Annotated in this window: 51 protein-coding genes (1 of these 51 cut by a window edge); 26 read left to right on the top strand and 25 right to left on the bottom strand. The window is 64.3% G+C overall.

Annotation, left to right across the window (positions count from 1 at the left end; translation table 11 throughout):
• The 6 genes from ACQY5B_RS05795 to ACQY5B_RS05770 all read right to left on the bottom strand — a co-directional run.
• Positions 1-661, bottom strand: partial view of a Rieske 2Fe-2S domain-containing protein gene (locus tag ACQY5B_RS05795; RefSeq protein ID WP_305970978.1) — the 5' portion only. The gene continues 386 nt to the left of window position 1, outside the view; the window shows 661 of its 1,047 coding nt (coding positions 1-661); it begins with the start codon at positions 659-661; its stop codon lies off the left edge, out of view.
• A gap of 31 nt (positions 662-692) precedes the next feature.
• Complete coding sequence (locus ACQY5B_RS05790) at positions 693-1,460, bottom strand: ABC transporter permease (protein WP_420325993.1); 768 nt, start codon at positions 1,458-1,460, stop codon at positions 693-695.
• 89 nt (positions 1,461-1,549) lie between these two features.
• Entirely contained in the window at positions 1,550-2,524 is a 975-nt protein-coding gene (locus tag ACQY5B_RS05785) for an ABC transporter substrate-binding protein (RefSeq protein WP_305970980.1), read from the bottom strand.
• A 19-nt stretch (positions 2,525-2,543) separates the two neighbouring features.
• A complete protein-coding gene (locus ACQY5B_RS05780; RefSeq protein ID WP_305970981.1) occupies positions 2,544-3,314 on the bottom strand; it encodes an ABC transporter ATP-binding protein in 771 nt (256 codons plus the stop codon).
• Positions 3,304-3,615 (bottom strand): recombinase-like helix-turn-helix domain-containing protein, encoded by a 312-nt coding sequence (locus ACQY5B_RS05775; protein ID WP_305970982.1) that lies wholly within the window; start codon positions 3,613-3,615, stop codon positions 3,304-3,306. Before ACQY5B_RS05775 ends, ACQY5B_RS05780 begins: the two co-directional genes overlap by 11 nt.
• A gap of 686 nt (positions 3,616-4,301) precedes the next feature.
• The gene (locus ACQY5B_RS05770) at positions 4,302-5,249 is read right to left on the bottom strand and encodes a cupin domain-containing protein (RefSeq protein WP_420325994.1); all 948 of its coding nucleotides are present in this window, start codon (positions 5,247-5,249) and stop codon (positions 4,302-4,304) included.
• Between the two features lie 85 nt (positions 5,250-5,334).
• Between ACQY5B_RS05770 and ACQY5B_RS05765 the strand changes: the two genes are divergently transcribed.
• The 7 genes from ACQY5B_RS05765 (at position 5,335) to ACQY5B_RS05735 (ending at position 11,516) form a co-directional block, all read left to right on the top strand.
• Positions 5,335-6,132: an IclR family transcriptional regulator gene (locus tag ACQY5B_RS05765; protein ID WP_420325995.1), complete on the top strand. Its 798-nt coding sequence runs from the start codon at positions 5,335-5,337 to the stop codon at positions 6,130-6,132.
• Positions 6,133-6,542: 410 nt separating this feature from the next.
• Positions 6,543-7,472: a LysR family transcriptional regulator gene (locus ACQY5B_RS05760; RefSeq protein WP_420325996.1), complete on the top strand. Its 930-nt coding sequence runs from the start codon at positions 6,543-6,545 to the stop codon at positions 7,470-7,472.
• A 311-nt stretch (positions 7,473-7,783) separates the two neighbouring features.
• On the top strand, positions 7,784-8,125 hold the full coding sequence (locus ACQY5B_RS05755) for a bactofilin family protein (RefSeq protein ID WP_305970986.1): 342 nt from the start codon (positions 7,784-7,786) through the stop codon (positions 8,123-8,125).
• 45 nt (positions 8,126-8,170) lie between these two features.
• A complete protein-coding gene (locus ACQY5B_RS05750; protein ID WP_420325997.1) occupies positions 8,171-9,058 on the top strand; it encodes a LysR family transcriptional regulator in 888 nt (295 codons plus the stop codon).
• Positions 9,059-9,166: 108 nt separating this feature from the next.
• Positions 9,167-9,805 (top strand): NAD(P)H:quinone oxidoreductase, encoded by a 639-nt coding sequence (gene wrbA / locus ACQY5B_RS05745; protein WP_420325998.1) that lies wholly within the window; start codon positions 9,167-9,169, stop codon positions 9,803-9,805.
• Positions 9,802-10,443: a DsbA family oxidoreductase gene (locus ACQY5B_RS05740; RefSeq protein ID WP_420325999.1), complete on the top strand. Its 642-nt coding sequence runs from the start codon at positions 9,802-9,804 to the stop codon at positions 10,441-10,443. Before wrbA ends, ACQY5B_RS05740 begins: the two co-directional genes overlap by 4 nt.
• A 167-nt stretch (positions 10,444-10,610) precedes the next feature.
• Complete coding sequence (locus ACQY5B_RS05735; RefSeq protein WP_420326001.1) at positions 10,611-11,516, top strand: EamA family transporter; 906 nt, start codon at positions 10,611-10,613, stop codon at positions 11,514-11,516.
• A 29-nt stretch (positions 11,517-11,545) separates the two neighbouring features.
• Here the strand turns inward: ACQY5B_RS05735 and ACQY5B_RS05730 are convergent, their stop codons facing one another.
• The 6 genes from ACQY5B_RS05730 to ACQY5B_RS05705 form a co-directional block, all read right to left on the bottom strand.
• A complete protein-coding gene (locus tag ACQY5B_RS05730; RefSeq protein ID WP_420326002.1) occupies positions 11,546-13,321 on the bottom strand; it encodes an SLC13 family permease in 1,776 nt (591 codons plus the stop codon).
• A gap of 142 nt (positions 13,322-13,463) precedes the next feature.
• Positions 13,464-14,126, bottom strand: coding sequence for an aspartate/glutamate racemase family protein (locus ACQY5B_RS05725; RefSeq protein ID WP_420326003.1), 663 nt, complete (start codon positions 14,124-14,126; stop codon positions 13,464-13,466).
• Positions 14,123-14,959, bottom strand: a complete 837-nt coding sequence (locus ACQY5B_RS05720; RefSeq protein WP_420326004.1) for an ABC transporter permease — start codon at positions 14,957-14,959, stop codon at positions 14,123-14,125. The genes ACQY5B_RS05725 and ACQY5B_RS05720 overlap by 4 nt, the downstream gene beginning before the upstream one ends.
• A gap of 4 nt (positions 14,960-14,963) precedes the next feature.
• Positions 14,964-15,830 (bottom strand): ABC transporter permease, encoded by an 867-nt coding sequence (locus ACQY5B_RS05715; RefSeq protein ID WP_305970994.1) that lies wholly within the window; start codon positions 15,828-15,830, stop codon positions 14,964-14,966.
• A 116-nt stretch (positions 15,831-15,946) separates the two neighbouring features.
• Entirely contained in the window at positions 15,947-17,218 is a 1,272-nt protein-coding gene (locus tag ACQY5B_RS05710) for an ABC transporter substrate-binding protein (RefSeq protein ID WP_305970995.1), read from the bottom strand.
• 81 nt (positions 17,219-17,299) lie between these two features.
• Positions 17,300-18,274 carry an ABC transporter ATP-binding protein gene (locus tag ACQY5B_RS05705; RefSeq protein ID WP_305970996.1) on the bottom strand — a complete coding sequence of 325 codons (975 nt, stop codon included), beginning with the start codon at positions 18,272-18,274 and terminating at the stop codon, positions 17,300-17,302.
• Between the two features lie 252 nt (positions 18,275-18,526).
• On the opposite strand from ACQY5B_RS05705, the gene ACQY5B_RS05700 reads away from it, so the two are divergent.
• Positions 18,527-19,213: a GntR family transcriptional regulator gene (locus ACQY5B_RS05700; protein ID WP_420326005.1), complete on the top strand. Its 687-nt coding sequence runs from the start codon at positions 18,527-18,529 to the stop codon at positions 19,211-19,213.
• Positions 19,210-20,043 (top strand): GNAT family N-acetyltransferase, encoded by an 834-nt coding sequence (locus tag ACQY5B_RS05695; RefSeq protein WP_420326006.1) that lies wholly within the window; start codon positions 19,210-19,212, stop codon positions 20,041-20,043. The genes ACQY5B_RS05700 and ACQY5B_RS05695 overlap by 4 nt, the downstream gene beginning before the upstream one ends.
• A gap of 4 nt (positions 20,044-20,047) precedes the next feature.
• Here the strand turns inward: ACQY5B_RS05695 and ACQY5B_RS05690 are convergent, their stop codons facing one another.
• On the bottom strand, positions 20,048-22,192 hold the full coding sequence (locus ACQY5B_RS05690) for a DEAD/DEAH box helicase (protein ID WP_420326008.1): 2,145 nt from the start codon (positions 22,190-22,192) through the stop codon (positions 20,048-20,050).
• A gap of 670 nt (positions 22,193-22,862) precedes the next feature.
• Here ACQY5B_RS05690 and ilvD point away from each other — a divergent pair.
• Positions 22,863-24,704, top strand: a complete 1,842-nt coding sequence (gene ilvD, locus ACQY5B_RS05685; RefSeq protein WP_420326009.1) for a dihydroxy-acid dehydratase — start codon at positions 22,863-22,865, stop codon at positions 24,702-24,704.
• Positions 24,705-24,817: 113 nt separating this feature from the next.
• On the opposite strand, the gene ACQY5B_RS05680 is transcribed toward ilvD, so the two are convergent.
• The 8 genes from ACQY5B_RS05680 to fdxA form a co-directional block, all read right to left on the bottom strand.
• Positions 24,818-25,030 carry a UTRA domain-containing protein gene (locus tag ACQY5B_RS05680; protein WP_420326010.1) on the bottom strand — a complete coding sequence of 71 codons (213 nt, stop codon included), beginning with the start codon at positions 25,028-25,030 and terminating at the stop codon, positions 24,818-24,820.
• Between the two features lie 20 nt (positions 25,031-25,050).
• Entirely contained in the window at positions 25,051-25,368 is a 318-nt protein-coding gene (locus ACQY5B_RS05675; RefSeq protein ID WP_421917690.1) for a hypothetical protein, read from the bottom strand.
• Positions 25,369-25,890: 522 nt separating this feature from the next.
• The gene (locus ACQY5B_RS05670; RefSeq protein ID WP_420326012.1) at positions 25,891-28,239 is read right to left on the bottom strand and encodes a Tex family protein; all 2,349 of its coding nucleotides are present in this window, start codon (positions 28,237-28,239) and stop codon (positions 25,891-25,893) included.
• A 104-nt stretch (positions 28,240-28,343) separates the two neighbouring features.
• Entirely contained in the window at positions 28,344-28,631 is a 288-nt protein-coding gene (locus ACQY5B_RS05665) for an SH3 domain-containing protein (protein WP_420326013.1), read from the bottom strand.
• A 118-nt stretch (positions 28,632-28,749) separates the two neighbouring features.
• Entirely contained in the window at positions 28,750-31,824 is a 3,075-nt protein-coding gene (locus tag ACQY5B_RS05660) for an efflux RND transporter permease subunit (protein ID WP_420326014.1), read from the bottom strand.
• A gap of 4 nt (positions 31,825-31,828) precedes the next feature.
• On the bottom strand, positions 31,829-32,872 hold the full coding sequence (locus ACQY5B_RS05655) for an efflux RND transporter periplasmic adaptor subunit (protein WP_420326015.1): 1,044 nt from the start codon (positions 32,870-32,872) through the stop codon (positions 31,829-31,831).
• 214 nt (positions 32,873-33,086) lie between these two features.
• Positions 33,087-33,896: a ferredoxin--NADP reductase gene (locus ACQY5B_RS05650; protein WP_420326016.1), complete on the bottom strand. Its 810-nt coding sequence runs from the start codon at positions 33,894-33,896 to the stop codon at positions 33,087-33,089.
• Between the two features lie 11 nt (positions 33,897-33,907).
• Positions 33,908-34,249 carry a ferredoxin FdxA gene (gene fdxA, locus ACQY5B_RS05645; protein WP_420326017.1) on the bottom strand — a complete coding sequence of 114 codons (342 nt, stop codon included), beginning with the start codon at positions 34,247-34,249 and terminating at the stop codon, positions 33,908-33,910.
• 123 nt (positions 34,250-34,372) lie between these two features.
• Here fdxA and ACQY5B_RS05640 point away from each other — a divergent pair, with 123 nt between their 5' ends.
• From ACQY5B_RS05640 to ACQY5B_RS05580, 13 genes are all read left to right on the top strand, one after another.
• A complete protein-coding gene (locus ACQY5B_RS05640; RefSeq protein WP_420326018.1) occupies positions 34,373-34,663 on the top strand; it encodes a gamma-butyrobetaine hydroxylase-like domain-containing protein in 291 nt (96 codons plus the stop codon).
• Positions 34,664-34,729: 66 nt separating this feature from the next.
• Positions 34,730-36,472: a fumarate reductase/succinate dehydrogenase flavoprotein subunit gene (locus ACQY5B_RS05635; RefSeq protein WP_420326019.1), complete on the top strand. Its 1,743-nt coding sequence runs from the start codon at positions 34,730-34,732 to the stop codon at positions 36,470-36,472.
• Between the two features lie 21 nt (positions 36,473-36,493).
• Entirely contained in the window at positions 36,494-36,736 is a 243-nt protein-coding gene (locus tag ACQY5B_RS05630; protein ID WP_043144807.1) for a 4Fe-4S dicluster domain-containing protein, read from the top strand.
• Positions 36,737-36,744: 8 nt separating this feature from the next.
• Entirely contained in the window at positions 36,745-37,698 is a 954-nt protein-coding gene (locus tag ACQY5B_RS05625) for a HEAT repeat domain-containing protein (RefSeq protein ID WP_305971011.1), read from the top strand.
• Between the two features lie 309 nt (positions 37,699-38,007).
• On the top strand, positions 38,008-39,378 hold the full coding sequence (locus ACQY5B_RS05620) for an ABC transporter substrate-binding protein (protein ID WP_305971012.1): 1,371 nt from the start codon (positions 38,008-38,010) through the stop codon (positions 39,376-39,378).
• 75 nt (positions 39,379-39,453) lie between these two features.
• A complete protein-coding gene (locus tag ACQY5B_RS05615) occupies positions 39,454-40,344 on the top strand; it encodes an ABC transporter permease (protein WP_420326020.1) in 891 nt (296 codons plus the stop codon).
• The gene (locus ACQY5B_RS05610; RefSeq protein WP_420326021.1) at positions 40,344-41,009 is read left to right on the top strand and encodes a hypothetical protein; all 666 of its coding nucleotides are present in this window, start codon (positions 40,344-40,346) and stop codon (positions 41,007-41,009) included. The genes ACQY5B_RS05615 and ACQY5B_RS05610 overlap by 1 nt, the downstream gene beginning before the upstream one ends.
• Complete coding sequence (locus ACQY5B_RS05605) at positions 41,002-41,838, top strand: ABC transporter ATP-binding protein (protein ID WP_305971015.1); 837 nt, start codon at positions 41,002-41,004, stop codon at positions 41,836-41,838. Before ACQY5B_RS05610 ends, ACQY5B_RS05605 begins: the two co-directional genes overlap by 8 nt.
• Complete coding sequence (locus ACQY5B_RS05600; protein WP_420326022.1) at positions 41,835-42,425, top strand: SCO family protein; 591 nt, start codon at positions 41,835-41,837, stop codon at positions 42,423-42,425. Before ACQY5B_RS05605 ends, ACQY5B_RS05600 begins: the two co-directional genes overlap by 4 nt.
• Positions 42,422-42,853 carry a copper chaperone PCu(A)C gene (locus ACQY5B_RS05595; protein WP_420326023.1) on the top strand — a complete coding sequence of 144 codons (432 nt, stop codon included), beginning with the start codon at positions 42,422-42,424 and terminating at the stop codon, positions 42,851-42,853. Before ACQY5B_RS05600 ends, ACQY5B_RS05595 begins: the two co-directional genes overlap by 4 nt.
• A 16-nt stretch (positions 42,854-42,869) precedes the next feature.
• Positions 42,870-43,418, top strand: a complete 549-nt coding sequence (locus ACQY5B_RS05590; RefSeq protein WP_420326024.1) for a c-type cytochrome — start codon at positions 42,870-42,872, stop codon at positions 43,416-43,418.
• The gene (locus tag ACQY5B_RS05585) at positions 43,415-44,140 is read left to right on the top strand and encodes a Crp/Fnr family transcriptional regulator (RefSeq protein WP_420326025.1); all 726 of its coding nucleotides are present in this window, start codon (positions 43,415-43,417) and stop codon (positions 44,138-44,140) included. Before ACQY5B_RS05590 ends, ACQY5B_RS05585 begins: the two co-directional genes overlap by 4 nt.
• Complete coding sequence (locus tag ACQY5B_RS05580; protein WP_420326026.1) at positions 44,137-45,141, top strand: YeiH family protein; 1,005 nt, start codon at positions 44,137-44,139, stop codon at positions 45,139-45,141. The genes ACQY5B_RS05585 and ACQY5B_RS05580 overlap by 4 nt, the downstream gene beginning before the upstream one ends.
• A 442-nt stretch (positions 45,142-45,583) precedes the next feature.
• Here ACQY5B_RS05580 and ACQY5B_RS05575 read toward each other — a convergent pair whose 3' ends face one another.
• The 4 genes from ACQY5B_RS05575 to ACQY5B_RS05560 are packed head-to-tail and all read right to left on the bottom strand — an operon-like array spanning position 45,584 to position 51,431.
• Positions 45,584-46,603 carry a hypothetical protein gene (locus ACQY5B_RS05575; RefSeq protein WP_420326027.1) on the bottom strand — a complete coding sequence of 340 codons (1,020 nt, stop codon included), beginning with the start codon at positions 46,601-46,603 and terminating at the stop codon, positions 45,584-45,586.
• Complete coding sequence (locus ACQY5B_RS05570) at positions 46,600-48,621, bottom strand: ferritin-like domain-containing protein (RefSeq protein WP_420326028.1); 2,022 nt, start codon at positions 48,619-48,621, stop codon at positions 46,600-46,602. Before ACQY5B_RS05570 ends, ACQY5B_RS05575 begins: the two co-directional genes overlap by 4 nt.
• Positions 48,622-48,634: 13 nt before the next feature.
• Positions 48,635-49,984 (bottom strand): radical SAM protein, encoded by a 1,350-nt coding sequence (locus ACQY5B_RS05565; RefSeq protein WP_420326029.1) that lies wholly within the window; start codon positions 49,982-49,984, stop codon positions 48,635-48,637.
• A complete protein-coding gene (locus ACQY5B_RS05560; protein WP_420326030.1) occupies positions 49,965-51,431 on the bottom strand; it encodes a hypothetical protein in 1,467 nt (488 codons plus the stop codon). Before ACQY5B_RS05560 ends, ACQY5B_RS05565 begins: the two co-directional genes overlap by 20 nt.
• A gap of 1,013 nt (positions 51,432-52,444) precedes the next feature.
• On the opposite strand from ACQY5B_RS05560, the gene ACQY5B_RS05555 reads away from it, so the two are divergent.
• The 3 genes from ACQY5B_RS05555 to ACQY5B_RS05545 are packed head-to-tail and all read left to right on the top strand — an operon-like array spanning position 52,445 to position 56,579.
• Positions 52,445-53,641: an FAD-dependent oxidoreductase gene (locus ACQY5B_RS05555; protein ID WP_420326031.1), complete on the top strand. Its 1,197-nt coding sequence runs from the start codon at positions 52,445-52,447 to the stop codon at positions 53,639-53,641.
• 16 nt (positions 53,642-53,657) lie between these two features.
• Complete coding sequence (locus ACQY5B_RS05550) at positions 53,658-55,481, top strand: flavin monoamine oxidase family protein (RefSeq protein WP_420326032.1); 1,824 nt, start codon at positions 53,658-53,660, stop codon at positions 55,479-55,481.
• A 15-nt stretch (positions 55,482-55,496) separates the two neighbouring features.
• Positions 55,497-56,579 (top strand): peroxidase, FMP-type, encoded by a 1,083-nt coding sequence (locus ACQY5B_RS05545; protein ID WP_420326033.1) that lies wholly within the window; start codon positions 55,497-55,499, stop codon positions 56,577-56,579.
• Positions 56,580-56,919 lie beyond the last annotated feature (340 nt).

Below are 56,919 nucleotides of genomic sequence, written 5' to 3'. Positions count from 1 at the left end.
ACTCGGTCCAGTCGAAATTCTCGCCGGTCTGGCCGACACGTTCGATCCGGAAGCCGTTGTCGGTCTTGTCCAGCTTCATCAGGTCCTGCTTGGACCCGTAGGCAAGCGTAAAGCTCTCGGCGTGCAGGTAGCAGCCGTGCATCGGGTCAGCGAGGTTGTCGAGCGCGTAACGGTAGTTCGACTCCCAGACCGAAGTGCAGAGGAACCCCGACCAGGCGTCGTCGCTCATGACGTCGGGCATCACCAGTTCCGGCGCCTCGGGACGGTCGACCGAGGGGACGTAGACAAAGACCGCATCGTTGGCCTCGGTCACTTCGAAGGACTTGACCGCCTTGCGGCCTTCCAGCGCGCATTCGGGCATCGCGGGCACCCGGACCACCACGCCGTCGCCGTTCACGACCACGCCGTGATAGCGGCAGGCGACGTGGCCCTCGTGCACCTCGCCGTAGGAGAGCGGCGCGCCACGGTGGGGGCAGAAGTCCTCGATGCAGCGCAACTTGCCCGACCCGTCGCGCCACAGCACGATCTTGTCACCCAGCAGCTTGGTGCCATAGGGGCGAGAGGCCTTCACCTCGACCGATTTGCAAACCGGGTACCACTGGCCGCGCAGACCTTCGTTCACGCGCTTTTCGATCAAGGCTTTCTTGTCGATGGCAGTCATTATCATACTCCCTTGGGAATGCGTCCGCCGCTCAGCCGTGGGCTTTGGGCAGGTAATGGAGAACACGCTCTTCGATGCGCACGAGGGCCGAGTAGAGCACGAAGCCGATCACGGTCAGCAAGATGATGGCGTTGAAGACCATCGCGGCATTTGCCTGTCCGCCACCGTAGGAAATCAGGAAGCCGAGGCCGGTGTTGCCGCCCACCAGTTCGCCCACGGTCACGCCGATCACGGCCAGGGTGGAGGCGATGCGCAGGCCGGCCATCAGGTTCGGCACGGTCGAGGGCATCTCGATCTTCCAGAAGATGCCAATGCGCGAGAGGTTGTAGGCCCGGGCCAGGTTGATCAGGTCACGGTCGACGGTGCGCATCGCCTGCAGCACGTTTACGAGGACCGGAAAGAAGACGATCAGCACGGTCACCAGCAGCTTGGGTATCGAGTTGTAGCCGAACCACATGATGAAGAGGGGTGCAAAGGCGACCTTGGGTGCAATTTGCAGCGCCAGGATGTAAGGCGACAGGACCTTTTCCCAGAAGGCGGACATGCCCAGCAAGTAGCCCAGGACCGCGCCCAGCAGGCTGCCGATGGCAAAGCCGAGCGCCGTGTAGAGCGCTGTCGAAACGATATGTGCCCAGAGCCCCTCGAAGGCCCACATGCGTTGGAATTCTGCCAGGCAGTCGCTCAGCGTGGGTATGATGAAGCGGGGGACATCCAGCGCCGGCGGCAGGAATTCCCAGGCCAGCAGCACGAGGGCCAGCAATGTCAGGCTGACGATCGTTGTCATGTGGCGCTGCGCCATGCTTGGTCTCCCGGTTACGGATTTCGGTTTGGTCGGGCGGGTCCCTTGGGCCGGGGCTTTTGCCCCGGCCTGGATCTGGGTTGCGTCGGTCATTTCACGAAATCATTGGTGTAGAGGTCTTCGATCGGCACGGCGCTGCGCACGATGCCACGGTCGACGTAGAAGCTCTGGACAGCCTTGATCCGTTCGGGGTCGAAGGTGCCCAGCGGCTGGTTTTCGCCTTCGGGATAGATCAGCGAGGCGTAGGCCCGCATCACGCCCTCGACCATCTTCTCCTTGCCGCTGTGCTGCGGAACGAAGCTGACGTAGTCCTTGGCGGCCTGTTCGGGATCGTCCTGGATGTCGCGAATGCCTTTCAGGACCGCGTTCACGAAGCCGCTGACGATCTCGGGGCGTTCCGCGATGGTCTTGTCCGAGGCGATGATGGCCTGCGCCATGGCGGGAAAGACGGTGTCGACCGGCATCTGTTTCATCTCGACACCCGCGCCTTCGACGGCGGCGATCCACTCCGGCACGCCGGAAAAGGCATCGAGGTTTCCGGCGATGGACAGCTGGATGATGCCACCGGGGCCGACGGCCTGGATGTCGACGTCATTCTTGGTCAGCCCGACAGAGGCAAGCACGCCCAGCAGGTTGTAATAGGTTGTGTCCTGGAACGACAGAACGCCGACCGACTTGCCCTTGAGATCGGCCGGACCGGTGATGCCGCTGTCGGCCCGCCAAGCCAGCTGGGTCAACCCGCGGCCACCCAGGAGCGCCACGCCACGAATGTCGAGGCCATTGGCCCGCACGATGATCGAGGTGTCGCCGATGCCGCCGCCCAGATCTGCGTTGCCCAGTGCGACCTGCGTCGCCACGTCCGCGCCGCCTTTGCCAACCCGGAAAGTCACGTCCAGGCCGGCCTCTTCGAAATAGCCCTTGCCCTTGGCAAGCTGGAAGGGCGCGAAGGCCGGCAGGAAGTCCGGCGCCGGGAACAGGTAGGTCACCTGTTCCGCCGCGCTTGCGAATGTGGCCGAAACGGCCAGTGCAGCGGCGGCGATCGTGTTGATGAACGTGTGTTTCATGTCTTTTGACTCCCTGCAGTCAGGCTGCTTTTTCTTCGAGCTTCAGTAGTTTGAAGAGCTGCGCGGCATAGTCGGCCACCTCGGGCAGCGTGCGCCGCTTGATCGGTTCGTCGCGGTGCGGCAGGTCCACCTTGATGTCGGCAATCACCGTGCCGGGACGTTCACTAAGGACCAGGATGCGGTCCGACATCAGCACCGCCTCCGCCAGGTCATGGGTGATCAGCAGCGTAGTCTTGCCCGCCTCGGCGATGGTCTTGGCAAAGGAATTCTGCAGCAGCAGCTTGGTCTGCGCGTCCAGCGCCGAAAACGGCTCGTCCAGCAGGATGATCTCGGGGTCGATGGCCAGGGTCCGGGCCAGCGCCGCGCGCTGCCGCATGCCACCCGACAGCTGGTAGGGATACTGCTGGTCAAACCCTTCGAGGTGGCAGTGCTTGAGTTCCTGCATGGCGCGCGCGCGGCGCTGTTCCTTGCCGACGCCGCGCGATTCAAGCCCGAATTCGATGTTCGAGATGATGTTGCGCCAGGGCAGCAGCAGGTCCTTCTGCAGCATGAAACCGACATGGGTGTTAGGGCCCTTGACCGGCTCGCCGCTGACCAGCACCTCGCCCTCAGTGGGCTGGTAGAGGCCCGCGGTCATCGACAGGATCGTGGACTTGCCACACCCCGAGGGGCCGACCGCCGAAACGAATTCGCCCTGTTCGACGCGAAAGTTCACGTCCTGGACGGCTGTCAGTTCCTCGCCGGAATTGGTCGGGAAGCGCTTGGTGACGGAACGGAACTCAAGCGCCATAGCCCTGGGCCTCGTATGCTGCGTCCAGATCGGCGTTGATCGCCTTCAGCTCTTCGCCCAGCAGCGCTTCGGTCCAGTCCGTGCGGCCCGATTTCGGGGCCGCCACACCCTGCTCCGCCAGCGCCGCTGCGACCTTGGCAAAGTCGTGTTCGCCGGTGCCGTAGATTTTCATCAGGGCCTCGGCCAGGGCCATTTCCGCCGGTTCCAGGTCGCGCCCGCGGCACTGGTTGGCCAGTGCCGGACGGCTGGTGTCCTGTGCGCGCTCCGTGAGTCTGTCCTTGAATGCGTCATGTCCGCTCATGTGCCGGTCTCCCCTATCCATCGTGGCTTGCGTCTTCGCGTGGCATCTTCGCGATGTGTTCACATTTAAACATCTTGTTCAATATAGACTGCCTTGCTGCCATGGGTTCTGTCAACGAATTTCCGCGGATCGAACCACCCAGAGAGGGTAGCTTTGACAGATGCCCAAAGATCAGACGCCGCCACATTTTGAACATATTGTTATTTTTTGAACGCCTTGACGGGTGAGGTGCCGCCTCTTGAATGTCTTGAAAATCGCCATTCCGGGCGGGACCGTAGGCGGGGAGGCGGCAGCCATCGCACCGCGGTCACCCGGCCATGAGGTCGTGATCCGCGACCGGACTTCTGCCCTTGAACGAATCGGTGCCGAGGTGAACCTGGCACCGACAACTGATTTGGCTATGGACGGCTGGCGGTGGGAAACGGTAGGTGGCGGCGCAAGGCCGCCACCCGACAGCAGTACCGGATCAGCCGGATGCGGGGCGATGCGGCGCAAGCGACGGCCCCTTTCTTGGCCCAGGCGCCCCTATGGCGTGCGAGGACACTGATATGCAGGGCCGCCGCAGGACGCTTGACCGCCCCTCCTTTTTTTGCCGCGCCCCTGCCCCTGCCGACGTGCACCGGGCCGCGCACGAAAAAGGGGCACCCGAAGGCGCCCCGAAGTTCGAACAGGGAGTGATGACAGGCTCAGGCCGCCTTGTAGGCGACGCCATCCTCGGACGAGGTTCCGATCACCGTCCAGACGGTCGCATGGCCGGCCGAGTTGTTGCGGAACCAGTGCTTGCGGCCTGCCGGCGTCTTGACGAGGTCCCGCGGCCCCAGTTCCACCTCGACAGTTTCGCCATTTTCTTCCCAGCCCACGGTCAACGAGCCTTCGATCACCATCATCGCGTCCTCGACCGGGCGGGTGAAGGCCTGCACCCCGGTGCGGCTGGGGATGCCCCACATTTCCTTGCGGCAGGTGTCATTGGCGATGCCCCCCTTGCCCACATAGACCTTGCGCGTGAACCCGGCCTCTTCCCAGATCGTCGGCGCCTCCGAGTGGCGGATGACGAACTTGCCCATCAGCTGCTGCAGTTCATGCGTACCATTCGGGTCAAACGGCATGGTCTTGCCCGGCTCGGCGCCAAAACTGCGGGCCAGTTCAGGGGCGTGTTCCTTGGGGTGATAGTGATACTTCGGCGGCAGCGGTTTGCCCACGTCGACCGAAATCGACATCAGCACCGGCTCGGGTCCATCGACGCGGAAACCGTGGCCGACCTCGCGCGCGTTCAGGATCATGTCCTTGGGGCCGAGGTTGACCTCGACCACCTCGCCATCACGTTCCCAGCCAACGATCAGCGCGCCGTCGATGATCAGAAAGCTCTCTTCGATCTCGTGGCTGTGACAGGCGGCGTATTTGCCGTGTTCCTTGTAGATCAGCGACAGGGTGAAATTGTCCGGCTTCATCGTGCTGGTGTCGCCAACCTTGGGTGACCCGCCAGAGCCGATGTAGCGCATCTGCGCGCGGGCCAGATCGGGGAAACCGGCGTTGGACGGGAAGGCATTCCAGTCGAACTGCTTGTCGGTGAAACGGCCGGTATGGGCGGACAGCTCGGCGGCCAGGGTCGAAACCGCATCGGTCTTGATGTTCATCGGGTGTTTCCTCTTGTCGTGTCGCGCTTCAAATTCGATGCGATACGGGTAGCAAAGCAGCGTTTCATATCCTATACGCCGTTTCATGGACAAAACGCTCTTGCCACGAACCAACCTTGATCCCGCCGAGGATCGCTATCTTGTTCCCGGTCTCATACGCGGGCTTCAGGTGTTGACCGCATTCACGCCCGAACGCCGCGAAATGTCCCTGTCGGAGATCGCGCGCGAGATCGGGCAAAGCCGGTCCGCCGCTTTCCGGTCCGTCTACACGCTGGCGCAGATGGGCTACCTGCTGCACGACGAGGCGCGAAAGACCTATGCACTGGGCCCGGCGGTGATGCGTCTGGGTTTTGGCTATCTCGCCACGCGCGAACTGGTCGAGATCGCCCTGCCCGAACTCGAACGTCTGCGCGATGAAACCGACTGGTCCACCCACCTGGGCGTGCGTGACGGGACATTGGTTCTGTACATGCTTCGGGTGCCCAGCCGGCTGGGCCTGGGCAGCATCGTCCATGTCGGCAGCCGCCTGCCCGCCGCAAATACCACGATGGGGCGGGTCTTGCTGGCCGACCTGGACGAGGAGACGCTGATCGCGCTTTACCGCGACGCGGACGCGCAGCGCACGACTCGCAACACCGCGCCCGGCATGACCGAACTGCTGGCCCAGTGGCGGGCCGACCGCAACAGCGACACCGTCACCCAGGTCGGCAGTTTCGAGGCGGGCATCACATCCGTCGCGGCGCCCCTGCGCGACATGTCGGGCAAGATCGTCGCCGCGATCAATGCCACCAGCGCCACCGAGGGTCGGCAAACCGTGCCCGCAGAGGTTCGGCGCGCATTGGAGGATACGGCAGCCCGTATTTCACGCCTGCTGGGCAACTGACCCAAGAACAATAACCCGTTGCCTGCCTGATCGCAGGCTGTCGAGGCCCCGCAGGGACATGGTTCCGATGATGCCATGGTCAGGACTGTCACTGGCACACGTCAAGCACGCCTATGAGATGGGCTCTTCGGAATTTCGACGAAACAGCATCATGTCGGCAGCCGCCGCGCTGACCACGAACCAAAGCATGTACCCGAAGGACCTCAGCCGAAGGCAGCCAGAAAGCAGAGGCAGGCAAAGCCGATCCAAGCGAACTGCCTCGGCGGATCAAACTGACTGCGTGAAATCGTGACTGAGGCGCCCCCCTATCCGAAGACGTGGACCCACCGGCGGGCTAATCCGATTATCGAAACTCTCTGGACAATCCAACACGTTCATGAGCAGGGTGCATATATCAAGAGAGGCACCCCATGGTCCGTGACACGAAGAAACCCGCCTCCCTCATGATCCGGGAGAACATCAACGACCTGATCGCCTTTGTTGCCGTCGCGGAAGAGCGCAGTTTCACCCGCGCCGCCGCGCGGCTGAACCTGTCGCAATCGGCACTCAGCCATACGATCAAGTCGCTTGAACAACGGCTTGGCCTGCGCCTGCTGACCCGGACCACGCGCTCGGTGGCTCCGACGCTGGAAGGCGAGGACCTGCTGGCCACGCTCACCCCCTGCATCGAACGAATCGAAAGCCGGCTTCAGGCGCTCAACGATTCCCGGGACGAACCCACGGGCACTGTCCGCATCATCGCACCGGAATACGCCATCGCGTCGATCCTCTGGCCAAGGTTTTCGCCGGTGCTGAAGAAATTTCCGTCCATGAACATCGAACTGGTGGCGGACAACGAAAATACCGATCTTGTCCAGGCGCGCTGTGACGCGGGCGTGCGATATGGTGACCAGGTGGGCGAAGGGATGATCGCCGTCCGCATCGGCCCGGACGAACGCATGATCTGCGTCGGCACACCCGCGTATTTCAAGGACCGAGGCCAGCCGGACAACCCCGGGACGCTGACGGAACACGCCTGCATCAACCTCCGACAGTCCAACCACGGCGCGCCCCAAGCCTGGGCGTTCGAAGACGAAAACGGCAAGGACGTCCGGGTCAAGGTGTCCGGGCAGGTGACCTTCAACACAATCAACGCCGTCCTGCGCGCCGCCTGTGACGGACATGGTCTGGCGCGGGTTCCGGAACGGCTGGCCCGCCCCCACCTGGAGGCGGGACACCTGCAGACCTGCCTTGATGACTTCTGCCCCACCTTCCCGGGCTTCCACCTTTATTACCCCAGCCGACAGCGGGCGTCCTCGGCCTTTGAGGTCGTGCTGGAGGCGCTGCGCGAAAAGCGCTGAGACTTGATAAGGGCCGGGCAGACGGGCATTGACCTCCACCGCGATGGACAACGTGCTGACGCAGGAGGAGGCGGGAGGTCAGCAGGCGCGCCCTGCCCTGACATGCCGTCCCACGAAACCGGACCGTCGCCCGCTGAGCCCACGATGCCTGTGGCGGGAATCTGCGACCGCACATCATCACCCGTTCATTTTGGTCTGGACCCAGCATTTTTTGGTTAACTGGGGCGGGCAAAGCTGACTATGGTCCCGTGAGGGGCCCTTGGCCACCGATGCTTTGGCCCGAATGCATCATAGCCTTTGAAAGTTGAAACATGTCACAGACCACCTCCGCAACCAAAGCACGCTCTCACCTGGCAGCAGGGGCCAAGCTGGTCGGGGACCTCACGATCCCGGGTCACTTCGAACTGGTCGGCCATGCCGACGGGCGCATCCGGGCGGATGGAATCACGATCGAGGCCGGCGGCTCTGCCGTCGGCGAGTTGCGCGCCGACACGATCATCGTGACCGGCAAGTTCGAGGGCCAGATCCTGGGCGGCGATGTCAAGCTGAGCGCGGGCGCGCAGGTGTCCGGAGAGATTTCCTACACCACCCTGACCATCGAAAGCGGCGCCAACGTGAACTGCAGTTTCTCGCGGGTCGACAAACAGGGCTGAGGCAAAAGGCCTACGCGGGCCGCCTGACAGCAAGAGCGCACCGCGATGGACAAACTTTCCGTCATGCAAGCCTTCCGCCGCATCGTCGAACGCGGCAGCTTTGCCCGTGCCGCTGAGGACCTTGGCGTGTCACCCGCGCTGCTGAGCCGCGAGATCAAGCTGCTGGAGGAAAGCCTGGGCAGCACGCTGCTGACACGAACCACGCGGTCGATGTCGCTGACCGATGCAGGGCGGCTCTACTACGATGAAACAAGCGGCATCCTGGATGCCGTGACACGGGTCGAGACCCGCATCCGCGATGGCGCCGGGGCGGTGCGCGGGCATCTCAGGGTCAATGCCTCGTCCTCTTTCGGCCAGGCGGTCATCGCGCCCTTCCTGCCCGCTTTCCTCGACAACTACCCTGATCTCAGGCTGACCCTGTCTCTGGACGACCGCGTGGTCGACATGGTCGAAGGCGGGTTCGACGTCTCGATCCGCATCCGGGCGGCCATGCCGGATTCCGCGCTGGTGGCGCGCAAGCTGGGCTCGATACGGCAAAGGATCTTTGCCGCCCCCGCCTACCTGGAACAGGCCGGCACACCGAAAGTGCCCGAAGAGATCGTCGGACACCGGGTTGTCGGCTTCCTGTTGGCCGATCACCTGAACAGCTGGACACTGCACGGCCCGGGCGGCCCCCGGACCGTCGATCTGGACCCGCCGGTGCGGGTCGGCAACAGCCTGGTCCTGCGAGACCTGCTGATCGCGGGTCATGGCATCGGCACCCTGCCCGATTTCGTTTCGGACGCGCCAGAGACGCGCGGCGACCTGGTGCGCATCCTGCCCGACTGGGAATTGCCGGCGCCGGACATCTTTGCGGTGACCGCCTCTCGGCTGGGGATGGATGCGCGGGTGACGGCCTTTCTGGACCACCTGCGCGCAGCACTGCGGGACTGACATTCTTCAACCAGCGTAAAGAATGATATGCGCGCAGGCCGCTTATTCCGGCGCGCCCTTTCACCGATCTTCGCGGGCATCACACCACCAAGCCCAAGGAGGATCCCGATGACCCGCGTTCTTGTTCTCTACTATTCCAGCTATGGCCATGTCCGCGCCCTGGCCGAAGCCGAAGCCGAAGGTGCCCGCAGCGTGCCCGGCACCCAGGTCGATCTGCGCCGCGTGCCCGAAACCGTCCCCAAGGAGATCCGCCGCAAGGCCGGGTTCATCGAGGATGGCACGCCCCTGGCCACGCCCGCCGACCTCGAATCCTATGACGCCATCCTGTTCGGAACGCCGACGCTGTTCGGCATGATGGCCGGTCAGATGAAGAGCTTTCTCGACCAGGCGGGCGGCCTCTGGGCCCGCAATGCGCTGGTCGGCAAGGTGGCCGGTGTCTTTGCCTCGACCGGCTCGCAACATGGCGGACACGAGGCCACGTTGCTGTCCTTCCAGATCCCTTTGCAGCACTTCGGGATGCTGATTGCAGGCATGCCCTACACGTTTGGCGGGCAGACCACAGCCGACCACATCGTCGGGGGCGCCCCCTACGGTGCAGGCACCATCGCCGGGGCCGACGGATCACGCACGCCTACGGAAACCGACCTCGCCGGGGCGCGGTTCCAGGGGGCGCATGTGGTCCGCATCGCCGCCCGCCTGGCCAATGCCGACCGGACCAGTGCCGACCGGCAAGGGGAGGCCGCATGATGCCCGCCCTGACCATCGATTTCTTCCATGATGTCGTGTGCTGCTGGTGCTTCAACATCTCGTCGCGGATGCGCGAGATTTCCGAAAAGTTCGACCTGAAGATCCGGCACCGCAGCTTTGTCCTGCAAGACAGCCGCGCCGAGATGGCCCACCGCTGGGGCACGCCCGGGGCGGCGCGCGAAACCATCCTCGGCCACTGGGCCGCCTGTCGGCAGGTCAGCGACCAGCCCGAACTGATCGACATAGAGGCGATGCGCTCCGCCCCTTTCGACTATCCCCACGGCCTGACCGCCGCGCTTGGATGCAAGGCGGCAGAGCGGCTGGACGGGCAGCAGGGGCATTGGCGCATGTTCGACCATCTGCAACGCGCGCACCTGTCCCAGGCCCGCAACATCGCCGATCGCGAAACGGTCCTGCAGGTCGCGCGTGATGCCGGCTTCGAGGCGGCGGACTTTGCCCGGCACCTCGAGGCCCCCGAAACCGCAAGTGCCGTCGAGGCGGACCGCCAGATCGCCCGCGCGCTGCAGGTCCGTTCGATCCCCGCGCTCATCATCCGCGAAACCGGCGCTCGCCTGGTCAACGGCCCGACAGAGGACCTGGTCGCACAGATCCGCGCCGCACAACAGATCCTGGCCTGAAAGGAGCCCCCCATGCGTTTCCACCTGTTCCGCCGCAAGGCCCGGCCGCCAGAGCTACGCGATCTACCGCCCCACCTGTTGCGGGATATCGGGCTGCCCCCCTGCCCGTTTCGACCGCCACATCCCCTGGACCACCCCTGGTGAGCCCGCCCACAAGGAGCACGAACATGACACGCACATCCGATGTTCTTTTGACCGCGCTTGCCCCGGCGATCTGGGGCAGCACCTATATCGTCACCACCGAGGCTCTGCCCGACGGCTATCCGGTCACGCTGGCCGCGCTGCGTGCCCTTCCCGCCGGTCTGCTGCTACTGGCGATCACCCGCTGCCTGCCGCCGCGCACCTGGCTGGGCCGCAGCTTTCTGCTGGGCAGTTTCAACTTTGCCGTGTTCTGGGTGCTGCTCTTCGTGGCCGCCTACCGTCTGCCCGGCGGGGTCGCCGCAACTCTGGGCGCAGTACAGACCATGATCGTCATCCTGATGGCGCGTGGCTGGCTAGGGACGCCCATCCGGGCCGGGGCGGTCGCCGCTTCGGCTGCGGGCGTTGTGGGCGTCGCCCTGCTGCTGATCGGCCCCGAGGCCAGGCTGGACCCGGTCGGCGTGGCCGCCGGCCTTGGCGGCGCGGCGTCGATGGCGGCAGGCACGGTGCTCAGCCGCAAGTGGCAACCACCTGTTTCCGCTCTCAGCTTTACCGCCTGGCAACTGACGGCCGGCGGAGTGATCCTGCTGCCTCTCGCGCTGATCGTCGAGCCGCCGCTGCCGCCGCTGACAGCCACCAACCTTGCCGGGCTGACCTGGCTGGGACTGATCGGGGCGGCCGCAACCTATGCCATCTGGTTTCGGGGCGTCGCCCGGATCGAACCCGGGGCGATCTCCATGCTGTCGCTGATGAGTCCCCTGACCGCTGTGATCCTCGGCTGGGCCTGGCTGGGACAGGCCCTGACCCCGGTGCAGGCAGTCGGGGCGGTGGTTGTCCTCGGGTCCGTGTGGGCGGGTCAGCGGGCCAATCGCCCGCGCGCCGCGCCGCTGGCCGGGCCAATCCCGGCAGCCCCCGGACGGCAGGCCGGCGCGTGAACGCGGCAGGTCCGAAAGGGCCTGTCGCCTCAGATCGGCCAGAACAGCAACAGGGCCGGGATCGACACGGCGATCACCAGCGCCTCCAACGGCAGCCCCATGCGCCAGTAGTCGGAAAACCGATAGCCGCCAGGGCCAAGGATGATGGTATTGTTCTTGTGCCCGATGGGCGTGAGGAAGGCGCAGGAGGCCGCGACCGCGACAGCCATCAGGAAGGTGTCCGGATTCGCATCCAGCGTTCGGGCAATCGACAGGCCGATGGGAGCGGCGATCAATGTCGTCGCGACGTTGTTGAGGAAATCCGACATGGTCATCGTGACCAGCATCAGCACCACGAGGCTGACCCAGGGGGCACTGTCCGCCGTCAGGACAAGGATCTGCCCGGCCAGCAGTTCCGCGCCTCCGGTCCTTTCAAAGGCCTCGGCCAGCGGGATGAGGCTGGCCAGCAGCACGATCACCTTCCACTCGATCGAATTGTAGACCTCGCGCCCGGTCACAAGTCCCAGCACCAGAAAGGCGATCACCGCCGCCGCCAGCGACACGGCCAACGGCAACAGGCCGGCCACGGCCATGCCGACGGCGGCAACGAAGACGGCGATCGACAGGCCAGCCTTGCGCCGCTGGATGACTTCGGTGTGACGGCCCTCGATGGGCAGGACACCCAGCCATTCCATGCTGCTTTCGACATTGCGCGGCGTGCCCAGCAACAACAGCACGTCCCCGGCCCTGACCCGCAGCAGGCGGACGCGGTCCTGAAAACGCCGGCCCTCACGCGAAACGCCCAGCAGCGTGACCGCGTGCCGGTTCAGCAGACCAAGGCTGCGGGCGGTATGGCCGTTGATGCGGGCGTCGTCCGGCACGATGGCCTCGCGCAGGGCAAGGCCCGGTGCAAGCACCCCACCCTCGTGCTGTTCCGACCCGGCGAACTCCAGCGATGCCTTGCCCATGAACGCCTCGATGGACTTGGGCTCACCCTCGACCACAAGGAAATCGCCGGGCTGCAGGGTTTCGCGCCGGGCCAGCCCGGGGCGGCGCTTGCCGTGTCGGATCAGGCCCAGGATGTTGATGTCCGTGTCCTCGGCCGTGGGGTACAGCGACAGGACGGTGATGTCCTTTTCTCCGGCGGAGTCGGCGACCTTGAGTTCGGCGACGTAGCGCCCCTTGCGAAAGGCCTGCCCCTGTTCGGCGATCGAGGCGCGGGACGGCAGCAACCGCCAGCCGACCAGCGCGACAAAGACGATGCCCGCAATCGCCACGGTCAACCCAACCGGCGCGAAATCGAACATCGAAAAGGACTGTCCCATGACGTCCTGCCGATATTCCGAGATGACGATGTTCGGCGGTGTGCCGATCAGCGTCACCATACCGCCCAGAATGGTGGCAAAGGACAGCGGCATCAGGCTTTGCCCCGCCGCGCGCTTGGCCTTTTCCGCCGCTTCGACGTCCAGCGGCATCAAGAGGGCCAGCGCGGCGACGTTGTTGATGACAGCAGAGAGCACCGCGCCCGCGCTGCCGATGATGGCGATATGGAAGGGCAAGGGGCGTTCCGGGTCGACCACCCGGCTGGCGATCAGTTCGACCGCCCCCGACGAGGAAAGCCCGCGACTGACGATCAGGACCAGCGCGATGATGGCCACCGCCGCGTGGCCGAACCCCGAGAACACCTCGTCCGCAGGCACCAGGCCCAGAATGGCCCCCAGGATCAACGCGCCAAAGGCCACGAGGTCATAGCGCACGCGCCCCCAGACGAGCAGCACGAAGATCACCGCGAAAAGGCCTATGATAAGTGTCTGGTCTTCGGGCATACGCGGGGCCTCCGGCTGGGTCGGGCGCCGCAACGGGCAAGCCCGCCCCGGCACCAGCCACGGTTGTTCCGCGCCAGCCTAACCGCCTCACGTTCCGGGTACAATTCCACCCGTGCCAGACCGCCGACAGGCCCCTCGACCGCTAGCCGCCTCCGCCGAGAAATCCCGCTGCCGCCTGCGCCAGCATGGCCGAGGCCGCCACCCCGTCGATCAGCGGGATCGTGGTCTCTTTTGCCAGTTCTGACGTCAAAGGTGCCATACCCGCGCAGCCAAGGATGGCACAGGCGGCCCCATCCTCTACGCGCGCGGCCTCGATCTCGTCCGCGATGCGGGCGACGGTCTCGGGCGCGCCCGCCTCGATGGTGAGGACCGGCAGGCCGCTGGCACGCACGGAGGCACAGAGCCCGCGAAAGCCCGAAGTGTCGATATTCTCGTCGATCACGGGGATCGAAACCGGCAACGATGTGACCACGGAAAACCGAAGCCCCAGCAGCTGTGCCATGACGTAGGAGGCTTGCCCGATCCCCAGTACCGGGCAGCCGGCCTGTGCCTGCGCCTCTGCCAGTCCGGTGTCGTCGAAACAGGCGATCACGATGGCATCCGCGCCTTGGTCGCGCGCCGGCCCCAGCCGGGCCAGCAGGCCGGGCACGGCAGCTGCACCGTCCTCGGGGCCCTCGATGGCGGCAGGACCGTCGCTGTTGGTCATGCCGAATATCTCTGCCCCGGGCAGGGCGAGCCGCGCCGCCTCGACGATACCATCCGTCATGGCCTCGGTGGCGTTGGGATTGATGTAGGCGATCTTCATACGCCCTTGCCCGCGTCAGATCCCAGCCGCGCGCGGCGCTTGCCCATGACCCAGACGGTCAGCAGGAACAGCCCGATGATGGCAAAGGAGAATATCGTGGTCAGCGTGCCCAGCGCATAGATCACCGGCGTCGTGACGTTCGTCGTCATGCCGAAGATTTCCAGCGGCAGGGTGTTGTAGCTGCCGGCGGTCAACAGCGTGCGCGCGAATTCGTCATAGCTGAGCGTGAAGCCGAAGAGCGCCACCCCGATCAGCGACGGCGCGATGATCGGCAGCACGACAAAGCGGATCGTCTGCCAGGCACTGGCGCCTTGGTCGCGGGCCGCCTCTTCATAACTCTGGTCGAACCGGTTGAAGACCGCGAACATGATCAGCAGACCAAAGGGCAGCGTCCATGTCAGCTGTGAGCCGAAGCCGCTGGTCGCCCAGTGCACCTTCAGGCCCAACTGGTTGAAGATCAGCCCGACACCCAGCGAAATCAGGATCGAGGGGATCACAAGCGAGGTGATGGCGGCATAGAACACTGCGCCCGAGCCCCAAAACCGCTTGCGGAAGGCCAGCCCGGCCATGACCGAGACGACGACCGTCGTCACCATGACCATCAGGCCCAGTCCGAAACTGCGCCGGAAGGCGCCCCAGATATCGCCCACCGCCTGTTCCTGGAACAGATCGCGGAACCAGTGGGTCGACACCCCGTTCATCGGGAAGGTCAGCCCCCCTTTCGGCCCCTGAAAGCTGAGGATGCCGATGGTCAGGATCGGCCCGTAGAGAAACAGCACGAAGAGCCCGAAGAAAGCGGCGAGAACGTAAAAGCTGCGGGGACGTTTTTCCATTGGATCACAGCTCCTTGCGGATGTTGACGAAGCGCAGCAGGATCGCGATCACGATCAGGACGGTGCACAACAGGACCACGGCCGTCGCCGCCGCCGAGGGGTATTGCAAAAGCGCGATGTCGTTCGAGATCAGCCGCCCGACATTGGCGCGCTGCGACCCGGACATGAAGCGCACGGTGATGAAATCGCCCATCACCAGTGTGACGACAAAGATTGTCCCGATCATGATGCCCGGCTTGGTCAGCGGCAGGATCACATGCACCAGCGTCTGAAAGCCGTTGGCGCCGTTGTCGCGCGCCGCCTCCAGCAGGGATTTGTCGATGCGCATCATGGTGTTGAAGATCGGCACCACCATGAACAGCGTGTAAAGGTGGACAAAGGCCAGGATGACCGAGAAGTCGGAATAGAGCAGCCACTCCAGCGGTTCGTCGATCACGCCCCATGAAATCAGCGTCTGGTTGGCGATGCCATTGCGCCCCAGAAAGGGGATCCAGGATATCATCCGGATGATGTTGGACGTCCAGAAGGGGATCGTGCAGACGAGGAACAGCGCGATCTGCATTGTCAGGCTGCGGACATGGAAGGCCAGGAAATAGGCCACGGTAAAGCCGATGGCCAAAGTCAGCGCCCAGGTGATCAGCGCGTATTTCAGCGTCGCGCCGAAGACCTTGTAGGTCACGGGCGAGCCGAACAGGAATTCATAGTTGTCGAACTGGAACGCCGGGTAGATCGAGAATTCCGTCGCGCCCCAAAAGCTGACGATGGCGATCATCACGATTGGCGCGATCAGGAAGGCCAACAGCACGACGGACAGCGGCAAGGCCATCAGCCAGCCCAGGACGTGCCGGTTCTTGAGAGGGGTCGCAGCCATCTGGCCTCCGCAGGGGTCTGCCCGGATCGGGATTTGGTCAGGAGGATCCCCGGACCGCGAACGGCCCGGGGATCTGAAGGGGACCGGGGGGATAACGAACCCGGCCATTCACCGCGTCATGCCGCGATGAATTCGTTCCACTTGCGGACCATGTACTGGTTCTCGTCCATGACGGCGTTCCAGCAAGCCACGCTGCCCATGCGGTCGTAGAAGGACCCACCGTCGCGGACCTCTCCGGCCTCGGCCAGCTTGTCACCGGTGGGCGAAGTGATGACGTCGGTGGCTTCCTTGCCCTCGAACCAGTAGCCCCACTCGTTTTCGGTCATGAAATCCTTGGAAGTCTCGGGCACGGCCGAGTAATAGCCCTGGCGCATCAGGTATCCGCCGACCCAGCCGGAGAGATACCAGTTGATGTAGTCGTAGGCCGCGTCCAGCTCCATGCCCGACAGCGACGAGGACAGGCCGATACCGCCGCCCCAGCTGCGATAGCCCTCTTTCAGGGGCTGGTAGACGCAAGGAATGCCACGTGACTTGACCGCGGTGATGGCGGGCGACCACATCGACTGGATCACGACCTCGCCCGAGGCCATCAGGTTCACGCTTTCGTCGAAGGTCTTCCAGAAGGCGCGGAACTGGCCGTTCTGCTTGGCCTCGGTAAAGATCGCCATGGTCTTGTCGATCTCGTCGCGGGTCATGTTGCCCTTGTCGCCGTACTGGATCTCGCCCATCGCCTCGCAGACCATGGCCATGTCCATGATGCCGATGGACGAGATGTCGAGGATCGAGGCCTTGCCCTTGAACTCGGGATTGAGCAATTCGGCCCAGGTTTCGATCGGGCGGCCGATCAGGTCGGGGCGGATACCCAGCGTGTCGGCGTTGTAGATCGTGGGGATCAGGGTCATCCAGCCGGTTTCCTCGTCGGCAAAGCTGGTGCCGCCGGGGCCGTCGACAAAACCCACGGTATGCGGCGCGGTGCCCTGCGCGATCTCGCTGTCGGGTGTCAGCTTGCCGGACCGGAAGATGCCCACGATCTTGTCGTAATTGGCGATCTTCGAGGTATCCATCGCCTGCAGGTTGCCGGTCGGCCAGACCTTCTTGCAGATCCAGTATTCGATGTCGGCGATGTCAAAGCTGTCGGGCTGGGTGGCCGCGCGCTGGGTGACGCTGTCGGAATCCAGCGCCGTCATTTCCAGCGTAAAGCCCAGGTCTTCCTTCACCTTCTTGGCCACGTCGTTGAGGTTCGACACGCCGGTGCCGAACTGGCGCAGCACGATGTCCTTCGTGTCCTGCGCCCAGAGCATCGGCGCGGGAAGGGTCGTCGCCGCGACGGCCGCACCGCCTGCCTTCAGCAGCGAACGGCGGGTATATCCAACCTTGGGTTTAGCCATTGTCTTGTCCTCTCTGTTCAGTCGTCTTGTCTTGGTGGTTTATGCTTGATCTCGAAAACGGCGCTTGCCGGACCGCAGCTTTCAGGCGGTCAGGCGATGCAGCCGCGTCTCGTCCCAGCTGAGCCGGACGGCATCGCCGGGGTTCCGGGGGGCGGCAAAGAACTGATCCTCGGGCAAGAGCGCCAGCACCTCGTCGCCGCCTTCCGTGGTCGTGGACACGGCGACAGAGGCGCCCTGGTACTCGATCGCCATGACCGTGGCCGCCATGCCCTCTTCGGCCAGTTGCACCGCGTCGGCACGCACCGTGACCTTGCCCTGGGGCAACGTGATGACGTTGTGGCCGCCGATGAAGCGGGCCACGAATTCCGTGCGCGGCTTTGCCCAGACCTCGCGCGCGGGGCCCGCCTGCTCGATCACCGCATCGTTCATCACGACGATCTCGTCGGCCAAGGCCAGCGCCTCGTCCTGGCCGTGGGTGACATGGATGAAGGTGATCCCCAGTTCGCGCTGCAGCTTTTTCAGCTCTGTCCGCATCCGGATGCGCAGGAACGGGTCCAGCGCCGACAGCGGTTCGTCCAGCAACAGCACCTTGGGTTCCGTCACCAGCGCGCGCGCCAGTGCCACACGCTGCTGTTGCCCGCCGGACAGTTGCGCCGGCAGACGGTCGGCGAGGTGGGTCATGTCGACCAGCGCCAGCAGTTCGTCCGCCCGCTTGTGGCGGGTGTTCTTGTCGACACCTTTCATGCGCAATGAAAAGGCCACGTTGTCGCGCACCGACAGATGCGGGAACAGGGCGTAGTTCTGGAACATCATCGCGGTGCCGCGTTGCGCCGGCGCCAGCGGCGCAACGTCGTGACCGTCCAGCAGGATCGACCCCTCGCTGACCTCCTCATGGCCCGCGATCATCCGCAGGGTCGAGGATTTCCCGCAGCCCGAAGGCCCGAGCAGGCAGACATAGCTGCCGGGCGCAAAGACATGGTTCAGATCGCGTACGGCGACGGTCTCGCCATAGCGCTTGGTCACGTGAACCAGTTCCAGATCGTATCCTGTGCGCATGTAGCCCCCATTCGCCTGTCGAGATCAGCTTGATGCGCTCGGACCCGGACTGGGGAGTGTTTTCGACCGCAGAAACAGGACGAAACGCGGATCGGGCAAAATTTGAGCATCTGCGGCATCGTCGTGCGCAAAAATGAACTCAAGTTCGTATACAATCCTGCGTGCAGGTCTGCGTCCCCCCGCACGCGCTTGTCCCCGGACCGCCGAATCGGAATAACGGAAGCAGATAGTTGGTCGTTGGCTCAGAGTGACATGAACAAGTTTGAAACGAAGCATTGGACCAGCGACACGGTGGCCGCGGATCTGGAACACGCGATTCATGAACACAGGCTGCCCCCGGGCACCAAGCTGGGCGAAGATGAACTGGCCGAGGCCTATGGCATCAGTCGCACCATCGTCCGCGCCGCCCTGCTCGCGCTGTCACACCGCCGACTGGTCGAGCTCAAGCGCAACCGGGGCGCCTTTGTTGCCCAACCGACCGTGCGCGACGCGCGCGAGGTCTTCGAGGCGCGCTCCCTGCTGGAACCGCGCACTGCGCATTCCGCCGCAGAGCGTATGACGGACGAAGATCTCGCCCTGTTACGCAGCAACATCGCCAGCGAACACGAGGCGCTCGACGCTGGCGAGAACGGCCGCGCACTGTTTCTGTCGGGACAATTCCACGTCGAGATCGCACGCATCGCGGATCAGACCACGGTGCAGGGCTTTATATCAGAGCTGATTTCACGCTCGTCCCTCATCATCGCGCTCTATTGGCGGCGTCGGGCCGCCCTGTGCGAAACGCAGGCGCATCACGCCCTGCTGGACGCCTTTGCCAACAGGGACGGCGCCCTGGCCGAGCAGCTGATGAAAAGTCACCTGCTGGATCTCGTGGCTTCGCTGGACCTGCGCAATGTCACGCAACCGCCCACTTCCCTGCGCGAGGCCCTGAAGAGATGACACAGCCGATTTGCCGAACCGCGACGCTGGATGAAATCGGGCTGATGCTGGATTGGGCCGCTGCCGAGGGGTGGAACCCGGGGCTGGCGGATGCCCCGGCATTTCACGCCGCAGCCCCCGGGGGGTTCTTCGTGGCAGAGGTCGACAGCCAACCCGTTGCCGCGATTTCCGTCGTCAACCATTCACCGCAGGTGGCCTTTCTTGGGCTCTACATCTGCCTGCCGGAATATCGTGGGCGGGGAATCGGCTACGCGCTGTGGACACACGCGCTGACCCATGCCGGGGCACGCACCGTCGGGCTGGACGGTGTGCCAGCGCAAGAAGCGAACTATGCCAAGTCCGGCTTCGTGCTGGCCGGGCGCACCCGGCGCTTCGAAGGCAGCTTGGCCCCCTGCGATACATCCCCGACCCTTGCCACGGCCGCCGATCTGGATGTCATTGGGCACCTGGACAGGGCGGCCAACGGCTATGACCGAGCGGCCTTCCTTGCGGAATGGACAGCACAGTCGGACAGCCGAAAAACGGTCGTGCTGCGGACTTCGCGGGGCGTCACCGGATTTGCAACCGCGCGCCTGTGCCGGGACGGCTGCAAGATCGGCCCGATTGTGGCCCCGACGACCGAAGAGGCGCTGACCTTGGCGCGGCAAGGCGCCTCGGCGCTGAACCGGACAAGCGTCATCATCGACACACCCGATGCCCCCTCTGGTCTGGGCCAGAGTTTGCAGGTCTTGGGCTTCGAGGAAAGCTTTGCGACCGCCCGCATGTACCGCGGCACGCCCCCCTCGCCCGGCCCGACCCTGCAGGCCATTGCCACGATGGAACTTGGCTAGCGGCTCAGCCGCGCCGGGGCGGCTCGTTGCCGCCCGCCCCCTTGCGAGGCTTGCCCGGCCCTTTCCCGGCAGCACCCGTACGCGGCTTGCCCGGCTTGCCAGACGCGCCCGGAGGCGTAAAGCGCCTGGACGTGTCCGAGGCCTGCGCCTTGGGCGCGCCAGGTTTGCGCGGAGCGCCTTCGGGTTTGGCGCCGCGCCCTTTCGGACCTGACCCACCCGGCTTGCCAAAGGGTTTGCCCCCTGGCTTGCCGCTCGGTTTGCCTGCGGACCTGCCTTCGGATTTCGCCGCGTATTTCCCCTTGGGCTTGCCGGGGCCATCCTTGCTGGCTGCGGGCTTGCCGGGACGCCGTTCCTTGTGGGCCTCACCGTCAGGGCGTTTCGGTTTGCGGGCGGCCGGAGCCTCGGACGACACCGCTGCTGGCGCCTCGGTAGTCGGGGCAACCGGCGCCTCTGCCTTCGGCTCCGGGCGCGGCTTGGCCCTCGGACGGTCGTCCGGCCGGGCCGGTTTCTTGTGCCCTTGCGGGCGGTCGGGCTTGCGCCCGGCGGGCCCGGGCTTGCGCGGCGCAGAGGTGAACTCTGGCGCGCTTTCCAGTTTGCGGACCGTCACGCCCTCCTGCAGTTCCGCTCCTTCGCCAATCGCAGCCAGGAACCCCGGAACGCTGGCCTCGGCCAGTTCGACATAGCTTTCCGACTGCTGGATACGGATCGCACCGATGGCATCCTTGTCGAGGTTGCCCACGCGGCACAAGAGCGGCAACAGCCAGCGCGGTTCGGCCCGGTCGCCCCGCCCGACAGACAGGGCAAACCATGTGCTGGGGCCGAAGGGCTTTCGCTCCTTGCGCTCGGGGCGCGCGTCGGGGTCCGCCAGGTCCTCGGGTGCGGAAAGGCGCGCGCGGTGCAGCGCCAGGTAGGCCGCGGCGATCTTTTCCGGCCCGTGAAGGTCCAGCAAACGCGCGGCGAAAGCCGCCTGCTCGGGGGTGGTCTCTGACTCCCAGACGGGATCGGCCAGCAAGCGTTCCTCGTCCTTGCGCAGGATGTCATCGGCGGAGGGCGGAAGGATCCAGTCGGCCTCGATCTTGGCGAATTTCAGCAGGCGTTCTGCTTTCTTGGTGACTTTCGGCGGCACGATCAGGGCGGAAATCCCCTTCCGCCCGGCCCGCCCCGTGCGCCCGGAGCGGTGCAACAACCCCTCGGCGTTCGAGGGCAGTTCGGCGTGGATCACCAGCTCCAGCTTGGGCAGGTCGATGCCCCGAGCGGCGACGTCGGTTGCCACGCAGACCCGCGCGCGCCCGTCTCGCATGGCCTGCAGGGCATGCGTGCGTTCGTTCTGGCTCAGCTCGCCGGACAGGGCCACGACGGAAAACCCCCGGTTCGTCAGGCGCGCCGTGAGTCGGTTCACCATCGCCCGCGTGTTGGCAAAGACGATGGCGTTCTGCGCGTCGTGAAAGCGCAGAAGGTTGATGATGGCGTTTTCCGCGTCCTGCTGGGCCACGCGCAGCGCCTGGTAGGCGATGTCGGCGTGTTGTGTGTCGCCGGTCAGCGTGGTCACCCGGACGGCATCGCGCTGATACTGCTGGGCCAGCTTGGCGATCATCGGCGGCACGGTGGCCGAAAACAGCAAGGTGCGCTTGTCCTCTGGCGCCTCGCCCAGCATGAATTCCAGGTCCTCGCGAAAGCCGAGGTCCAGCATCTCGTCCGCCTCGTCCAGCACGATGGCACGCAGGCCGCTCAGATCCAGCGAGCCGCGCTGGATGTGGTCACGCAAGCGCCCGGGCGTGCCGACGACGATATGCGCCCCCCGGTCCAGCGCGCGGCGTTCGTCACGCATGTCCATGCCGCCGATACAGGTCGTCACACGCGCGCCCGCCTTGGTGTAGAGCCAGCCGAGTTCGCGCATCACCTGCAGTGCCAGTTCGCGCGTCGGCGCGACGATCAAGGCCAAAGGCGCCGCCGCCGGTCCCATTGCCTCGGCCTCGCCCAGTAGGGTCGGCGCGATGGCAAGGCCAAAGCCCACCGTCTTGCCGGATCCGGTCTGGGCCGAGACCAGCAGGTCCTTGTCCTTGAGGTCGGGATTGGTGACAGCCTCCTGAACGGCGGTCAAAGTTTCGTAGCCGCGCTCGGACAGCGCATCGGCGAGGGCCTGGATCATGTTTGGAATCAGTCTGGACATTTGGGGCGCAGTTGCGCGGTCGGCCCGTGCCGACTGGCAAAGGCAAGCCTAGCCCATTATACCCTTGCGGGCCGGCTGTATACCTCTAATCGCGAAATATGCCCGCTCCTTCCGCTGTGGCGTTCAGCAGCATGCCATGCGCCACCAAGGCGGGTCGGTCCTTGCCCAGTATTTCGAAGGTGGACTTCAACTCCACGCGGACGCCCCCCGCTTGCCGAACATACGGACGCGGTTCTGACAGGGCGATGCCGAGGGCGACCGACTGACCGACGCCAAGGTAAACCGACGCGGCGCTGACCGGGCGGCCTCCTTGTCGTCGTCACCGAGCGGGCCCTTCCGTTGTGCCCCGTACAGCCGATGGGCTGATCATCGAGACGGCAGGGACACCGGACGGCGGTACGATGGACCGGCTGCCAACTGGAGCTTCCTCCTTGCCCGCAGCGCCACTTCGGGGACAGCAATGCGCGCCTGATGAACTCCGACTTCAAGAGCTGGACATTTCCCTTGTTCCAGTGCCCGACAGGTTCGACCCAGATGGCCGCCAGCCCGATTGCTCTGGCTCGCGGCCAAACAGATTGTTGCGCGATGGCCTTCCCGGAATTTCCGGAATAAGAGAACCGGCAAAGTTTCATCGCGCGGGAAGGACAGCATGATACCCTATCGCTCCAAGACATCGACTTCCGGACGCAACATGGCCGGCGCCCGGGCCCTGTGGCGCGCCACCGGGATGAAGGATGGCGACTTCGGCAAGCCGATCATCGCCATCGTGAATTCCTTTACCCAGTTCGTGCCCGGCCACGTCCACCTCAAGGATCTCGGCCAGATGGTCGCCCGCGAGGTCGAGGCGGCGGGCGGCGTCGCCAAGGAATTCAATACCATCGCCGTGGACGATGGCATCGCGATGGGCCACGACGGGATGCTCTACTCGTTGCCGTCGCGCGAGATCATCGCCGACAGCGTGGAATACATGGTCAACGCGCATTGCGCGGATGCCATGATCTGCATTTCCAACTGCGACAAGATCACGCCGGGCATGCTGATGGCGGCCATGCGTGTCGATATCCCGGCGATCTTCGTCTCCGGCGGCCCGATGGAGGCCGGCAAGGTCAATGTCGACGGCAAGGACATCGCGGTCGACCTGGTGGACGCGATGGTGCAGGCGGCGAACCCCGACCTGAGCGACGAACAGGTCAATGCCTTCGAGGTCAACGCCTGCCCGACCTGCGGGTCCTGCTCCGGCATGTTCACCGCCAATTCGATGAACTGCCTGGCCGAGGCCCTGGGTCTTGCCCTGCCCGGCAACGGCTCGACCCTGGCCACACACGCCGACCGCAAGGCTCTGTTCCTCGAGGCCGGGCGCCGGATCGTTGACCTGGCCAAGCGTCACTACGAGGGCGGCGACCGGTCGGTCACGCCGCGCGGCATCGCCACCCACGCCGCCTTTCAGAACGCCATGACGCTGGACATCGCGATGGGCGGTTCGACGAACACCGTCCTGCACCTGCTGGCCATCGCCCGCGAGGCCGAGGTCGATTTCACCCTGGACGACATGGACAAGCTGAGCCGCGTGACCCCCTGCCTCTGCAAGGTCGCCCCGGCCGTGGGCGATGTGCACATGGAAGACGTGCATCGCGCCGGCGGCATCTTCGGCATCCTCGGGCAGCTTGACGATGCCGGGCTGATCAACCGCGACGTCTCGACCGTGCATGTGCCCACCATCGGCGAGGCCATCGACCGGTGGGACATCGCGCGCACGCAGGACAACAAGGTGCACGAACTGTTCAGCGCCGCGCCGGGCGGCGTGCGCACCACCGAGGCCTTCAGCCAGGCCAGCCGCTATCGCAGCCTCGACACGGACCGCGAAAACGGCGTCATCCGGTCCAAGGAACACGCCTTCAGCCAGGACGGCGGATTGGCCGTTCTGTTCGGCAACATCGCGCAGGAAGGCTGCGTGGTGAAAACCGCGGGCGTGGACGACAACATCCTGAAATTCAGCGGGCCGGCCAAGGTCTGCGAAAGCCAGGACGAGGCGGTGAACCGCATTCTCGGCAAGGACATCCAGGCCGGTGACGTGGTCATCATCCGCTACGAAGGCCCGCGCGGCGGGCCGGGGATGCAGGAAATGCTCTACCCGACCAGCTACCTGAAATCCATGAAGCTGGGCAAGGCCTGCGCCCTGATCACCGACGGCCGTTTCTCTGGCGGCACCTCCGGTCTGTCGATCGGTCACGTCTCGCCCGAAGCCGCCGAAGGCGGCAACATCGGCCTGCTGGTCGAAGGCGACATGATCGAGATCGACATCCCCAACCGGACGATCAACGTGGCGCTCAGCGACGAGGAACTGGCATCGCGCCGCGCCGAGATGGAGGCCAAGGGCGACGCCGCCTGGAAGCCCGCCAAGCCGCGCAAGCGCAAGGTCAGCCGCGCGCTCAAGGCCTATGCCTCGCTGGTGGCCAACGCCAGCCACGGGGCGGTCCGCCTGGACCCGTGATCGCCTGAAATTACGGGAAACAGATGCGCCCCGAACCGGACAGCCGGTTCCGGGGCGCGCTTGATCTGCCGGAGCCGAAGGGGCCGGTCCCGCCCCACCGCAACTTGACCTCGTTATTCATCCTGTCGCCCCGGGTAGATCACGTTGGCCAGCAGGAAGATGTCGCCGTTCCGGTTGACCGCCATCCGCTGCACGCGGGCAATCGGGACTTCGATCGAGATGTTCAACTGCGCGGCGGTTTCCGGGTCCGCCGCCCCGTTGGTGACGATCTTGTTTGCATTCACCACCGTCTGGCCCGGCAGATCCGCTACCGGACGTATGGCCATGGTGTAAATCCCTTACGGGATCAGGTCGCAGGGGGAATTCCTCGACGTAGACACAGTCCTGCGGACAGGTCGTCTCGGCCGTGCCTGCGCAAGAGAGGCCGGTAGGTCTGGGCTGCATTGCCGGTATCGCCGTCATGGCGGGGCAGTTGCGCGCCGCGCTGATCGTCCAGGACCTTGGTCACCACTTTGTCCCGCGCGATCAGCGGGCCAGTCCAGTCGGCCTTGACCTCGCACCAGAGGTCGCGCTTGGGGTGTTTTACGACAAAGGTGCCCATGGCCCCGTAGCGCTCGATCGGGCCCTCTCTTTCGAGGATGCCCGGCAATTGGCGGACCGTCATCGTCGCCGCGCCGCTTCCATCGGCCAGTTCCTAGACCGTGGGAACCTTCTCACCAACCTCCCACGTGCCGCTATCGCTCCGCTGACGAAACTGGCTGGCAAGCTGGATGTATCGCGACAGGTCGCTGTCTTGCAGCGTCTTCACGGTTGCGTTTTCAGACGTTATTCCGGCCATCGCGCCCCTTAGCCACTGTCTCAAAGGGGTCGAGGGAGTTGGCCGCAATCGCACCAGCGGAAACCAAGCTGGTCCGGCACGCAAATCACCGCCACTTGACCGCTCCCGAAGCCACCCGCTGTCAGATCCGGATCTTCGGCCTCCAGCCGAACCATCGACGCGCGGACCTTGGCCCGCCATCCCTCGGTCGCGGCCACCCGATGGGCCGGTCTCGCCGGTTTCGGCGCCGACAGGATCGCGTGGGTGTTCGCAAGCGGGGCCGCCGCGCAACCGGAGTGACGGGGACGGCGACCGGGATGGCATGCGATTTAGACAGGCGAAGGGGCGACACTTGCCGCCCCCTTGCCCTTATTTCTTCTTCATTGCCGCCATCAAGGCATCGCCCAGAGCGCCCTGCCCGCCGGACTTGCCCCCGGATTGACCGCCCGACTGGCCGCCCCCAGGACGCGCCCCCTGCTTGGGCGGGCGTCCCTTGCCACCGGCACCGGCCGTCTTGCCCTTCGGCCCGGGGTCGCGACCCGAGGTCTGGCGATCCCCTCCGTCCTTGCGCATCGACAGGCCGATCCGCTTGCGGGGAATATCCACCTCCGTAACCCGTACGCGGACGACGTCACCGGCCTTGACCACCTCGTGCGGGTCCTTGACGAAGCGGTCGGCCAGTTGGCTGACGTGCACCAGACCATCCTGGTGGACGCCAACGTCCACAAAGGCGCCGAAGGCCGCGACGTTCGTCACCGTTCCTTCCAGCATCATGCCCGGCTTGAGATCCTTGATGTCCTCGACCCCGTCGGCAAAGCTGGCGGTCCTGAACTCGGGGCGCGGGTCACGACCCGGTTTTTCCAGTTCCGACAGGATGTCCCGCACCGTCGGCAGGCCGAACCTGTCATCGACGAAATCCTCGGCCCGCAGACCGCGCAGCGCGGCAGGCTGGCCCATGATCGAACGGATGTCCCGACCGCAGGCCGACACGATCCGGCGCGCCACATCGTAGGCTTCGGGATGGACCGAAGAGGCATCCAGCGGCTCGTCGCCCTCGCGGATGCGCAGGAACCCGGCGCATTGCTCGAAGGCCTTGGGACCAAGGCCGGACACCTTGAGCAGCGCCTTGCGTGACGGAAAGGCCCCCGTCGCATCGCGATGCGCCACGATGGCCTCTGCCAGGCGCGGTCCCAGCCCGGCAACATGCGCAAGCAAGGGCGCCGAGGCGATGTTCAGATCGACACCGACGGCGTTCACCGCATCCTCGACCACCGCTTCCAGCGCCTGCGCCAGGCGGCGCTGGTCGACGTCGTGCTGGTACTGGCCGACGCCGATACTTTCCGGTGTGATCTTGACCAGCTCGGCCAGCGGATCCTGAAGGCGCCGCGCGATGGAGACCGCGCCGCGCAGCGAGACGTCCAGATCGGGAAACTCCTTCGCCGCCAGTTCAGAGGCCGAGTAGACGGAAGCCCCGGCCTCGGAAACCACAACCTTGGTGGGTTTCTTGCCTTCGACCAGTTTCAGCGTGTCGGCCACCATGCGCTCTGTCTCGCGGCTGGCGGTGCCATTGCCGATGGCGATCAGCTCGACCCCGTGCCTTTTCACCATGCGCAGGATTGCCTCCTGCGCGCCGCGCAGGTCCATGCGCGGCTGAAACGGGTACAGGGTCGCCGTCTCGACCAGCTTGCCAGTGGCATCGACCACTGCCGCCTTGACCCCCGTCCGGATGCCCGGGTCCAATCCCAGTGTCGGGCGATTGCCGGCGGGCGCTGCCAGCAGCAGATCCTTGAGGTTGCGGGCAAAGACGCCGATCGCCTCTTCGTGCGCGCGGCGACGCAGGTCGGTCAGCAGATCGACGTACATCGACAGAGACAGCTTGACGCGCCATGTCCAGCCCGCCGCCTCGCGCAGCCATTGGTCGCCCGGCCCGTCGCCGGGAATGCCGATTGCGGTGCAGACGATACCGACGGCGCGGGTCGCGCCCTCTTCGCCCTCTGGCGCGATCTCGATGGTCACCACCTCTTCCTTGGCCGCGCGCAGAATGGCCAGCGCCCGGTGGCCCGGGATCTTGGCCCAGCTTTCGCGGTGATCGAAGTAGTCGCTGAACTTGGCGCCGGCCTCTTCCTTGCCCGGCTGCACGCGCGCGGTGATGACCGCCTCGCGCATCATGTAGTCGCGCAGCCGCCCCAGCAGGTCGGCATTCTCGGTGAGTTCTTCGGCCAGGATGTCGCGCGCGCCTTCCAGCGCGGCCTTGACCGTCTCGACCGCCTCGCCGGTATATCCCTCGGCCAGCTTGGCCGGGTCCGCGCCGCGGTTTCCCTCGATCGCGCGCAAGAGCGGTTCCAGCCCGTTTTCGCGGGCGATCATCGCCTTGGTGCGTCGCTTTGGCTTGTAGGGAAGATAGATGTCTTCCAGCGTCGCCTTGGTGTCGGCCTGCGCGATGGCGCGGGCAAGGTCATCGGTAAGCTTGCCCTGCCCCTTGATCGACTCGAGGATCGTGGCGCGCCGCGCCTCCATCTCGCGCAGGTAGGTCAGGCGGTCGGCCAGGGTGCGCAGCTGTGTGTCGTCCAGCCCCCCTGTCACCTCCTTGCGGTAACGGGCGACGAAGGGCACCGTCGCCCCTTCGTCCAGCAGCCCGACCGCTGCGGTGACCTGTGCCGCGCTGGCGGCGATCTCGGTGGCGATGGTGCGGGCGATGCGGTCGGCGGTGTTGCTCACTTGCGTCCTCCAGGTCTGCGGTACGCCGTCTTAGCCAAGCGCGCGAGCCTCGCCAAGAGACATCGCCGCGTTCGGCCAAGATCGCGGTTTTCCGCTGGGCCGGATCAGGGGGCCGACAGGTAATCGGCCGAGACATAGCCCGTCACGGCAGGTGCGTCGGCCAGCGAGACCCGGCACCAGAGCTGGCCCATTTCGGTCACGCAATCGCGGCGCACAAGCACGGTGCCGTCCGGCAGGCCCAGTTTGACCTTGTAGCCCAGCCCCGGCCCATAGCGCAGCTTCAGCAGTTCGTCGGGGCCCGCTCCTTTGACCACGGTGCGCCCTCCCGTGACGGCGCTGCAACTGGCGGCCAGCAAAAGGGCGCCAAAGATCGCGAATTTCTGTCTGCTCATGTTCCGGCCTCTGTCGTTTCTTGTTTTCCCTCCCTGCCGTGGCCGGCAGGGGGTCGCAACAGGATCACGCTTTTTCGGGCCGGGGTCGAGTCCCCCGTGCCCGCGCCGGGCGGCGGCCTCAGGCGGCCGCCGCTTTTGCCTCTTTCCGGGCCCGCGCGTCGGCTTTGCGCGCGCGGGGGAAGAAGCTGTAGTAGAACACCGGTGCCGCGACCAGGGTCAGGACAGAGGCAAAGCCGAGGCCGCCCATGATCGTCACCGCCATCGAGGCAAAGAAGGCATCCGACAGCAGCGGTATCATGCCCAGGATCGTCGTCGCCGCGGCCAGAACCACGGGCCGCAGACGCGACGTGGAGGCATCCAGCACCGCCTTTCGGAATGGCACGCCCTCGGCCCGGACCAGGTCGATTTCCTCGACCAGGACGATGCCGTTCTTGATCAGCATGCCCGACAGGCTGAGCAGGCCCAGAAGCGCGGTGAAGGAGAACGGCAAGCCCGTCCCCAGCAGGCCCAGCGCAACGCCGTTCACGCTCATCGGCACCAGCAGCCAGATGATGACAGGCTGGCGGATGGTTCCGAACAACAGGACGGAAATCAGCACCATGATGATCAGGGACAGCGGCAACTGCTTGCCCAGCGAGGATTGCGCCTCGGTCGAGCTTTCGTATTCGCCGCCCCATTCAAGGATATAGCCTTCGGGCAGTTCGATGGCTTCGACCGCGTCACGCACCTGGGCAAAGACGCTGGAGGCGTTCACCCCCGCCGGCACCCCCGCCTGCACAGAAATCGTCGGCACCCGGTCACGCCGCACCAGGAAGGTGTTCTGGGCTTCCCAGTCGAACCCGTCGGTGATCTGCGCAACGGGGATATAGGTGCCCGCCGCCGCCGAATAGACCGGCAGGTCGACAAGATGGCCGGCGCCTTCGCTTTGCGCCGTGTCGGTGCGCATGATGATCGGGATCAGACGGTCGGCCTCACGGTAATAGCCGACCTGCAGACCGTCGGTCCCCAGCGTCAGCGCCTGCGCCAGGGCCTCGCGGGTGACGCCCGCAGCCTTGGCCCGTTCATCGGCAAAGCGCGGCACGATCACCAGTTCCCGTTCGCGCCAGTCCGTCCGCAGGTCCTGCAACTGGTCGGAGGCGCCCCTCAGCACGGTTTCCGCCTGTTCCGCCAACTGGCGCAGCACCACCGGATCCGGCCCCGAGAACCGCGCCGCGATGGGCGCCCCACCGCCGGGACCGAAGGCCAGCCGCTCGGTGCGGAATTCACCCGAGGTCAGCGTGCTGCGGCCAAAGGTTTCCAGATCGGCCCGCAATTGCGGGATCTGTTCCAGGCTTTCGGCCCGGATGATCAGGTGGCCATAGGTCGGCAGCGCCTCTTCGGGGGCATAGGTCAGCATGAAACGCGTCGCGCCACCGCCAATGAACGTCGCCACCGAGGTCACGTCGTCACGTTCCGCCAGCCAGTTTTCCAACAGGGTCATGTCGTCCGACACCTGGTGGATGCTGGCCCCCTGGGGCAGCTTGTAGTGGACGTAGAACAGCGGCGTGTTCGAGTCGGGAAAGAACTGCTGCTTGACCTGACCAAAGCCGATGTAACACAGGACCGTCACGGCGATCAGCGCCAGGATCACCAGGTGGCGCAGGGTCAGCGCCGCGGACAGGACCGCGCGGTAGGCTCGGAACAGCGGCCCGCCGTAGTGGTCACCGTCGTCACCGGCCCCGACCTTGAAGAAGTAATGCGCCAGAAGCGGCGTCGCCGTGATGGCCAGAACCCACGACAGCAACAACGAAATCCCGATCACCGCAAACAGCGAGAACAGGAATTCCCCGGTCGCGTCGGGCGACAGGCCGATGCCGGCAAAGGCCATGATGCCGATCACGGTCGCGCCCAGCAGCGGGGTCTGGGTCTTGCTGGCGACCTCCTCGGCGGCAGCGCGGGCGGTTTTGCCCTTGGCCATGTCGCCCTGCATGCCCTCGGCCACGACGATGGCGTTGTCCACCAGCATCCCCATCGCGATGATCAGCGCCCCCAGCGAAATCCGCTCCATCTCGATCCCGAAGATCGCCATGAGGAAAACCGTCCCCACGACGGTCAGCAGCAGCGTGGCGCCGACGACCACGGCCGCACGCCACCCCATGAAGAGCGCCAGCACGACCACCACGATGGCCACGGACATAGCGAGGTTCAGCAGAAAGGCGTTCGAGGCCTCGTCGACCACGACATGCTGTTGATAGATCGGGTGCAGTTCCACCCCGGCGGGCACGTCGCGCATGATCTCGGCCAGCCGCGCATCCACGCTCTTGCCGACTTCGACGATGTTCAGATCGGCCTTGCCCGCGACCCCCAGCGTGAAGGCCTCCTGCCCCTGAAAGCGGATGATCTCTGTCGGGTCCGTGACGCGCGACCGCGTGACCGTCGCGATGTCCAGAAGATCGATCACGTCACCGCCGACACCGATGGTGAGGTTGGCGATGTCGAGAACCGTATCGCTGCCGCCGGGCGCCTGCAGGCGGACGTCCTGCGCCGGGTAGGACACGCTGCCCGCCGGGGTGCGCGTGTCGGTGCTGGACAAGGCCGCACCGATGCTGTCCGGCGCGATCCCCAGGTTGGTCACGATGGAGGTGCGCGCATCGACGTAGATCGCCTCGGACGGCAACCCGGCCACGGCCACGTCGGCCACCCCGTCCACCGCCAGCAGCTCGCGCCGCAGGTATTCCGAGATCTCGTGCACCTCGGCATCCGTGAACCCCGGCGCCGTCACCGCGTAGAAGACGCCGAACACGTCGCCGAAGGTGTCGTTGACGATGGGCTGCCCCGCTTCGGGCGGCAGGTTGCGCCGGGCATCCTCGACCCGGTTGCGCAGCTTGGTCCAGATGGCGGGCAGTTCGGAGCCGTCGTAGGTGGATTCGATGTTGACCGAGATCCGGCTGACGCCCGGCTTGTTGGACGAGGTGATGAAGTCGATCTCGCCCATCTTCTGGATCTCGGATTCGATGGGCTCCGAGACCTCGCGCGCCACCTGCTCGGCGGAGGCGCCGGGGTATTGCGTGATGATGATGGCGTTCTTGATCGTGAAGGCGGGGTCTTCGAGACGGCCGATCGTGGAGAATCCCCAGATGCCGCCCAGAAGGCAGCCCAGCATGAGGAGCCAGGTGATCAGCGCCTTGTCGATGGAGGCGCGCGCAATGGACATGGGCTTACTCCCCGATCCGGGTGAAGCGGCGCACGGACTGGCCGTCGCGCAGTTGCGACGCACCGGTCATCACGATCTGCGTCCCGTCGGCGGGCCCCTCTGTCATGTAGAGCTTGCCGTCGTCGTGCAGTTCGATCCGGACCGGGGTGCGCCGCACGGTACCATTGTCGAAGACCATGACGGAGGCCTTGCCCGCCGCATCGTAGACAAGCGCCGTGGCGGGCAGGATCACGCCGTCGGGCGCGGCACCTTCAAGGGTGGCAAAGACGGTCACCGATGCGCCGGGAAAGACGAAGTTGCCCGGGCTTTCGTCAAAGCCGAGGGTGATCCGGTAAGTCTGTCCCACGCTGGATGTTTCCGTCTCGAACTCCCGCATTTCCAGCGGGTAGGTCGCATTGTCCCCGGGGAACTGGGCGACAAAGGTCACATCCGCCTTGACGCCCGCCTGGCGGAACAGAACCTCCGGCACCTGGATGTCGACGCGCAGTTCGGAAACATCGTGCAGCCTGACCACCGGCGTTCCGGGAGAGACCGTCTGGAAATTCGCGACCAGCCGCCGCGCGACAAGCGCGTCGAAAGGCGCCTTCAGGGTGGCGTGTTCCAGATCGTCCTGCGCGCTTTCCAGCGCGATTTCGGCCAGGCGTAGCTGGGTTTCGGCATCGCGGACCTGGACGGCGGACACCGCCTGCCCGCTCAGGCTCTCAAGCCGTTCCGCGTCGCGCTGCGCCTTGTCGTAATTCGCCTGCGCCTGGGCAACGGCTCTTTCATAGCCGGAAATATCCAGTTGCGCGACCAGCTCGCCCTTGGGCTTGGATGTGCCCTCTTCGGCATCGAGAATCTCGAGCTGTCCCCCCACCTGAAAGGCGAGGTCGACAGTCTGGCGCGCAGTCACCTGGCCGAAGAACTGGCGGCGCTGCACGACCGGCCGCGACGAAAGCTCCATCAACTTGACGGGTTTCGGGGTGTCGGGAACGGCCTGCTCCTGCGCCGCAACGGCGATGGGAAGGATCAGGGCAATGAGTGATAGAGCGGAAACAAGATGGCGCATGGTGCTTTTTTCTGTCGAAAGAGGGAGCCGGCTGCCTGCAGGTAGGCGACACGACCAGAAAAAGCAAACCGCTTAGTTCAGTTTTTTTATTGACGAAGGGGGGCAGCCCCCAGAAATTCGGTACCTGAAACGTATTTTCCGGCATCGCGGCGCTCTGCAAGGCCGCGGGACCGGGGCAACGGGGCCGTCCCCGCCCCGGCCGCGATGCCGCCCCTCAGTCCAGAAACGCCTTCTCGACCACGAAATGACGCGGCGCTGAATTGGCTCCTTCTTCCAGCCCGTGTGCCTCGCACAGGCCGATGATGTCCTTGTTGAGCGCGAGGTTGCCGCAGATCATCACCCTGTCCTCTTCCGGCGACCAGGCCGGCAGGTCCAGCGCCGCAAAGACGCGCCCGTCGCGGATGTGATCGCTGATCCTGCCTTCGATGTCGGACGGGTCGCGGGTGGTCGTGGGATAATACCGCAGCTTGTCGCCAACCAGTTCCCCGACCAGCGGATCCTCCGGCAGGGCGGCCACGATTTCTGCGCCATAGCCCAGTTCGGCCCTTGTGCGGCAGGTATGGGCGACGATCACCTGATCATAGCTTTCCCAGGTCTCGGGATCACGCAGGAGCGAGGCAAAGGGCGCGATGCCCGTCCCGGTGCAGATCATCCACAGCCGCTTGCCCGGCAAGAGCGCGTCCAGCACCAGCGTCCCCACCGGCTTGGGCCGCAGGATGATCTGGTCGCCCGCCTCGATCCTTTGCAGGCGCGAGGTCAGTGGACCGTCGGGCACCTTGATCGAATAGAACTCCAATTCGTCATCCCAGGCAGGCGAGGCGATGGAATAGGCGCGCAAGAGCGGCTTTTCCCGCCCGGTTTTCTCATCGGTCTGCATCAGTCCAATCATGACGAACTCGCCCGAGCGAAAGCGCAGGCTGCGCGGGCGGGTGACACGGAACGAAAACAGCGTGTCACTCCAGTGCTTGACCGCCGTCACCGTCTGGGCGTCAGGCAGGATCTTTGCAGGGGTTGCGATGTTCATGACGCGTCTCCTCAGGCGGCTTCGGTGGCGGGATTCTCGGAAAACTGGCTGGCCAGCTTGTCGGGCTTGCCATCCATCTCATCGGCGGTCGGTAGCGGTTCCCTTGCCTCCAGGATCACCGGCCAGAGCGCCGCGTACTTGGCGTTGAAAGCCACCCATTGCTCCATTCCGCCTTCGGTATCGGCGCGGATCGCATCGGCGGGGCACTCGGGTTCGCAGACACCGCAGTCGATGCATTCCTCGGGGTCGATCACCAGCATGTTCTCGCCCTCGTAAAAGCAATCCACGGGGCAGACCTCGACGCAGTCGGTGTATTTGCAGGCGATGCAATTGTCTGTGACGACATAGGTCATGGGGGCGTTCCTTTTTGTTGCCTCTCTGGATTGCCGCAACGCAGCACCCTCGTCCGTCAACTAATTGCTATTTCCCGAACCCCCGTTTCGGCAGCCTGTCCCCTGCACGACAGGAGTGGACTGATGATCGAACAGATGATGACGGATGCCGGCGGAAAAACCCTGACGGTGACCTGGGAAGACGGCAGGGAAAGCCGCCTTTCGGCCGAGGAATTGCGCGCAAACGCCCGTGATGCATGGACAAAACGGGAAATGATCGACACCGGCACGGTCACCGTGGCGCCCGGACTGACCATCACCGGCATTCATCCGGTGGGCGGCTACGGCGTGAACCTCTGGTTCTCTGACGGGCACGACAAGGCGATCTTTCCTTTCGTCTACCTGCGCGAACTTTCCGACGCCCACGACAACTAATTGACATAACCCTTGCCGCACTGCGGCGCAGGCTGATCCCGACACAGAATTCAAGGAGCCCCTGGCATGGACGAGATTCTCGACGGTCTGACCCAGATCGACTGCGACATCCTGGTGATCGGCGGCGGCACCGCCGGACCGATGGCCGCGCTCAAGGCCAAGAAGAAGAACCCCAAGGCCAACGTGGTGCTGCTGGACAAGGCCAACGTGAAACGTTCGGGCGCGATCTCGATGGGCATGGACGGGCTGAACAACTCGGTCATTCCGGGCTATGCCACGCCCGAGCAGTACACCAAGGAAATCACCGTCGCCAATGACGGCATCTGCGACCAGGCCGCGGTCTACCGATATGCCTCGGAATGCTATGGCATCATCCAGGAACTGGATGATTTCGGCATCCGTTTCCAGAAGGACCAGAACGGCGAATACGACGTCAAGAAGGTGCACCACATCGGCACCTACGTCCTGCCGATGCCCAACGGCGACACGGTCAAGAAGGCGCTCTATCGGCAGTTGCGCAAGGCGCGCATCAACATCGTCAACCGCTACATGGCCACCCGCCTGCTGACCGGCGAGGGCCGCATCGCGGGCGCGGTCTGCGTCAACACGCGCACGGCGGAATTCCTGGTGGTGCGGGCCAAGGCCGTCATCATGGGGCTGGGCGCCGCCGGGCGGCTGGGCCTGCCGACCTCGGGCTATCTCTATGGCACCTATGAGAACGCGTCGAATTCTGGCGAAGGTTATGCGATGGCCTATCACGCGGGCGCGGGCCTGGCGAACCTGGAATGTTACCAGATCAACCCGCTGATCAAGGACTACAACGGTCCCGCCTGCGCCTATGTCGCCGGTCCGATGGGCGGCTACACCGCCAACGCCCAGGGCGAACGCTTTATCGAGTGCGACTACTGGTCGGGCCAGATGATGCAGGAATTCTACGACGAACTGCAGGGCGGCAAGGGGCCGGTCTACCTCAAGCTCAACCACCTGGCGGAGGAAACGATCAGCGAGATCGAACGCGTGCTGCACATCGTCGAACGCCCGACCCGCGGGCATTTCCACAAGGGCCGCGGCACCGACTACCGCAAGCAGATGATCGAGATGCATATCTCGGAAATCGGCTTCTGCTCGGGGCATTCCGCCTCCGGCGTCTTTGTCGACGAACATGCGCGGACGACGATCCCCGGCCTCTACGCGGCGGGCGACATGGCGAACGTGCCGCACAACTACATGCTGGGGGCTTTTACCAACGGCGCCTTTGCCGGTCTGGACGCGGCCGATTTCATCGCAGACGTCGACTTCGCGGCCTTTGACGAGGCCGAGGTGGAGGCGGAGCGCACCCGCGTCCTGGCCCCGACCAAGCGCGACGATGGCATCCCGCCCAACCAGATCGAATACAAGACACGCCGCCTGGTGAACGACTATCTGCAACCGCCCAAGGTGACGGCCAAGATGGAACTGGCCCAGCAGCGTTTCGAAGAAGTCCGCGAGGACATGGAACAGGGCATGTACGTCCGCGACTCGCACGAACTGATGCGCGCGCTCGAAGCCTCGTCGATCCTGGATTGCGCCGACATGGCGGCCAGCGCCTCGCTCTACCGCACCGAAAGCCGCTGGGGTCTGTATCACAACCGCGTGGAATACGACCGCGATGAGGAAAACTGGTTCTGCCACACGATCCTGACCAAGGGCGACGACGGCAAGCCGGCGCACCGCAAGCAGGAAGTGAAACCCTACATCGTGGAAATCGCCGAAGACGAGAAGGACGCCTACAACAACCAGCGCGTCGGTGCCTCGGTCGCGGCGGAATAACGAACAGAAGGAGACAGACAGATGCCTCTCGCCCAGACCGCGACCACCGTCCCCGTCACCGTGAATGCCGATCTCTGCATCGCCGACAAGGGCTGCACCGTCTGCGTGGATGTCTGCCCGCTCGACGTGCTGCGCATCGCCGAGACCGAGGACGGGTCCAAGACCGCCTACATGAAATACGACGAATGCTGGTACTGCATGCCCTGCGAGGCCGACTGCCCGACCGGCGCCGTCACCGTGAACCTTCCCTACCTGCTGAAGTGAGGACCAAGATGAGCGGACTGTTCGAAGATTTCGACGACATCGCGGACCTGGCCGAGGGACTGGACGATCCGGTCCCCGGCGCGCGGATCATGGCGGTGATCGACCTGACCGACAGCGCCGATCCGGCGGCCATCCCCTACCTGGCCCGCGCCATCGCGGACGAGGACGCCGGCGTGCGCAAGCAGGCCGCGCAGGGGCTGACCGATTTCGACGGGCCAGAGGTGGCCGCGGCGCTGGTCTCGGCGCTGAACGATCCTGACCCCGCGGTGGTGGCCGCGGCCTCGGTGTCCCTGACGGAACTCAAGGATCCGACCTCAGGGGATGCAATCCTGCCGCACCTGGACGACGGTGACGAGGTCAAGCTGACCGCCTGCCTTGCCGGAATCAAGGAATTGCGCCGACCAGAGGCCATGTCGCCCGCCATCGCGGCGCTGAAACACGCGGCCCCCGGAGTGCGGGCGCAGGCGGTGGGCGTGATCGGCTGGCTGCAGGATGAGACCTCGTTGCCCGCGCTTCAGGAGGCCGCGCATGATACGGATGTCAACGTGCGGCGCACGGCGCTGGCGGCGATGGGGTTCTCGCAGTCAGAGGCCGCGCAGTCGGCCCTGATCGCGGCCCTGACCGACCCGGAATGGATCGTGCGCGAGGCGGCGGCGGAAACGCTGGCGAAATCCGGCGGCGTGTCCTGCATCCCTGCGCTGCGCGGGGCATTGTCGGATGACTACTGGCAGGTGCGGCTGAAGGCCGTGCGCTCTCTGGGCAAGCTGGGCGCAACCGAGGCCGCGATGGAAATCGCGCCGATGATGGACCTGCCCGTGCCCAACCTGCGCAAGGAATGCGCCGCCGTTCTGGGCGAACTCGCAGTGCCGGCAACGGCCTCGTACCTGAAGAAATATGCCGACGACAACGACCCGGACGTACGCAAGAACGTGCGTTGGGCGCTGGAGCGAATGGCCGCCTGAAACCGCGCTCCCCTACTGAAATCGCTGCATTTTTAATCCTCCCGGGCATTGCTCCCCGGGGGGCTTTTCCGCTGGAAGCCTCCGAACTAACCCATTGCTTTAAAACGATAATTTTATACGCGATTCGCAAATCCCCGGTCCGAATAACGGCGTCTTGGCAGTCATGCACCTCAAATCAAGCACAAAAACAGGGCAATTTCGGAATCCGGGCCACAAGCCCCTCCGCGACCTTTTACAGGAGGCGTTGTAGGGCCGGATACTGGTGGAGGAACGATCGACGACTTCTCGGAAACTCACAGGAGAGACGTGATGAAGACCTTCCTCAAGACCACCCTTACGAGTACAGCCCTGGCCAGCTTCGCATTCGCGGCATGGGCCGAAGAGATCACGATTGCGATCGGCCACCAGTCGATGTGCACCGACACCTACACGGCGGGCATCGTCGTCAAGGAGCTCGGCCTGCTGGAGAAACACCTGCCGACCGACGGCGCATATGCCGATGCGGAATGGGACATCACCTGGTCCGACTACAGCTCTGGTGGGCCGATCACCAACCAGATGCTGGCCAACAAGCTGAACATCGGCGTGATGGGCGACTATCCCCTGATCGTGAACGGCGCCAAGTTCCAGGAGACCGACAGCCTGCGGTCGATCTATGTTGCCGGCACCGGCTACAACCTCAAGGGCTCGGGCAACGCCATCGTCGTGCCGGTCGACAGCGACATCTATTCCATCGACCAGCTGCGCGGAAAATCGGTTTCGACTCCGGTCGGTTCGGCGGCCTGGGGCATGCTGCTCAAGGCGATGCAGGACAACGACATGCCGGCCGGTGAATACGTCCTCAAGAACCAGAGTCCCGCCGTGGGGGCCGCAAATATCGCCGCCGGCAAGATCGACGCGCACAGCGATTTCTGTCCCTGGTCCGAGATCATGGAATTCCGCGGCACGGGTCGCAAGATCTACGACGGATCCGAGGCCGGCGTGCCCTACCTGCATGGCGTCGTCGTCCGCGAGGATTTTGCTGAAGAATATCCGGAGGTCGTCGAGGCCTTTCTGAAGGCCGTGATCGAGGCCGGTGAGTGGATCCGCGAGGACCCGATGCGCGCCGTGACCGAGATGGAAACCTGGACCGGGGTCGAGAAGGAGGTTCTGTACCTCTACTTCTCCAAGGGCGGGCACCTGACGCTGGACCCGACGATCAAGACCGAATGGGTCGATGCGCTAAAGTTCGACCACGGTGTCCTGGTGCGCGAAAAAGCGATCCCACCGCTGGATTTCGATGCCTGGATCACCGAGGACTACATCAAGGCCGCCTATGCCGACATGGGGCTGGACTACGAGGCCGACAAGGCCGCGACGGTCGACCCGAAAGAGGCCAATGCCGGGCTTCCGGCCGAGATCTGGCATGCGCGTGACGGAGTCTCGACCTACGAGACCATGCCCGAATTCCTTGCCGCCGTGGCCGCGATGCAGGGCACCGGGGCCAAGCTGAACGCCACCTATGTCTACGATAGCGAGACCGGGCTGAAGCTCTTCGGCAAGACCGCCTTCTGGGTCAAGGCCGGCGAGGATTACGCCACCTTCCTGCGCAAGGGCGAGGCTGAGGCCCATGCCGCGAACCATTCCGGCGAGGTCATCACCTTTGACGCCGCCATCGCGGATTTCACCACCGAGGGCTGATCCCTTCCCCTCCTGATCAGGCCCGGGGCGGAGGTCCCGCCCCGGGCGTGCAGCAAGCTCCACCGGAGGCCAGCCATGTCCCAAGCGCTGAAGACGACACCGACCCCACCCGAAACCGCCACGCCTGAACCGGCAGTCCCGGCCAGCCCCGCGCCACCGGCGTCCCGGCCAGCCCTTCGCCTGCCCCGGATCAGTGCCGCGCAGTTCGGCAACCTCGGCCTGATCGCGCTGTCATTGACGCTGGGCGTGCTGGCCTGGCACCTGTTGACCGCCAACAACGTGGATTTCTACATCAATTTCCAGAATGTGCCTTCTCCCTGGCGCGTCTTTGATGCCTTCGTCGCGCATGTGCAGACCGGGATTTTCTGGACCCATATCGGCGTTTCGATGCGCCGTATCCTGATCAGCTATTCACTGGCCTGCGCCCTTGGCATCGGGATCGGCCTGGTGATGGGCCGCTCGCACCTCGCCCGGGCGCTGATCATGCCCTACATCGAAGTCGTGCGCCCCATTCCCGCCGTCGCCTGGATCCCGCTGGCGATCCTGATGTGGCCGACCGAGGAAAGCTCGATCATCTACATCACCTTCCTCGGCGCGCTCTTTCCCATCGTTCTGAACACGCTGCACGGGGTCGAGCAGACGCCCGAAGTGCTGGTGCGGGCCACGCAATCACTGGGCGCCTCGCGCTGGGACGTGTTCCGGCACGTCGTCATCCCGGCCGCCCTGCCCTCGATCGCGGCGGGTCTTGCCATCGGCATGGGGGTCAGCTGGTTCTCGCTCCTGGCCGGAGAGATCATCTCGGGGCAATACGGCATCGGTTATTTCACCTGGAACGCCTACAGCCTGATCAACTACCAGGACATCGTCGTCGGCATGCTGGTGATCGGTTTCCTTGGCACCGGCTCGACCGCGGCGGTCAAGCTGCTGACCGCGCCGATGCTGGCCTGGCAGAAGAGGACGCGGTGATGGCGCCCCTGTCCATCATCGCCAACGAGGTCCGGCGCCGCTGGCGGCACCTGCTGTTTTGGGGAGTCCTCTTTGCCCTGCTGCACCAGGTCGCGATGTTCGCCGCGCTCTTGCTGCGGTTCCGCGCCTGGCCCAACTACGTCACCTTCTACGACTGGCCCGGCAACGTGCTGCACATCGTCCGCTCCACGCCATCGGTGCGCGACATGGTCGGGATCATCCGCGAAGAGTGGCTGATCGAGATCGGGCGCATGAATTACGACTACGGCACCGGCATTTCCGAGTGGAGCCTGAACATCATGCCCTCGCGCCTGCTGGTGCTGTGCCTGCTCGGGGCCTTGGTGGGGCTGGCCTTCTCGCTCCTGCACCGGACGGCCTGCGCTTCTGGTGCCCGGAACGGCCTCAGGGCGACAACCGGGCTGGGCGCCTTCCTCGTGGCGCTGACCAACGTGACGATGAGCTGGGTTGTCTGCTGCGCCACACCGTCCTGGGTGGTCGGCCTGGCGATGCTCGGCCTCGGCACCACGACCTCGCTGGCGCTGGAACGCTCCGGCCCGCTGCTGTCGGTCTTGGGCTTCGGCCTGCTGACGGCGCTGATCCTCTACCTCGCGTGGCGCAAATCGCGCCCCGCTCAACAGTCAAAGGGAGCCCCGGCCCATGCTTGATATCCTGAAATTCAAGGCCCCTCATCAACGCGACGACATCGGCAAGGGGCGCATCGAGGTCAAGGATGTCTCGATCACCTTCGGCAAGGGCAAATCGGCCTACCGTGCGACCGAGACCACCGATATAACCATCGAGGCGGGCGAATTCGTCTGCATCCTCGGGCCGTCCGGCTGCGGCAAGTCCACGCTGCTGAACGCCATCGCAGGCTACGTCGAGCCATCGACAGGCGCGGTTCTGGTCGACGGCAAGGAGGTTCGCAAACCTGGCCCGGATCGCGGCATGGTCTTTCAGCAATATTCGCTGCTGCCATGGAAGACGGTCTATGAAAACGTGGCCTTCGGCCCCCGCATGGCCGGGCATTCCCGCACCGAATCCGGCTCGACCGCCAACACGTTTCTGGAACTCGTGGGGCTGAAGAAATTCGGCGATCGCTACCCGGCGGAACTGTCCGGCGGAATGCAGCAGCGGGTCGGCATCGCGCGGGCACTGGCAAATTACCCCTCGGTCCTGTTGATGGACGAACCCTTTGGCGCGCTCGATGCCCAGACCCGCCTGATGATGCAGGAAAGCCTGCTGGACATCTGGCGCAAGTTCGGCACGACGGTCGTCTTCGTCACCCACGACGTCGACGAGGCGGTGTTCCTGGCCGACCGCGTCCTGATCATGAGCGCGGCCCCCGGGCGCATCATCGAGGACGTACGCATCGACCTGCCCCGCCCGCGCTCGACCGACATGGCCACCGACCCGGCCTACATGCAGGCCCGCCAGCACTGCCTTGCCACGATCAAGGCCGAAAGCCGCAAGTCCTTTGAAAGCCAGAACGCATGAGACGCCTTGCCATTCTCCTGTCGCTGATCGCCGCGCCGCTGATGGCCCAGGTCCAGGGCGTCGAACTGGACGAACCCGTGGCCCTGCCCGCCTTTCTTCTGGACAATGACATGGGCGAGACCCTGGACAAGGGCGCCCTGACCGGACGCTGGACGCTGGTGATGTTCGGCTTTCTCTCCTGTCCCGATGTCTGTCCCTTCACCTTGGGCAACCTCGAGGCCGCGGTGGCGGAGACCTCGATGCGGGTGCGGCCGGACAATGTTCCACAGGTGGTCTTCGTCTCTGTCGATCCGGCACGGGATGCAGGAACGGTCAGTGATTATGCGCGCTATTTTCACCCCGATTTCCGGGGCTTCACCGGCACCCGCGACCAGATCGACACCCTGATCGAGGCGACGGACAGTTTCTACCGCCTGATGAAACCGGATGCCTCGGGCTACTACGAGGTGCAGCACAGTTCCGCGGTCTCGGTGATCGCACCGGACGGCACGCTGCGGGCCAAGCTGCAGCCACCTTTTGACCCCGGCGCCACCGCCGAATTCCTGGCACGTCTGCAGATCGCCTACCGCAGGAGCCTGAACCAATGAAACGCCTTGCTGTCCTTGTCCTTGCGCTGATGATGCCCCTTCCTGCCTCTGCCGGCGACCTGGTGGTATCGGGCGCTTTCGTACCAATGGCCCCGCCGGGTGTCATGGCCCATGCGGCCTATTTCCAGCTGACCAACGACGGGACCGAAACGCGCCGCCTGATCGGCGTCCGCGCCGAGGGATACGCGATGGCGCATCTGCACCGCTCCGACGACATGGGCGATGTAGCGACCATGTCGGCGGTGGATGCGATCGACATTGGCCCCGGTCAGAGTATCGTCTTCGCCCCCGGCGGGCTGCACGTCATGCTGATGCATCCCGCCGCGATGCAGGCAGAGGGCAACACGGTCTTGCTCACCCTGTCGTTTGCCAACGGGGATACCCTGGCGGTGCAGGCTCCGGTCAGACGGTTGCGGCATGGGTCGTAAAGCCACGTTCTTCCCCATGGTATTGGCATTGGCCGCACCGGCCTGCGCCGATTTCGACGCAGAGGCCTTTCCACCCTACGAACGCTGCGCGCTCTGCCACGGGCTGTTCGGGGTTTCGGCCAGTGCCCGCTTTCCCAACCTCGCGGGGCAGGAACCAGTCTACATCGAAAACCAGGTCCGGGCCTTCCTGTCCGGTGACCGTCACAACGACGGGGGCCAGATGTCCAGCATCGTGACCGAGCTGAAACCCGAAGAGATCGCGGTGGTGGTCGAATGGTTCGCAACCCAGGACCCGCCCGCCCCGGCGCCCGAAGGGGATGCCAAGGGCCGCGCCCTTTATGAGGCGCGGAACTGTGGCGACTGCCATGACGCCGAAACCTCCTATCTCGGCGTGCCGCACCTCACTGCACAGCACGCGGATTACCTGGCCAAGCAGATGCAGGATTTCCGCGATGGCACGCGCGGTACACACCTTGGCTGCCTTCCCCACGGGCCGATGATGCCCGACGACGACAGCGAAATCGCAGCCATTGCCGCCTACCTAGCCTCGGTGCCGCGCCCATGAGCGACGAGACCGATATCGACAGCACCAGCCCCGGCGCGATCTACCTGTCGGAGTATTTCCTGGAACTCAACGAGGGCGCCGGGTTCCTCGCCAGCCTGTCCCCGGACCAGCGCAAGAAAGTGCGTAAACTTGGCACTCGCTGCAGCTTTGCCAAGGGGGAAGGAATCTTTCACCAAGGCGCGGCCCATACCGGCGTCTGGGTCATCGAGGAAGGCCGCGTGCGGACATTCTACACCGGCCCATCGGGGCGTGAGATCACCCTTGCCTACTGGAGCCCGGGTCATTTCGTCGGCGGACCAGAGGTCTTTGGCCGCGGCCGCCACGTCTGGTCGGCGGATGCGCTGGAAGATTGCCAGTTGCTGTTCCTGTCCGGAACCAGCCTGCACCACCTTGTCCGGGAAGTGCCCGAAGTGGCGATTGCGGTGATCGACGGACTCGTGGCCAAGGGCAAGAGCTATTCCGCGCTGATCCAGATGCTGGGCACGCGCACCGTGTCCGAGAGGCTGCGGCAGCTGCTGGTCATCCTCGCCGATGCACATGGGCGTGAGGAAGGTCAGACCATCGTCGTGGACCGGACATTGACCTATGAACAGATCGCCGCCATCGTCGGCGCCACTAGGCAATGGGTCACGCAATCACTGGACAAGTTGAAATCCGCCGGAGTTCTCGAAATAACGCGCAGCGAGATCATCATCCACAACCTCGAAAGCCTCGAAGAATGAACCTGACGCGCGTCTCGCCGCCGTTGTCGACCCTCCGCGCCCGCACCCAAGAGCACCTGCCCGGTGTCGCGGTGGCGGGCGTCATCAGCATCGCCGCCTTTGCCATCGCCGCGCGCTACGACGCGCCGGTCATGCTGTTCGCGCTGTTGCTTGGCATGGCCATGTCCTTTCTGGCCGAGGATGAACGCACCGCGATCGGGATCCGGCTGGTGGCCTCTACGGGGCTGAAACTGGGCGTTGCCCTGATGGGGCTGCGCATCTCCTTCGAGCAGCTGTTCGACCTCGGCCCCGCTGTCTTCCTGCTCATCCTTCTGGGCAGCGCAAGCACGATCCTGCTGGGCTTGGCCATCGGGCGGGCGATGGGCTGGTCCGGGTCGGCGGCTCTGATCGCCTCCGGGGCGGTCGCGATCTGCGGAGCCTCTGCCGCCCTGGCACTGGCCTCTGTCACGCGTGGATTTCAGGGCAAGGACGATCACACACTTCTGGTCATCATGACGGCGACGGCCCTGTCGACGGTGGCGATGATCTTCTACCCGGTCTTTCTCGGGCTGGCGGGGTTCGGCTTGCAGCAAGAGGGTATCATACTGGGCGCCTCCATCCACGATGTCGCGCAGGTGATCGGGGCCGGGTTCTCCGTGTCTGAAACCACAGGCGAGACCGCCACTCTGGCCAAGATGACCCGCGTCGCGATGCTGCCTGTCCTGCTCTTGCTGGTGACGGCCGGGACAGGACAGGGGCGCGGCGGTTTTCGCCTGCCCTGGTTCGTCGTCGCCTTCGTCGTCCTGATGGTGCTCAACCAGCTGGTCGCCCTGCCCGCCGAGGTCATCGACGGCAGCAAGACGCTGTCCGGCGCGCTGTTGGTGACGGCCGTTGCCGCTTTGGGCCTTGGCAGCGCCCCCCGCAAACTGCTGCGCGCCAGCGGTGGGGCATTTGCCCTGATGGCCGGCCTGTCGTTCTGGCTGCTGGCGGTTGCCACGCTGGGTGTCTGGCTCTGGGCCTGATCGCCTCCTCTGCGCTGGACTGTGTTTGGCCCTCGACACTCGGAACTGCGAACTGGCGAAGGGCGGCAGGTGATCCTTGAGAAGTCCGACTCGCGGATCCTCCGGTCCTTACCGTAGAGCGCGCGGTATTCGTCTTTATTGTCGAACACCTGTCGCCCGACATAGTCGACATGGCTCTCTGTGGGCGTGCCGTCGGCGAGCTGAACCCGCCGTTTTATTTCGGTGGCACAAACTCATGACCAGATTGGAGCACCCTGACAAAGACGACGAACAAGTACTCACCTGAGCTGCGCGAGCGCACCTTTCGCTTGGTTCTGAACACTCCCGGGCAGCATGAGAGCCGTCGATCGAGAGAGATGGCACGCAGTTCTTTTCATCGCTCGCACCGACCCCGACGGCGCATCGGAAGCCCCCTGCCGGGACGTCGGCGAGCTTACCCCGCCTAGGAAACGAGGTTCAGCCCCTCCAGCCTGAGCGACGGCACCTTTTCCGTCTCGGCAATGGCGGACTGCAGCATCCTCCGGGCGATGTGCGACTTTCGCAATTCAAGCTGCCAGTCCGCATCGACGCAAAAGGCCTCCGCGTAGAAGGACTGGCATCCGTCCAGGTGGTTCAGGAAAGACGTAGTGATCCTTTGCCGGTAATGCCCTGCCGCGTCTTCCACGGTGTCTTGGCAGGTCAGGACCGCCGCGGCAAGGATCGCGGTGCGAATGGCAAACGGCGCCCCTTCGCCGCTGACCGGATCCAGCCGCACACCCGGCCCGCCGACGAAGATCCTCCCTGGCCCGGCCAGGGGAAGGCAGATTGCCGGGGCCGCCGGAAAGTTCGTGATTGCCCCAAGCCGCGCAACATGCGGAGAGATCAGCGTGCTCTGGTCCAGCATCGCCCGTAGCCGGGCGGAGGGATCGGCCGGGCGCTTGGGAATCATGGCCTGAAGGATGCCGCTGGCCGCGTCGATCGGGGCAAGGAACATCCATCCGTCCATCAGCGACTCGATCAGGCTCCGTGCCGGTGCGATGGGACGGTTCAGTTCCACACGAGAGGTCAGCATCGTGCGGTCGCCGATTTGCAGCATGTTCGACCGGCAGGTTGCCGGATTGACCTCCCGTTCAACAGGCCCTTTCGTGTCCATCTCGCCCCTGTCCAGCATGTCAAAGAGTCGGGACGTCAGGGCACCCACATCGACAACCCGTCCTTCCTGCGCGATCCGTTGGGGCACCGGATCGTCACCCCATATTACCTCGCGCATGGTCAAGGCATGACCCGGCCCGTCGCCACCGACCCAGAGCGCCGGAAAGAGATCGCGCAACAGTGAGATCGCGACATCGTTGATGCAGATGAATTGCGGGCCGGAGGGGGGACGATCCGCCCCCGCTGCCAGGGTGAAGCTTGCCCCCTTGAGCTGGAGACACCGGGCCAGCACCGCCGTCGCCAGCGAGCGACCGTTGATCCGGATCGTCACTCGCGGAACCGCGACTTGTCGATGGCCTCGGCAAAGGCCTCCATGATCTGCTCCACGCTGCTGTCATGCGCCGGGTCGGCGCCCAGTCCCGGTTGGGGACGCTCTCGCACCGACATGAGCGCCATCGCCGTCTTCGGTTGCGCCAGCAACCCGTGAGCACGGTCCAGTAGCTTCATCGCGTCGTCCCGACTGCGCACCGGAGGATCGAGTTCCCAACCGTCCGGCAGGGTAAAGAGCGGGGTCACGCCCTTCCCTGCCAATTCCAGGTTGACCGCGTTCATCCGGAACATGACCGAGATCGCCCGGCGCAGCGCGGGACCGCTGATTTTTGCCTCGGGGATGGCAAAGGCGATCTTCAGCAGCATGAGCAAGGCCTGGTAATGGTTGTTCGACTCCTGCTGCATCGCCTTTCCGTCGGGATCGTCGGCCTCGGCCGGCTGCCCGTAGAGCGTGTCGTAGGGGATATCCGGGTTCGTGTTCGGCGTCGGCTTTTTCCACGTCCCGTCAAGGATGTAGGAGGGCAACGCACCGCGGGCGGCATCGTCGTAGAAGGCAAAGTTCTGCTGCGCGGTAGAGAAACGCACGTAATGCCCCTCGCCCTCGTCGACGATCAGCTTGACGATCTCGATCGCCTGACGGCGCACCTCCGGTTCGATCTCGTCATCGCCAAGTTGTTGCAGAGAGTGCAGGATACCGACGTACATCCCGTCGAGCCCCGCAACGGTGGACCGGCTGGGCCGCTCCACGTCGATGAACCATTGCAACTGCGGGCTGGACAGGCTCTGCATGTAGAACGGCACCTTGAAGGTCCGTCCCAGCGTCGAGGCGCGTTTCGCCGTCGTGTCCGCCCCCAGAAGGGACAGGATCTCGTTCGCCCAACGGAAGTGACGCATTTCATCGATGGCCACATCGAATACCGTGCGCGCCGAATGCCACAGGCGAAAGGTCCTGATCGACTCGTCCTTGGCCGGTTCCGTCCAGGGCACGTCGACGGAATAGAAGGCATAGAGGTACTGCACCGCCAGCGCATGTTCGACCGAGGCGAGGTATGTTACCTCTTCCTTGATCTGCTCCAGCGACATGACGGGGCCGGTCGGCCCTTCGGGCGGCACATAGGTTTCGCCGAACTCGCGGCCGTTCAGAACCGGGCGCAACTGCTCCCAGCCATCCATCATCTCGGCATAGTCGATCTCGCGCTGGCGGCGGGCATTGTAGCCATAGGCGATGTCTTCGGTCTGCGGCTCCACGTTACGGTTCTTGCGCTGGAAGTTGAGGTATTCGTATTGCCCGTCCTCCGACGAAATCACGTCAGGCTTGTTCGAGGCCCAGTAAAAGCACTGGCAGTCACGGAAATCATAGGTCCATGGTGTGCACAGGGTGCGGGTCAGATCGCCCGGATCATAGACCTCGGGCGCAAGCACGCCCTGTTCGTTCAGATATTCCAGCCGGGGTGCAGTCATCGCGGCAAAGAGCAACTTGCCGTTCGGGTCACGCTCCAACTTGTTGCCGCCGGCCTTGATCGCGGTAAGGGCATCCTTGAACGCAGATTGCCCCATAGGAGGGTTGGGCCCCACGGCGATTGAGACATCCCCCGGCAAGAGGCTGTTGATCTGCCGCCAGGCATAGAGCCCCTGCTTGCCGGTGAAATCCATGGTCGTGACCTGCACCGCCCCGTCCAGATCGTTGTTCCGCCCATGCATTGCCCAGAGGTACAGGTTGTGGTCCAGGTCCTCGTCCGTCAGCCCGAGGTCCTTCCAACGCTGTGCGAGCGAGGCCGGTGTCATCGACACCAGACGTGCCCCATCCTGACGATAGACCTCGAAGTAAAGGCCGGGAAAGAACATCTTCTGGATGTTCTTGGCGTCCATTTCCAGCCCGGGATAACAGTTGTCGACTCCATCCTCGGGGCGCGTGGCCACTGAATTTCCGGGAACGATATAGGCCGCCCGCGCGGTCAGGTTCCGGGGAAAGATCTTCCATTCCCTTGGGTCTTCGGGCGCGGTCGGCAAAGTCGACATGGTCGTGTCTCCCTCAGTTGATGGGCGTGGCGGCCGGGCCGGCCTCGAAATGGGCGGCCGGGTTCACGAAGTAGCCGGGGACCTCTGTGCAAAGCTCGGCATAGGCGGCGATGCAGAAGCTCAGCCAGCCTCGGACATAGTCACAATGCAGGCGGCCGCGACGGTCCACCTCGTGGTAGCAGCCACCGCCGCACAGATACCGCGCCCAGCAGGATTTGCAGGGCTCCTGACGATCCACATGGCGATGGTCCAGATGGGCCGCGCGGGCGGACAGGTCAGGACCGTCAAAGATGTCGCCCATGGCCCAGTCCGCGTCATCCACCAACCGGTGACACCCATAGAGCCTGCCCTCGGCGTTGACGCTGAGGTAGGCCGCCCCGGCGCCGCAGGGATAGGGCCGGTGGCTGCCGCGATGGATCTCATGCAGGGCAGTTTCGAAATTGCTGAAGGGGTAGCGTTCGCCGCGCATCAGGCTGTCCCGCGCGGCCCTGCCGCAGCGGATCATCTGTTCGAGGAACCAGCCAAAATCGGCGCGCTGGAACTCCAGCGATGCTTTTGGGGAAACTTGCACAGGGGCAAAACCCGCGTCGCCCACGCCCAACGAAATCATGTGGTCGAGGATCTCCAGCAGGTCGCCCGAGGCCGGAGTGACCGTGACCCGCGCAGCGACATGCGCCGGGCCGCCGTCCTCCAGGATCCGCGCCAGCCCGGCAAGCGCGCGGTCATAGCTGCCGCCGCCCCTGTGGTCCGGACGCATCCGGTCATTCAGCGCGCGGTTTCCATCAAGACTGATTGTCACCATGAAGCGGTGATCGCGGAACAGGCACGCATCCTCTTCGCGCACGGTGGTACCGTTCGTCGTGATCGAGAACTTGGCCCGCCCGCCGTTTTTCCGGGCTTCCCGCGCAGCATAGGCGGTGGCGTCATGCACCACCTTGCGGTTCAACAGCGGTTCGCCCCCCATGAAGCCGACAACCACGTCGGCGCCCGGCCCGGCCTCTTCGATCAGCCGGTCGATGGACGCACGCGCGGTCTCTGCCGTCATCGAGCGAGCCTTGCCACCAAACAGCCCCTCGTCGGCATAGCAGTACTGGCAGCCGAGGTTGCAGGCCTGCGCGACATTCAGCGACAGCGCACGCAACGGTGGCACCTCCGGCGCCTCGGGTCCGATGAACCGGTGGTTGCCGCCCATCGCCTCTTCGAACCGTTGCGCCTCGTCTTCACTTCCGTTGGCAAAGAGTGCCGCGACACGGTCCGCTGTATCCGCGTCGATGTCAAAGACGCGCGACCCGTTGGTGGCAAAGACATGGTGGCCGATGTCGCTCTTGATCAGCTTGAAATTCTCACGAAGTCGAGGGGCCATCGCCTCTGTCCTTCCCTGAAACGCGATCGAGCCAAGCCTTCATGAGGTTGTATTGCCGTTGCGTGATGGTCATCGGGTTGGAATCCGATCCGCGCATCAGCGCCGGCATCTGCGTGTCATAGGGCTTGGGGTCGTCGGCCGGGTTCCTGATCCAGTCGGCAAAGAGTTCCGGCCGCTGCGCCATCCGCGCCTTGAACACGTCATAGGCCAGGAAACGCTTGTGGTTTGCGCGCCCAAGTTCCGTCAATGGCAGTGGATGACCGGGCCGGGGCGGCTCTGGCGTGAAGGGATCCTGCGGATCGTTTGCATCGTTGGCCAGTCCCGATCGCAGGTTCTGGTGATCGAGGTTCGACGCCTCCATCGTCTCGCGCACGCGCTGCATGAAATCGGCGATTTCCATCTCGGTCTCGATCCAGTTGGAGCCTTCCGTGAAGGCCGGCTCCGAAACCTGCTCGCGCTCCATCAAGTCGGCAAGGCCATCCGCCACCGAACGGAAGGGTCTACGATCCGGCTGGAAATCCGGCGGACAGCAGGTAAAGCGCGCATGAGCCGTCAACTCGCCCCCGGCAACACCTTCGCCCTTGACCAAGACCGAGATCAGCCCGTCGTTGCTGTCATCGAGAAAGCCAAGGCTGATCCCCAGGCCGCTGTTATTCGTCGATGGTTCCATGGCGTAGAGGCCGCCCGGGTTGGTCCGGGGGTCATTCGGATCGTCCTCGTCCGCCGGGTTCCAATGGGCCCAGGCACATTCCGGGTTCAGCGTCAGCTGGATACCGTCGAGAAAGGTCTCGCGCCGGAAGGCCTCGGGCACCAGCGCGGTCAGGTCCCGATCAGCGGTGTTGGTCGGTGCGTAGATGTGCCCCTTGGGCGGCGTGATGCGCAGCCGGATTTCGGGGAATTCGTCGCTGGGCCGAATGATCTGTACCGCGCCCAGCGGCAAGGGGTCTCCGTGGATTATCGGGTTCGCGGCACCCTCGGGGCTGACACCGTTCAGAGGCGCCATTTGGTGCTGGTCGCCGGACATCTCGACGACGGCATCGACGTGGTCGCCATCGGCCCCCGTGTAGTGAAACGCCTTGCGATTGGCGGCATGGATGCGCCATGTCAGATCGCCCAGCGTCAGCCCGCAGGCCTCAAGGACATCCGTGGTAATCGGCCCCTCGGCGCCATTGTCCAGCCTCCCGTGCAGCTCGAAAAAAGGTGCCACTGGCAGCCATTTCTCACCGTCGCGAAAGCGGATTTCCTCGGGCATGTAGGCCGATATGCAGCCGTCCTCACCCACCCGGAACGTTGTCGTTGGCCGGATCACGGTCTCGGCCGTCCCGCGGGAAGAGTAGTCATTCTGTTCCCAGTGGAAATTCACCATCGGCTCTTCGGCTTGCCCGAAACGGGCAAAGGCCAGAGGCGGACAAATCCAGAGTTCTTCGATGACAGAGCTTGTCGTCATCTGGCCCTCCCCAATATTCCAATAGGGCGACACAATACATCCAGAAACAGCCCTGACGACTTCTGGCGAAATCTTCTGCAATCCAAGATTGCATCAATGGTCGATTCGGGAAACCCCGGAGGTAAAAAACGGCTCTTTTCCTTTGTGGGCATCCTTCTCAGGCAGTGAAAATGGGAGGCATTCAGCGCGTCCAGCCAACGCGATGCAGAGCCCCCCATCCACGAAAATCAAAGGCAGCCGTATGCAGAAAAACCAAAACACGCAAAGATAATACCCCCCCCATGAAGGGCATAAGCCACCTTCAATTTTAACGTGTACCGGACACCCAAGGACGCACCGTCGACACCGGCCAGATCAATCGTGCACACAGTCCAACCTGAGCAATGGACAACACCGATTATCGAGCCACAGAGGAGGCTCAAGGACGCCGACCTTTGCTTTGCAGAACATTCAATCCGATCGAACCAGACAAATAATTTATCAATTTCAGTAGGTTCCACAGAAATTGAGTCAAATGACTTTGTACCGATTGACTTATCTGCGCTCCGAAACTTCCGGACGAAACTCGTGCCAAGGCAGGGTTGGCGGAGGGTTCAACGACCATAGCGAACGACCTGCGGTGAATTCTGTTTCCTTGACAGCTTGCAACCATGTGGTGAATGGTTGTGCAGCAGGAATCAAAACAACCCTGTGATAACGCGCGCTCCTCGCATCGACGCGTCAAGCCGCTTTGAATCCCTGCCCGACACCTTTAACGCCGTGCGGGAAATGATTATTCGAGTTGTGTGAAACCGTTTTTTCCAGACCGACTTGGCCAATGGCGTCAAATAAACGCCGGAGGAAGTGAGATATATTGCCGATCTGGCATTGTTCGTTCGAGACAAGGATCGAACCGAACTTGAGCCCGGAATTGCCAGACGCCACAACACGCACTTCCCCTACAAGCGGTCAGCAAATTCAGAAATAGCCCGACACGCCAGAAACCGGTGGGGGCGTCAGGGGGGGGGACACGCATGACGGACCAAAGCTACGACCTGATCGTGATCGGGGGCGGTGCGATCGGCCTGTCGACGGCATGGAGTGCGGCCCGGCGCGGTTGGCGCACGCTGGTACTGGAAAAATACGGGGTGCTGAACGACGACGGCAGCTCTGCCGGCGCATCCCGTCAGTTTCGCCTGCAATACGCCCAAGAGTACATGGCCGAACTCTCGCTCGCGTCGCAAACCTTCTGGGCGGAATTGCAAGGATACACGCAAAAGACCCTGATCCGGCAAAATGGCAGCCTCTGGTTCGGTGATCCCGATCTCGACTCGCAGGAAGGCGGGATTGCCGCCGCCGAAAAGGTCATGGACACGCTGCACATTCCCTACACCAAGCTGACCGCCGCAGAGATCGAGGCGCGTTTTCCCTTTCGGAACCTCCCCAAGGATTACGAGGGCTTCTTCCAGGCCAGCGGCGGGATCATCGACCTGAAAGCCACCGAGGAGGCCGCGCTTGACGCCGCCCTTGCCTCAGGCTTCGTCGATATTCACGAATGGGAACCGGTGACGGACATGGCCGAAAGCGGCACGGGCGTCACGGTCTTTACGCCTGAGGGCCGCTACCACGGCGCCCGACTCGCCATCTGCGCAGGGGCCTATGTCAACGACATGCTGAGGCCCCTCGGTCTCTCGCTGGGCATCGACATCTGGCAAATGTCCTCGGCCTATTTCGCGCTGACCGCGCCCGCCTCGCATTTGCCCACCTGGTTCGTGTTCCAGAACCCCAGCAGCAGTGCACTATTCTACGGGTTTCCAGAGGTCGACTGGGCGCATCCGGGCTATGCGCGCGTGGCGACGGATTTTCCCGACAAGATCCTGACCGACCCGTCCCAGCGCAGCTTCGCGCCCAGTCCACAGAGCCTGAAACTGGATGCGCAATGGGTCAAGGATCACATGACCGGCCTCGACCCCACGCCGCGCTTCACCTCCACTTGCCTGATCGCCCTCGCCAAGGACGCGTCGCGCGAGTTGCTGCTGGACTACACGCCGGCCTGGGGCAGCCCGCATTCCAACATCGTGACCTACACCGCCGGTTGGGCGGGGAAGTACATCCCCATCCTGGGGGACATGATCGTCCGGATGCTGAGCGCTCCGGAAACGGAACTGACCTACGGCGATTACACGATCCCGCTGGACAAGTTCGCGATCGACTGGACGCAAGCGCAGTGAGGCCACGAGGGACCCGATGACACAGACCTATGCAATCTTCGGAGCGGGGCCCGCCGGGCTCTATACCGCCTGGCGGCTCTTGACCGGCGGCAAGGCCGTGGCCGGGGACACGATCACCCTGCACGAATGGGGCACTTACGATTTCGAAGGCACCGGCGCGCACCGCCAACCCGCCGGGCGCATCTGTTCACATCACATCGCCGCCGGCTCGGGCGAGGGACAGGACCTGAGCGCCACCTATATCGAGATCGGTGGCATGCGCTTCAGCGAATGGGATCGCAAGCAGTACAAAACGGACAAGGACGGCAAGGAGATCCCCTCCCCCGGTCATCGACTGGTGACGCAGACGATCTGGGACATCGGCTTGCACGATGATGTGCAGGATTTCCTGACCACCACGGACCCACTTTTCTACCTGCGCGGCCAGCATTTCTACCAGAAGGAGCTTGGTACAGGCTCACCGCCGGTCAAGGCGCCCTATGACACTCCGGGCAACAACGAGGCACCCGCCTCGGACCTCTTCACCAACATCTCGAACCTGATCACCGGCGGCGCCGACCTGGAGACCCGCAGCGAACAGTGCCACTATTATGCCAAAGGCACCCTGCCCGACAGCTTCAACTCCTTCGTCTATGACCCTGGCAACACGGTCAGCAATATCGGCTACTGGAATGTCTTTTACGACCAGGCCGGGAACGAGGGCTTCAACTACGCCGCCGATGCCGGCGGCTACAGTTCGAACGTCATCAACTGGAACGCCGCCGACGCGGCCTTCTACAACGGCGAATTCGCCCCCGGGGACAAGTTCAAGACGATCGCCGGCGGTTATTCTCGCCTGTTCACCGAACTCTATCGGAAGGCGCAGGAGGCCGCCGCTGCAACAGGTGTCACTCTTGAACTGAAACAGGGGACAAGATTGCATTCGATCTGGATGCAAGGCGGTTCGGTGACCTACCAGCTTGCTTCTGCACAGGATCCCTATGCAGCAGATGGCGCCCCCCTCACCGCCGATTTCGCCTTCCTGGCCATGCCGCCCGAGTCGGTCGAGTTGATCGCGCAGGCCACAAGGTACACCGGCGCCCCCTCGGGCGGGACGGATTTTCTCAACGCATCGAACGTCGCCAACTACCTGGACGCGGTGGTGCGGCAACCGTCCTACAAGGTGGCCATGTTCTTTGACCGGCCGTGGTGGACCGAGACGCCTCACGCACCCAAGCTGGTGTCCGAAGACGGCTCGTCCGCCCATGTCTACGGACCCACCATCACCGACCTGCCCCTGCGCCAGATCTATTACTTTGGGAACAACGCCCTGCCGAATTATCAGGGCCCGCCGGTCTACGGCGTCCTTGCCTCATATGACGATGAACGGTTCGTCGAATTCTGGCGTCAGTTGGAGCTTTCCGTGGGTGACCGGCGCGAAGAGGCCGACTATCGCAACCTGCAGCCACTGGAGGGCGGCAAGGCCGCGCCGCCCGAAATGGAGCGTATGTTGCGCTTGCAACTGGCCAAGGTGCACTACGGTGACCCCGACGCCGCAGGTCTCATCCCGCAATCCACCAGCACGGCCTTCATGGACTGGGGGCGCAACCCCTTCGGCGCCGGCTATCACGCCTGGGCCGCGCATTACGACATCTGCGATGTCATGCAGCGCCTGCGCGCGCCCGCCGATCTGGCCGGGGAGACCGGTGCACCGGTCTACCTGATCGGCTCCGCTTTCTCCAACGACCAGGCCTGGGTCGAAGGTGCGTTCTGCACAGCCGAGTCCGTGCTCGTCGATTACCTCCACATGACGCCGCTGATCGACACCTCCGTCTACAAGCTGATCTGTTCCGCCTGCTGACAAAGGACCAACGACATGGTTGCCATACCTCCCAAGTTCACCCCCGGAGTGCTGAAAGAGCAACAGAAACAGGCCAACTACGGCGTGCTCGAACAGCTCGAAGGCACCTGGGTCAACGTCACGAAAGACCCCGACTCCAAGATGCTGGGCGTGCATACCACCTGCTTGCCCTCGCCCGGCACGAACTCGGAAACCATTCCGGGCAAGTTCCGCTTCCTCTGCCAGAACTACACCGAGGAACTGACCTTCACGCGGGTCCCGGGCGGCGTGCGCAACCGTGTCGGCGCGAACGAACAGTTCTGCGGCGCGATGAAATACGAGACCTCGATCATCGACCTTCAGGGGCACCTGCTGCACGAAGAGAACGGCATGTATCTTTGGCTCGACCAGATCTACAACCACGCCGCCAATGACAAGTCGATTGAGATGGACATCGGCTATCCCGAACTTGCCTCGGGTGACGGTGCGAACGGGCCGGTCTACGTTCCGGACTACTCGGTCGCGCGCAGCGGCACCATCCCGCATGGCAGCACCGTTCAGATGTTCGGCAAATCCTCGATCATACAGGGCGCGCCGGAGTTTCCCCACGGGACGGCGGCCTGGGATTTCGATTTCCTGGCGATTTCTCCCAGCATGGGCGGCGCAGGTACCACGCCGTCAACTCCCATCGACCTGGACGAGCCGCCGCCGCCCTGGGTTTTCGATACTTCACTGCCGGCAACCGACCCCAGCGGCAATAAGACATACACCCAGCGCATCCTGAAGCATGACCTCTACCCCTACTCGGTGCGCCCGGACCTGATCCTGCGTGACGCGATCAAGGACCAGACGATCAAGCACTTCACCCTGATCGAGATGGACACCCAGGAAGCCACCGGCCCACAGGGCGGCATCCTCAACATCCCCATCGTCCGCCGCTTTGTCCCCGTGGTGAAGATGGACATGCGCATGTGGATCGAAACGGTCGAAGAAGACGGGAAGGAAATCCTGCAACTGCAATACGAGCAGATCGTCGATTTCGAGTTCCACTTCGGCACCGATGGCGGCGTGACCCGCTGGCCGCATATTCAGGTCAACACCTTGCGCAAGAAGACCTGACACCCCGCGGCCTGTGTCGCCAGACTGAATCCGGGCAGTCTCACGAACGGCCGATTGGCCGTACCCGTACTCGCGCAAATCGCGCAGCAAGAACGGACACGCCTTTTGTCCATTCGCTGCTCCGCTGGCTGGCCCTGCGCTTCCGTCAGAACTGTGCCCTGCTCCCCAAAAAATCGACCGCTGGAACGGCGAACCGTCTCACTCGATCGGCTTGGCATCCGGAGAGGAGAAGGGTAACGAGGCCGGCGCGCCAAGGATCTGCGGCAGAGGCACAGGTCTCCGCGAGGCACGTTTTGCAAATGCCAGTTTCATACGCGGTCGCACCGTGACATTGGCATAT

The sequence above is a fragment of the Antarctobacter sp. genome (assembly GCF_965277915.1).
GTDB lineage: Bacteria > Pseudomonadota > Alphaproteobacteria > Rhodobacterales > Rhodobacteraceae > Antarctobacter.
The sequence above is the reverse complement of the archived record's forward strand: the minus strand, read 5'-3'. Positions and strand labels throughout refer to the sequence as shown.

What these genes read in the sequence shown, in the direction of transcription:
- ACQY5B_RS05790 (WP_420325993.1), bottom strand. Translation starts at nt 1,460, where the DNA reads ATGGCGCAGCGCCACATGACAACGATCGTCAGCCTGACATTGCTGGCC.
- ACQY5B_RS05785 (WP_305970980.1), bottom strand. Translation starts at nt 2,524, where the DNA reads ATGAAACACACGTTCATCAACACGATCGCCGCCGCTGCACTGGCCGTT.
- ACQY5B_RS05780 (WP_305970981.1), bottom strand. Translation starts at nt 3,314, where the DNA reads ATGGCGCTTGAGTTCCGTTCCGTCACCAAGCGCTTCCCGACCAATTCC.
- ACQY5B_RS05775 (WP_305970982.1), bottom strand. Translation starts at nt 3,615, where the DNA reads ATGAGCGGACATGACGCATTCAAGGACAGACTCACGGAGCGCGCACAG.
- ACQY5B_RS05770 (WP_420325994.1), bottom strand. Translation starts at nt 5,249, where the DNA reads ATGAACATCAAGACCGATGCGGTTTCGACCCTGGCCGCCGAGCTGTCC.
- ACQY5B_RS05765 (WP_420325995.1), top strand. Translation starts at nt 5,335, where the DNA reads ATGGACAAAACGCTCTTGCCACGAACCAACCTTGATCCCGCCGAGGAT.
- ACQY5B_RS05760 (WP_420325996.1), top strand. Translation starts at nt 6,543, where the DNA reads ATGGTCCGTGACACGAAGAAACCCGCCTCCCTCATGATCCGGGAGAAC.
- ACQY5B_RS05755 (WP_305970986.1), top strand. Translation starts at nt 7,784, where the DNA reads ATGTCACAGACCACCTCCGCAACCAAAGCACGCTCTCACCTGGCAGCA.
- ACQY5B_RS05750 (WP_420325997.1), top strand. Translation starts at nt 8,171, where the DNA reads ATGGACAAACTTTCCGTCATGCAAGCCTTCCGCCGCATCGTCGAACGC.
- wrbA (WP_420325998.1), top strand. Translation starts at nt 9,167, where the DNA reads ATGACCCGCGTTCTTGTTCTCTACTATTCCAGCTATGGCCATGTCCGC.
- ACQY5B_RS05740 (WP_420325999.1), top strand. Translation starts at nt 9,802, where the DNA reads ATGATGCCCGCCCTGACCATCGATTTCTTCCATGATGTCGTGTGCTGC.
- ACQY5B_RS05735 (WP_420326001.1), top strand. Translation starts at nt 10,611, where the DNA reads ATGACACGCACATCCGATGTTCTTTTGACCGCGCTTGCCCCGGCGATC.
- ACQY5B_RS05730 (WP_420326002.1), bottom strand. Translation starts at nt 13,321, where the DNA reads ATGCCCGAAGACCAGACACTTATCATAGGCCTTTTCGCGGTGATCTTC.
- ACQY5B_RS05725 (WP_420326003.1), bottom strand. Translation starts at nt 14,126, where the DNA reads ATGAAGATCGCCTACATCAATCCCAACGCCACCGAGGCCATGACGGAT.
- ACQY5B_RS05720 (WP_420326004.1), bottom strand. Translation starts at nt 14,959, where the DNA reads ATGGAAAAACGTCCCCGCAGCTTTTACGTTCTCGCCGCTTTCTTCGGG.
- ACQY5B_RS05715 (WP_305970994.1), bottom strand. Translation starts at nt 15,830, where the DNA reads ATGGCTGCGACCCCTCTCAAGAACCGGCACGTCCTGGGCTGGCTGATG.
- ACQY5B_RS05710 (WP_305970995.1), bottom strand. Translation starts at nt 17,218, where the DNA reads ATGGCTAAACCCAAGGTTGGATATACCCGCCGTTCGCTGCTGAAGGCA.
- ACQY5B_RS05705 (WP_305970996.1), bottom strand. Translation starts at nt 18,274, where the DNA reads ATGCGCACAGGATACGATCTGGAACTGGTTCACGTGACCAAGCGCTAT.
- ACQY5B_RS05700 (WP_420326005.1), top strand. Translation starts at nt 18,527, where the DNA reads ATGAACAAGTTTGAAACGAAGCATTGGACCAGCGACACGGTGGCCGCG.
- ACQY5B_RS05695 (WP_420326006.1), top strand. Translation starts at nt 19,210, where the DNA reads ATGACACAGCCGATTTGCCGAACCGCGACGCTGGATGAAATCGGGCTG.
- ACQY5B_RS05690 (WP_420326008.1), bottom strand. Translation starts at nt 22,192, where the DNA reads ATGATCCAGGCCCTCGCCGATGCGCTGTCCGAGCGCGGCTACGAAACT.
- ilvD (WP_420326009.1), top strand. Translation starts at nt 22,863, where the DNA reads ATGATACCCTATCGCTCCAAGACATCGACTTCCGGACGCAACATGGCC.
- ACQY5B_RS05680 (WP_420326010.1), bottom strand. Translation starts at nt 25,030, where the DNA reads ATGGCCATACGTCCGGTAGCGGATCTGCCGGGCCAGACGGTGGTGAAT.
- ACQY5B_RS05675 (WP_421917690.1), bottom strand. Translation starts at nt 25,368, where the DNA reads ATGACGGTCCGCCAATTGCCGGGCATCCTCGAAAGAGAGGGCCCGATC.
- ACQY5B_RS05665 (WP_420326013.1), bottom strand. Translation starts at nt 28,631, where the DNA reads ATGAGCAGACAGAAATTCGCGATCTTTGGCGCCCTTTTGCTGGCCGCC.
- ACQY5B_RS05660 (WP_420326014.1), bottom strand. Translation starts at nt 31,824, where the DNA reads ATGTCCATTGCGCGCGCCTCCATCGACAAGGCGCTGATCACCTGGCTC.
- ACQY5B_RS05655 (WP_420326015.1), bottom strand. Translation starts at nt 32,872, where the DNA reads ATGCGCCATCTTGTTTCCGCTCTATCACTCATTGCCCTGATCCTTCCC.
- ACQY5B_RS05650 (WP_420326016.1), bottom strand. Translation starts at nt 33,896, where the DNA reads ATGAACATCGCAACCCCTGCAAAGATCCTGCCTGACGCCCAGACGGTG.
- fdxA (WP_420326017.1), bottom strand. Translation starts at nt 34,249, where the DNA reads ATGACCTATGTCGTCACAGACAATTGCATCGCCTGCAAATACACCGAC.
- ACQY5B_RS05640 (WP_420326018.1), top strand. Translation starts at nt 34,373, where the DNA reads ATGATCGAACAGATGATGACGGATGCCGGCGGAAAAACCCTGACGGTG.
- ACQY5B_RS05635 (WP_420326019.1), top strand. Translation starts at nt 34,730, where the DNA reads ATGGACGAGATTCTCGACGGTCTGACCCAGATCGACTGCGACATCCTG.
- ACQY5B_RS05630 (WP_043144807.1), top strand. Translation starts at nt 36,494, where the DNA reads ATGCCTCTCGCCCAGACCGCGACCACCGTCCCCGTCACCGTGAATGCC.
- ACQY5B_RS05625 (WP_305971011.1), top strand. Translation starts at nt 36,745, where the DNA reads ATGAGCGGACTGTTCGAAGATTTCGACGACATCGCGGACCTGGCCGAG.
- ACQY5B_RS05620 (WP_305971012.1), top strand. Translation starts at nt 38,008, where the DNA reads ATGAAGACCTTCCTCAAGACCACCCTTACGAGTACAGCCCTGGCCAGC.
- ACQY5B_RS05615 (WP_420326020.1), top strand. Translation starts at nt 39,454, where the DNA reads ATGTCCCAAGCGCTGAAGACGACACCGACCCCACCCGAAACCGCCACG.
- ACQY5B_RS05610 (WP_420326021.1), top strand. Translation starts at nt 40,344, where the DNA reads ATGGCGCCCCTGTCCATCATCGCCAACGAGGTCCGGCGCCGCTGGCGG.
- ACQY5B_RS05605 (WP_305971015.1), top strand. Translation starts at nt 41,002, where the DNA reads ATGCTTGATATCCTGAAATTCAAGGCCCCTCATCAACGCGACGACATC.
- ACQY5B_RS05600 (WP_420326022.1), top strand. Translation starts at nt 41,835, where the DNA reads ATGAGACGCCTTGCCATTCTCCTGTCGCTGATCGCCGCGCCGCTGATG.
- ACQY5B_RS05595 (WP_420326023.1), top strand. Translation starts at nt 42,422, where the DNA reads ATGAAACGCCTTGCTGTCCTTGTCCTTGCGCTGATGATGCCCCTTCCT.
- ACQY5B_RS05590 (WP_420326024.1), top strand. Translation starts at nt 42,870, where the DNA reads ATGGTATTGGCATTGGCCGCACCGGCCTGCGCCGATTTCGACGCAGAG.
- ACQY5B_RS05585 (WP_420326025.1), top strand. Translation starts at nt 43,415, where the DNA reads ATGAGCGACGAGACCGATATCGACAGCACCAGCCCCGGCGCGATCTAC.
- ACQY5B_RS05580 (WP_420326026.1), top strand. Translation starts at nt 44,137, where the DNA reads ATGAACCTGACGCGCGTCTCGCCGCCGTTGTCGACCCTCCGCGCCCGC.
- ACQY5B_RS05570 (WP_420326028.1), bottom strand. Translation starts at nt 48,621, where the DNA reads ATGTCGACTTTGCCGACCGCGCCCGAAGACCCAAGGGAATGGAAGATC.
- ACQY5B_RS05565 (WP_420326029.1), bottom strand. Translation starts at nt 49,984, where the DNA reads ATGGCCCCTCGACTTCGTGAGAATTTCAAGCTGATCAAGAGCGACATC.
- ACQY5B_RS05560 (WP_420326030.1), bottom strand. Translation starts at nt 51,431, where the DNA reads ATGACGACAAGCTCTGTCATCGAAGAACTCTGGATTTGTCCGCCTCTG.
- ACQY5B_RS05555 (WP_420326031.1), top strand. Translation starts at nt 52,445, where the DNA reads ATGACGGACCAAAGCTACGACCTGATCGTGATCGGGGGCGGTGCGATC.
- ACQY5B_RS05550 (WP_420326032.1), top strand. Translation starts at nt 53,658, where the DNA reads ATGACACAGACCTATGCAATCTTCGGAGCGGGGCCCGCCGGGCTCTAT.
- ACQY5B_RS05545 (WP_420326033.1), top strand. Translation starts at nt 55,497, where the DNA reads ATGGTTGCCATACCTCCCAAGTTCACCCCCGGAGTGCTGAAAGAGCAA.